55 protein-coding genes and 1 riboswitch (2 of these 56 only partly in view) are annotated in these 54465 nt (G+C 72.5%); of the genes, 26 read left to right on the top strand and 29 right to left on the bottom strand.

The window, feature by feature from the left end:
• A protein-coding gene (locus ACQEVZ_RS43255) for a hypothetical protein (protein WP_433378718.1) crosses the window boundary here: on the top strand, nucleotides 1-325 show its 3' portion. Its footprint begins 149 nt before the window's first position; the window shows 325 of its 474 coding nt (coding positions 150-474); the start codon falls outside the window, past its left edge; the stop codon is at nucleotides 323-325.
• 104 nt (nucleotides 326-429) lie between these two features.
• Nucleotides 430-1899: an SMI1/KNR4 family protein gene (locus tag ACQEVZ_RS43250; protein ID WP_433378715.1), complete on the top strand. Its 1470-nt coding sequence runs from the start codon at nucleotides 430-432 to the stop codon at nucleotides 1897-1899.
• Between the two features lie 543 nt (nucleotides 1900-2442).
• On the opposite strand, the gene ACQEVZ_RS43245 is transcribed toward ACQEVZ_RS43250, so the two are convergent.
• The 6 genes from ACQEVZ_RS43245 to ACQEVZ_RS43220 all read right to left on the bottom strand — a co-directional run bounded on the left by ACQEVZ_RS43245 (nucleotide 2443) and on the right by ACQEVZ_RS43220 (nucleotide 6482).
• Nucleotides 2443-3138 (bottom strand): hypothetical protein, encoded by a 696-nt coding sequence (locus tag ACQEVZ_RS43245; protein ID WP_433378713.1) that lies wholly within the window; start codon nucleotides 3136-3138, stop codon nucleotides 2443-2445.
• A gap of 83 nt (nucleotides 3139-3221) precedes the next feature.
• Nucleotides 3222-3944, bottom strand: coding sequence for a nucleotidyltransferase domain-containing protein (locus ACQEVZ_RS43240; RefSeq protein ID WP_433378710.1), 723 nt, complete (start codon nucleotides 3942-3944; stop codon nucleotides 3222-3224).
• A 197-nt stretch (nucleotides 3945-4141) separates the two neighbouring features.
• Entirely contained in the window at nucleotides 4142-4357 is a 216-nt protein-coding gene (locus tag ACQEVZ_RS43235; RefSeq protein WP_344505105.1) for a zinc-ribbon domain-containing protein, read from the bottom strand.
• Entirely contained in the window at nucleotides 4351-5292 is a 942-nt protein-coding gene (locus ACQEVZ_RS43230) for a hypothetical protein (protein ID WP_433378707.1), read from the bottom strand. The genes ACQEVZ_RS43235 and ACQEVZ_RS43230 overlap by 7 nt, the downstream gene beginning before the upstream one ends.
• Nucleotides 5289-5603, bottom strand: coding sequence for a PadR family transcriptional regulator (locus ACQEVZ_RS43225; protein WP_344505103.1), 315 nt, complete (start codon nucleotides 5601-5603; stop codon nucleotides 5289-5291). The genes ACQEVZ_RS43230 and ACQEVZ_RS43225 overlap by 4 nt, the downstream gene beginning before the upstream one ends.
• 21 nt (nucleotides 5604-5624) lie before the next feature.
• Nucleotides 5625-6482: a DNA-3-methyladenine glycosylase family protein gene (locus ACQEVZ_RS43220; protein ID WP_433378703.1), complete on the bottom strand. Its 858-nt coding sequence runs from the start codon at nucleotides 6480-6482 to the stop codon at nucleotides 5625-5627.
• Between the two features lie 64 nt (nucleotides 6483-6546).
• Between ACQEVZ_RS43220 and ACQEVZ_RS43215 the strand changes: the two genes are divergently transcribed.
• Complete coding sequence (locus ACQEVZ_RS43215) at nucleotides 6547-7488, top strand: helix-turn-helix transcriptional regulator (protein WP_433378700.1); 942 nt, start codon at nucleotides 6547-6549, stop codon at nucleotides 7486-7488.
• Here the strand turns inward: ACQEVZ_RS43215 and ACQEVZ_RS43210 are convergent.
• Entirely contained in the window at nucleotides 7485-7802 is a 318-nt protein-coding gene (locus tag ACQEVZ_RS43210) for a hypothetical protein (protein ID WP_344505098.1), read from the bottom strand. The genes ACQEVZ_RS43215 and ACQEVZ_RS43210 overlap by 4 nt on opposite strands.
• A 111-nt stretch (nucleotides 7803-7913) precedes the next feature.
• Here ACQEVZ_RS43210 and ACQEVZ_RS43205 point away from each other — a divergent pair, with 111 nt between their 5' ends.
• Nucleotides 7914-8447: a hypothetical protein gene (locus tag ACQEVZ_RS43205; RefSeq protein WP_433378696.1), complete on the top strand. Its 534-nt coding sequence runs from the start codon at nucleotides 7914-7916 to the stop codon at nucleotides 8445-8447.
• 1167 nt (nucleotides 8448-9614) lie between these two features.
• On the opposite strand, the gene ACQEVZ_RS43200 is transcribed toward ACQEVZ_RS43205, so the two are convergent.
• From ACQEVZ_RS43200 to ACQEVZ_RS43190, 3 genes are all read right to left on the bottom strand, one after another.
• Nucleotides 9615-10346 carry a CbtA family protein gene (locus ACQEVZ_RS43200; protein ID WP_433378693.1) on the bottom strand — a complete coding sequence of 244 codons (732 nt, stop codon included), beginning with the start codon at nucleotides 10344-10346 and terminating at the stop codon, nucleotides 9615-9617.
• Nucleotides 10347-10360: 14 nt separating this feature from the next.
• Nucleotides 10361-10576, bottom strand: a complete 216-nt coding sequence (locus ACQEVZ_RS43195; RefSeq protein ID WP_344505090.1) for a CbtB domain-containing protein — start codon at nucleotides 10574-10576, stop codon at nucleotides 10361-10363.
• Between the two features lie 33 nt (nucleotides 10577-10609).
• A riboswitch (cobalamin riboswitch) is annotated at nucleotides 10610-10748 on the bottom strand.
• A gap of 76 nt (nucleotides 10749-10824) precedes the next feature.
• Entirely contained in the window at nucleotides 10825-11871 is a 1047-nt protein-coding gene (locus ACQEVZ_RS43190; RefSeq protein ID WP_433378690.1) for a hypothetical protein, read from the bottom strand.
• Nucleotides 11872-11971: 100 nt separating this feature from the next.
• Here ACQEVZ_RS43190 and ACQEVZ_RS43185 point away from each other — a divergent pair, with 100 nt between their 5' ends.
• Entirely contained in the window at nucleotides 11972-12376 is a 405-nt protein-coding gene (locus ACQEVZ_RS43185; protein ID WP_344505088.1) for a hypothetical protein, read from the top strand.
• Here ACQEVZ_RS43185 and ACQEVZ_RS43180 read toward each other — a convergent pair.
• From ACQEVZ_RS43180 to ACQEVZ_RS43170, 3 genes are all read right to left on the bottom strand, one after another.
• Entirely contained in the window at nucleotides 12355-12975 is a 621-nt protein-coding gene (locus ACQEVZ_RS43180; RefSeq protein ID WP_433378687.1) for a hypothetical protein, read from the bottom strand. The genes ACQEVZ_RS43185 and ACQEVZ_RS43180 overlap by 22 nt on opposite strands.
• Nucleotides 12976-13246: 271 nt before the next feature.
• Nucleotides 13247-13579 (bottom strand): ArsR/SmtB family transcription factor, encoded by a 333-nt coding sequence (locus ACQEVZ_RS43175; RefSeq protein WP_344505085.1) that lies wholly within the window; start codon nucleotides 13577-13579, stop codon nucleotides 13247-13249.
• Nucleotides 13566-14003 (bottom strand): SRPBCC domain-containing protein, encoded by a 438-nt coding sequence (locus ACQEVZ_RS43170; RefSeq protein ID WP_433378683.1) that lies wholly within the window; start codon nucleotides 14001-14003, stop codon nucleotides 13566-13568. The genes ACQEVZ_RS43175 and ACQEVZ_RS43170 overlap by 14 nt, the downstream gene beginning before the upstream one ends.
• A gap of 86 nt (nucleotides 14004-14089) precedes the next feature.
• Here ACQEVZ_RS43170 and ACQEVZ_RS43165 point away from each other — a divergent pair, with 86 nt between their 5' ends.
• Nucleotides 14090-14575 (top strand): YfbM family protein, encoded by a 486-nt coding sequence (locus ACQEVZ_RS43165; RefSeq protein WP_433378680.1) that lies wholly within the window; start codon nucleotides 14090-14092, stop codon nucleotides 14573-14575.
• Between the two features lie 26 nt (nucleotides 14576-14601).
• Here ACQEVZ_RS43165 and ACQEVZ_RS43160 read toward each other — a convergent pair whose 3' ends face one another.
• On the bottom strand, nucleotides 14602-18081 hold the full coding sequence (locus ACQEVZ_RS43160; protein WP_433378677.1) for a galactose-binding domain-containing protein: 3480 nt from the start codon (nucleotides 18079-18081) through the stop codon (nucleotides 14602-14604).
• A gap of 240 nt (nucleotides 18082-18321) precedes the next feature.
• Here ACQEVZ_RS43160 and ACQEVZ_RS43155 point away from each other — a divergent pair, with 240 nt between their 5' ends.
• On the top strand, nucleotides 18322-19230 hold the full coding sequence (locus ACQEVZ_RS43155; protein ID WP_433378674.1) for a hypothetical protein: 909 nt from the start codon (nucleotides 18322-18324) through the stop codon (nucleotides 19228-19230).
• Nucleotides 19231-19244: 14 nt separating this feature from the next.
• Here the strand turns inward: ACQEVZ_RS43155 and ACQEVZ_RS43150 are convergent, their stop codons facing one another.
• The 3 genes from ACQEVZ_RS43150 to ACQEVZ_RS43140 are packed head-to-tail and all read right to left on the bottom strand — an operon-like array spanning nucleotide 19245 to nucleotide 20614.
• The gene (locus tag ACQEVZ_RS43150; protein ID WP_433378671.1) at nucleotides 19245-19700 is read right to left on the bottom strand and encodes a DUF4259 domain-containing protein; all 456 of its coding nucleotides are present in this window, start codon (nucleotides 19698-19700) and stop codon (nucleotides 19245-19247) included.
• Between the two features lie 9 nt (nucleotides 19701-19709).
• Complete coding sequence (locus ACQEVZ_RS43145) at nucleotides 19710-20225, bottom strand: DinB family protein (RefSeq protein ID WP_433378668.1); 516 nt, start codon at nucleotides 20223-20225, stop codon at nucleotides 19710-19712.
• Between the two features lie 26 nt (nucleotides 20226-20251).
• On the bottom strand, nucleotides 20252-20614 hold the full coding sequence (locus tag ACQEVZ_RS43140) for a group I truncated hemoglobin (protein WP_344505071.1): 363 nt from the start codon (nucleotides 20612-20614) through the stop codon (nucleotides 20252-20254).
• A 114-nt stretch (nucleotides 20615-20728) separates the two neighbouring features.
• On the opposite strand from ACQEVZ_RS43140, the gene pgm reads away from it, so the two are divergent.
• Nucleotides 20729-22354 (top strand): phosphoglucomutase (alpha-D-glucose-1,6-bisphosphate-dependent), encoded by a 1626-nt coding sequence (pgm, locus tag ACQEVZ_RS43135; protein ID WP_433378664.1) that lies wholly within the window; start codon nucleotides 20729-20731, stop codon nucleotides 22352-22354.
• Between the two features lie 75 nt (nucleotides 22355-22429).
• On the opposite strand, the gene ACQEVZ_RS43130 is transcribed toward pgm, so the two are convergent.
• A complete protein-coding gene (locus ACQEVZ_RS43130) occupies nucleotides 22430-23050 on the bottom strand; it encodes an adenylate kinase (RefSeq protein ID WP_344505068.1) in 621 nt (206 codons plus the stop codon).
• Nucleotides 23051-23228: 178 nt separating this feature from the next.
• Nucleotides 23229-23606, bottom strand: a complete 378-nt coding sequence (locus tag ACQEVZ_RS43125) for an FKBP-type peptidyl-prolyl cis-trans isomerase (RefSeq protein ID WP_344505067.1) — start codon at nucleotides 23604-23606, stop codon at nucleotides 23229-23231.
• 137 nt (nucleotides 23607-23743) lie between these two features.
• On the opposite strand from ACQEVZ_RS43125, the gene ACQEVZ_RS43120 reads away from it, so the two are divergent.
• The 3 genes from ACQEVZ_RS43120 to ACQEVZ_RS43110 are packed head-to-tail and all read left to right on the top strand — an operon-like array spanning nucleotide 23744 to nucleotide 25586.
• The gene (locus tag ACQEVZ_RS43120) at nucleotides 23744-24316 is read left to right on the top strand and encodes a hypothetical protein (protein WP_433378660.1); all 573 of its coding nucleotides are present in this window, start codon (nucleotides 23744-23746) and stop codon (nucleotides 24314-24316) included.
• A gap of 56 nt (nucleotides 24317-24372) precedes the next feature.
• Nucleotides 24373-24963, top strand: coding sequence for a hypothetical protein (locus ACQEVZ_RS43115; protein WP_433378657.1), 591 nt, complete (start codon nucleotides 24373-24375; stop codon nucleotides 24961-24963).
• A gap of 35 nt (nucleotides 24964-24998) precedes the next feature.
• Nucleotides 24999-25586: a hypothetical protein gene (locus ACQEVZ_RS43110; protein WP_433378654.1), complete on the top strand. Its 588-nt coding sequence runs from the start codon at nucleotides 24999-25001 to the stop codon at nucleotides 25584-25586.
• Here the strand turns inward: ACQEVZ_RS43110 and ACQEVZ_RS43105 are convergent.
• Nucleotides 25583-26251 carry a type 1 glutamine amidotransferase domain-containing protein gene (locus tag ACQEVZ_RS43105; RefSeq protein ID WP_433378651.1) on the bottom strand — a complete coding sequence of 223 codons (669 nt, stop codon included), beginning with the start codon at nucleotides 26249-26251 and terminating at the stop codon, nucleotides 25583-25585. The genes ACQEVZ_RS43110 and ACQEVZ_RS43105 overlap by 4 nt on opposite strands.
• A gap of 70 nt (nucleotides 26252-26321) precedes the next feature.
• Here ACQEVZ_RS43105 and ACQEVZ_RS43100 point away from each other — a divergent pair, with 70 nt between their 5' ends.
• From ACQEVZ_RS43100 to ACQEVZ_RS43075, 6 genes are all read left to right on the top strand, one after another.
• Complete coding sequence (locus tag ACQEVZ_RS43100) at nucleotides 26322-27182, top strand: LysR family transcriptional regulator (RefSeq protein ID WP_433378648.1); 861 nt, start codon at nucleotides 26322-26324, stop codon at nucleotides 27180-27182.
• Nucleotides 27183-27191: 9 nt separating this feature from the next.
• Nucleotides 27192-28589, top strand: a complete 1398-nt coding sequence (locus ACQEVZ_RS43095) for a sigma 54-interacting transcriptional regulator (RefSeq protein ID WP_344505059.1) — start codon at nucleotides 27192-27194, stop codon at nucleotides 28587-28589.
• Between the two features lie 4 nt (nucleotides 28590-28593).
• A complete protein-coding gene (locus ACQEVZ_RS43090; protein ID WP_433378644.1) occupies nucleotides 28594-30555 on the top strand; it encodes a vWA domain-containing protein in 1962 nt (653 codons plus the stop codon).
• A 77-nt stretch (nucleotides 30556-30632) separates the two neighbouring features.
• Entirely contained in the window at nucleotides 30633-30788 is a 156-nt protein-coding gene (locus ACQEVZ_RS43085; protein WP_203853177.1) for a DUF6131 family protein, read from the top strand.
• Between the two features lie 1118 nt (nucleotides 30789-31906).
• Nucleotides 31907-33358, top strand: coding sequence for a hypothetical protein (locus ACQEVZ_RS43080; RefSeq protein WP_433378639.1), 1452 nt, complete (start codon nucleotides 31907-31909; stop codon nucleotides 33356-33358).
• Nucleotides 33359-33704: 346 nt separating this feature from the next.
• Nucleotides 33705-34190 carry a peptidase inhibitor family I36 protein gene (locus ACQEVZ_RS43075; RefSeq protein WP_433378636.1) on the top strand — a complete coding sequence of 162 codons (486 nt, stop codon included), beginning with the start codon at nucleotides 33705-33707 and terminating at the stop codon, nucleotides 34188-34190.
• 43 nt (nucleotides 34191-34233) lie between these two features.
• Here ACQEVZ_RS43075 and ACQEVZ_RS43070 read toward each other — a convergent pair whose 3' ends face one another.
• Complete coding sequence (locus ACQEVZ_RS43070) at nucleotides 34234-36060, bottom strand: tetratricopeptide repeat protein (protein WP_433378633.1); 1827 nt, start codon at nucleotides 36058-36060, stop codon at nucleotides 34234-34236.
• Between the two features lie 84 nt (nucleotides 36061-36144).
• Between ACQEVZ_RS43070 and ACQEVZ_RS43065 the strand changes: the two genes are divergently transcribed.
• Nucleotides 36145-37491, top strand: a complete 1347-nt coding sequence (locus tag ACQEVZ_RS43065; protein ID WP_433378630.1) for a hypothetical protein — start codon at nucleotides 36145-36147, stop codon at nucleotides 37489-37491.
• A gap of 3 nt (nucleotides 37492-37494) precedes the next feature.
• Here ACQEVZ_RS43065 and ACQEVZ_RS43060 read toward each other — a convergent pair whose 3' ends face one another.
• From ACQEVZ_RS43060 to ACQEVZ_RS43050, 3 genes are read right to left on the bottom strand one after another with little or no spacing between them, the layout of a single operon-like run.
• Nucleotides 37495-38001, bottom strand: coding sequence for an NUDIX hydrolase (locus ACQEVZ_RS43060; protein ID WP_363414550.1), 507 nt, complete (start codon nucleotides 37999-38001; stop codon nucleotides 37495-37497).
• Nucleotides 37988-38374 (bottom strand): PPOX class F420-dependent oxidoreductase, encoded by a 387-nt coding sequence (locus ACQEVZ_RS43055; protein ID WP_344505051.1) that lies wholly within the window; start codon nucleotides 38372-38374, stop codon nucleotides 37988-37990. The genes ACQEVZ_RS43060 and ACQEVZ_RS43055 overlap by 14 nt, the downstream gene beginning before the upstream one ends.
• Nucleotides 38371-39996 (bottom strand): ABC-F family ATP-binding cassette domain-containing protein, encoded by a 1626-nt coding sequence (locus tag ACQEVZ_RS43050; protein ID WP_433378625.1) that lies wholly within the window; start codon nucleotides 39994-39996, stop codon nucleotides 38371-38373. Before ACQEVZ_RS43050 ends, ACQEVZ_RS43055 begins: the two co-directional genes overlap by 4 nt.
• A gap of 125 nt (nucleotides 39997-40121) precedes the next feature.
• On the opposite strand from ACQEVZ_RS43050, the gene ACQEVZ_RS43045 reads away from it, so the two are divergent.
• The 3 genes from ACQEVZ_RS43045 (at nucleotide 40122) to ACQEVZ_RS43035 (ending at nucleotide 45067) form a co-directional block, all read left to right on the top strand.
• A complete protein-coding gene (locus ACQEVZ_RS43045; RefSeq protein ID WP_433378622.1) occupies nucleotides 40122-42464 on the top strand; it encodes an MDR family MFS transporter in 2343 nt (780 codons plus the stop codon).
• A 1623-nt stretch (nucleotides 42465-44087) separates the two neighbouring features.
• Nucleotides 44088-44426: a hypothetical protein gene (locus ACQEVZ_RS43040; RefSeq protein WP_344505048.1), complete on the top strand. Its 339-nt coding sequence runs from the start codon at nucleotides 44088-44090 to the stop codon at nucleotides 44424-44426.
• On the top strand, nucleotides 44423-45067 hold the full coding sequence (locus tag ACQEVZ_RS43035; protein ID WP_354897416.1) for a nucleotidyl transferase AbiEii/AbiGii toxin family protein: 645 nt from the start codon (nucleotides 44423-44425) through the stop codon (nucleotides 45065-45067). Before ACQEVZ_RS43040 ends, ACQEVZ_RS43035 begins: the two co-directional genes overlap by 4 nt.
• 21 nt (nucleotides 45068-45088) lie before the next feature.
• On the opposite strand, the gene ACQEVZ_RS43030 is transcribed toward ACQEVZ_RS43035, so the two are convergent.
• Nucleotides 45089-45358, bottom strand: coding sequence for a hypothetical protein (locus tag ACQEVZ_RS43030; RefSeq protein WP_433378618.1), 270 nt, complete (start codon nucleotides 45356-45358; stop codon nucleotides 45089-45091).
• Between the two features lie 199 nt (nucleotides 45359-45557).
• Between ACQEVZ_RS43030 and ACQEVZ_RS43025 the strand changes: the two genes are divergently transcribed.
• Together ACQEVZ_RS43025 and ACQEVZ_RS43020 are read left to right on the top strand one after the other, a co-directional pair.
• Nucleotides 45558-47729, top strand: a complete 2172-nt coding sequence (locus ACQEVZ_RS43025; protein WP_433378615.1) for an acyltransferase family protein — start codon at nucleotides 45558-45560, stop codon at nucleotides 47727-47729.
• 39 nt (nucleotides 47730-47768) lie between these two features.
• The gene (locus tag ACQEVZ_RS43020) at nucleotides 47769-48056 is read left to right on the top strand and encodes a sigma factor-like helix-turn-helix DNA-binding protein (RefSeq protein WP_433378612.1); all 288 of its coding nucleotides are present in this window, start codon (nucleotides 47769-47771) and stop codon (nucleotides 48054-48056) included.
• Between the two features lie 12 nt (nucleotides 48057-48068).
• Here ACQEVZ_RS43020 and ACQEVZ_RS43015 read toward each other — a convergent pair whose 3' ends face one another.
• From ACQEVZ_RS43015 to ACQEVZ_RS43005, 3 genes are read right to left on the bottom strand one after another with little or no spacing between them, the layout of a single operon-like run.
• Entirely contained in the window at nucleotides 48069-49298 is a 1230-nt protein-coding gene (locus tag ACQEVZ_RS43015; RefSeq protein ID WP_433378609.1) for an ATP-grasp domain-containing protein, read from the bottom strand.
• Nucleotides 49201-49929 (bottom strand): alpha/beta hydrolase, encoded by a 729-nt coding sequence (locus ACQEVZ_RS43010; RefSeq protein WP_433378606.1) that lies wholly within the window; start codon nucleotides 49927-49929, stop codon nucleotides 49201-49203. Before ACQEVZ_RS43010 ends, ACQEVZ_RS43015 begins: the two co-directional genes overlap by 98 nt.
• A complete protein-coding gene (locus tag ACQEVZ_RS43005) occupies nucleotides 49930-50178 on the bottom strand; it encodes a PspC domain-containing protein (protein ID WP_344505038.1) in 249 nt (82 codons plus the stop codon). It lies immediately after the preceding gene.
• Between the two features lie 107 nt (nucleotides 50179-50285).
• Between ACQEVZ_RS43005 and ACQEVZ_RS43000 the strand changes: the two genes are divergently transcribed.
• Nucleotides 50286-52154, top strand: coding sequence for a hypothetical protein (locus tag ACQEVZ_RS43000; RefSeq protein ID WP_433378603.1), 1869 nt, complete (start codon nucleotides 50286-50288; stop codon nucleotides 52152-52154).
• A 70-nt stretch (nucleotides 52155-52224) separates the two neighbouring features.
• On the opposite strand, the gene ACQEVZ_RS42995 is transcribed toward ACQEVZ_RS43000, so the two are convergent.
• On the bottom strand, nucleotides 52225-53367 hold the full coding sequence (locus ACQEVZ_RS42995) for an AI-2E family transporter (RefSeq protein ID WP_433378600.1): 1143 nt from the start codon (nucleotides 53365-53367) through the stop codon (nucleotides 52225-52227).
• A gap of 86 nt (nucleotides 53368-53453) precedes the next feature.
• Here ACQEVZ_RS42995 and ACQEVZ_RS42990 point away from each other — a divergent pair, with 86 nt between their 5' ends.
• Nucleotides 53454-54167 carry a lysophospholipid acyltransferase family protein gene (locus tag ACQEVZ_RS42990; protein WP_344505035.1) on the top strand — a complete coding sequence of 238 codons (714 nt, stop codon included), beginning with the start codon at nucleotides 53454-53456 and terminating at the stop codon, nucleotides 54165-54167.
• A gap of 53 nt (nucleotides 54168-54220) precedes the next feature.
• Nucleotides 54221-54465, top strand: the 5' portion of a protein-coding gene (locus ACQEVZ_RS42985) for an acyl-ACP desaturase (RefSeq protein WP_433378596.1). It continues 700 nt past the right edge of the window; only the first 245 of its 945 coding nucleotides appear in the window; its start codon is at nucleotides 54221-54223; the stop codon falls past the right edge of the window.

The raw sequence follows: 54465 nt of genomic DNA, 5'->3' as shown, positions 1-54465 counted from the left end.
CAACCTCTACGTCCAGCGCTCCACGATCCTCGGCAAGACCGGCGTCACCGTCGCCTCGATCGACGCGCACGCCGCCTGCGACCGCGGCGGCCCGAAGGTGCCCGACACCGGACCCGGCGCCAACTGGATCTGCATGATCGCGTTCACCGACGACGCCGGCCAGCGGCAGGAGGGCAAGTTCGAGGTCACGGCCAACGCCGACGCCACCTACGTCGCCGGCGGCCCGTCCAAACTGGTCGGCCTGGCCACCATCACCGACACCCGCGGCGTCGACGTGACCAACCCGGCGTTCGAGTTCGACGGCGCGTTCGACCCCGACACCTGACCGGCGCCGCGGGGCACATGACGTGGCTGCGGCCGGTGAGCCGGTCCCCGGGCGACCCGGCCGCAGCCACCTTCCCGGATTGTCGCGGCTTATGATCTCTTGCCATGGCGGCAGACGGGGTGGCTGAGGCATTCGAGCGGTTCGCGCGGCACATGTACGAGCAGGCGCCCGACGGCTGGCACACGGCGGTCCTGTCGGCCGACATCGTGCGCAACGGCCACGGCGGCGAAGGGGTCCGCTACCTCCGCGAGGACGGCACCGGCATCTATCAGCCGTCGATGGACCACCGGGCGGTCGGACCGGTCCTCGTCGAACTGTTCCACGACCTCGCCGCCGGCGAGCGGTTCCGCAACGTGCTGGCGCACCTCACCCTCGACGCCGCCGGTCGGTTCGACGCGGCCGCCCGGTTCGACCTGCGCGGCTCCAACGTCGGCAACACCTACACCGCGGTGCTCCGCGACGGCATGCCCCCGGAGTCGCTCGACCCGGAGCCCGTGGTGGCGGACCTCTCGTACGCCGGCGACCCCGACCGGGCCGTGACGCTCCTGCACGCGCTGGACCAGGCGGACCTCAACCCGCCGGCCACCGAGGAGGCCATCGCCGCGGCGGAGGCGGCACTCGGCTTCCCGCTGCCGCCGGACCTGCGCGCGCTCTACACCGTCGCGGACGGCGGCGGCGACGACATCATGGACGGCCTGCGGTGGCTGACGCTGGCGGAGCTCGGCAACGCCGACCTCACCTCGGCACCGCAGCCGGGCGGCTGGACGACCCGCTGGGACCGGGTCGTGCTCGACGCCGAGCCGTTCGGCACCGTACGCCGGGCCACCGGCCGCCCCGGATGGATCCCGTTCGCCGAGGACTACGACGGCAACTTCCTCGCCGTCGACCTGGCGCCGGCCCGGCTGGGCCGCCCCGGCCAGGTCATCCGGATCGGCAACTCCCACGCCGACGGCCCTGAGTACGTGGCCGACTCGGTCACGTCACTGCTCGCCGGAGCCGCCGCCGACCCCGACGCCGACGTCGAACCGGTGGTGGTCGGCCCGCACAGCCTGCGGCCGACGGCGCAGGCTGTGCGGCTGAAGGGGGCCGGCATCGACAGCGCACCGCTGGCCGGGCTGCGCCACCTGCGCCGGCTGTGGTCCAGCGGCCCGATCGACCTCACCCCAGTGCGGCACCTGCCGGTGGAGTGCCTGCAGATCAACGTCGGCAGCTCCCTCGCCCCGCTGGCCGGCCACCCGACCCTGCGGACGCTGACCTTCTGGCCCGGCGCCGCCCCGGTCACCCTCGCCCCGCTGCGCGACGTGCCGAACCTGCACGGTCTAGCCCTGGCCGGCGCCGCCACCGTCACCGACCTGGAGACCGTCGCCGAGCTGACCGGCCTGTGGTACCTGGAGCTGTCGTTCGACCAGTGGCAACGGATCCGTCCGGCGCTCGCCCGCCTCGACAACCTGCACGCGGTGACGCTCGGCGGCCGCCCCACCGCCCGCCAGGCGATCGAGTGGCGATCGTTCTTCGACGCCGACCCGCAGGTCACGGACCGCCTGTCCCGCACCGCGACCGGCCTGGCCGGTTAGGGCGCGGCCAGCGGATCGCGAGGTCCGGCCGGCGCGGCAGCAGGTGCCGTGCGCCGGCCGAGGCCCACGGTGGGTTCGACTGGAAACCAAAGGCCGACTCGAGGCTCGCGCGGGCGCATCAGCACGCCGCCGGGGCGCGGAAGGGGAGATCCGCAGGCTGAGCCGCCCGGCCGACCACGCGTCGGGCCGGTCCCGCGGTGGGCTGACCGCAAGGTCCACCTGGGTTGCGAGCAGAGGGGCAGAAGCCGCTGTCGATCATGCTGACCGCCGGATCGGGAGGCCCTCACCGACAATCCGGTGGCGTCGCTGGACCAGACCTCGGTGGCCCAGCCGGTGGGGCGTGCCGGCCGCAGAAACGGCCGGACGACGGTGGACCAGGCGCATATGCCGAGAGTGAACCGGACGGCGTTACGGACCCGCAGCCGGAGGACGGACCAGGTCGCCAACCGGGCGTGGAAGGACCCCACGATGTGTGGCCACCCCGCGTCCGACCCCCGGGTTGAGGGTGTCGGCACCGGCGGCGTCGTGGGTGGACGCGTGGGCCTATCCCGTGACGGATCCTTCCGTCGCGCTGAAGGCCCGGAAGCCCTCGATGTACGCGGCGTCCACGGCGGGCAGCGGGAAGCTCTCGTTGTCGGCGAACCAGAGCTCGTTCTCCAACCAGTAGCGGCACAGGAACGCCTCGAACGACTCGCCGCAGAAGACGACCTCGTCCGGTCCGGGCTCGCCGTCCGGGTCGTCCCAGTCCTCCGGGACGTCAGGGTCGTCGTAGGCGGACGGGCCGAAGTGGCTCGGCGAGCACACCACGGCGTGGTCGCTGCCGTCAGCGGCGACGTACAGGTACCAGTACAGGCATCCCTGCTGGTCGGCGAGGAACCGGATCAGATACCCGTCGGCGCCCGGTGCCGCGACGGGTGCGGCACTGACGTCGACGAAGCACGCCGTGCACGAGCGGATCCTGCGCTGCAACTCGCCGTCGCCCGCGAACTTCACGAACGCCGGCGGCAGCGGCAGGCCCAGCGCCGCACACGCGGACAGCAGCGCGGGGAGCTCCTTCGCCGGGGCCGAGCCGATGCCCCACGCGTCGGGTGCCGGCTGCGCGGCGAGCCACCCCAGGTCCCCGGACATCGCGAACGGCACGGGCGGCAGATCGTCGAACTCATACCTGCCATAGGTGCTCATCGGCGTCCTGCTGACGCCCCACCAGAACGGACGGAACGGCGAATCCTGTGCCAGCACCGAGCACCTCCGAACCACACCCCGAACCCGACGCCGTCAACATAGCGCCCGGGTACGACAAGAATCCGGCGGCGAGAGACCCGCTACCTGGCGGTCGCGGCCCTGCAGGTGCGGCGGGTGTCGCGCCACGCGATCCAGGCCGCCCGCAGCCGGGGCGACGCGACGGCCTCCCCGCGGCGGCGGGCGCGCAGCTGCCCGACCAGCCACGCCGGCGCGGCCGCCTGCTCGACGGCGAGGGACTTCGTCAGCAGCTCACCGGTGCGCAGCGCATGCCGCCCCCGCGCCATCGACGTGAGACCGAGGTCGATCATGAGCGGGCTCAGGAAGATCCACGGCCGCCGTGACGCCCACGCCCAGTAGCCGGTCAGCTCCGCGCGGGCCGCCTCCCGCACGTCGTCGCCGGTCACCGCCGGGAACAGCGCCTGCGGCGCCCGCCCGAACACGGCATACCCGTGGTGCGCCAGCTCGGCCCTGGAGACCAGGGACAGGATTCTCAGCACCAGCAATCCGTGTGTCCACGTCGGGTGTTGTACGCCGATGCCGTCGCGCTGGCCGACGTCGACGTAGACGCAACCGAGGTCGAGGCCCGCGGCCGTCGTGGCGTCCAGGCGGCGGTGCAGGGCCGCCAGCTGAGCCTGCCGGTCGTCGCCGACGGGGCCGTCGGTGACCGCGACGAGGTCGAGGTCGCTGACTCCCGGCACGTAGTCACCCGTGGCCAGCGACCCGGCGACCAGCAGGTCGGTGACCCAGCCGAGCGCCCGCAGCTCCTCGCCGAACGCCGCGAGCGCTACCGCGTGGTCGGGCATGTCCAGCGCATCATGTCGGAGGGCCCCTTCAGCTCGCCGCCGCCCGGCAGCGACACCAGCGTGCCGACGGCCGTCGTCCCGTCGGCGCTCATCCCGCTGTACAGCATGAGCGCCCGCGACCGGCCGGGCAAACGGCAGCGGCGCCGGTGCGCGACCGATTACCGGTTAGCGGATTGCAGGAAACCGGCAATGGCGACTCAGTGGACGTTGGCGGGGTCCACGTCGCGGGAGGTGGCGCAGGCGGTGCACTGCACCGTGTGCTTCACGCGCAGCGGGATCAGCGGGATGAAGAACAGCGACAGCTTCAGGACCCGCTTGTAGAGCGGGTGGGCGGCCGTGTTGCCGCAGTGGGGGCAGCGCAGGGTCAAGGTACGCAGGTGGGTCACGCGCCAGCCCCAGCCGAAGATCAGCACGCGGCCATCGTAGCGGCGGGGCGGCGGGTCGTGACGGCGGCGGCCGTGAGGGTGAGGGCGGACAGGCAGGCGAGGAAGAGCATCGCCACGTACGGGTCCTGGATCTCGATGCGGCTGTTCGCGAGGTCGTCCGCGGGGGTCAGGGCGGCCGGGACCAGGTCGGGGATGAGGCGCGGCGGGCCGTACACCGACAGGAGCACGACACCGCCGAACACCAGCAGCGGGGCGAGCACGCCGACGGACAGGGCCGCGAGGGCGCCGCCGCGGGCGAGGAGGGTGGCGGTGACGCCGCAGCCGATCGCGAACAGGGCGCCGCCGACGTTGGTGGGCAGCGGCGGGAACGCGACCTGCAGCGCCAGCCAGACCCCGGCGGCGGCGCACGCCGCGGCGACGCCGGCGGCCAGGGCGCGGCCGGTGACGGCGGTGCGGGCGGCGGTCAGGGCGAGGAACCCGATCAGGTAGCTGGTCAGGAGCACCGCGAAGATCGGCACGGCGGTGCGGGCCTGCTCGTCGGGTGGGCCGTGGTGGCCCGCGGCGGCGGCGAACGCCGCGGTCAACGCCGCGACCAGCAGGCAGCCGCCGGCGCGGACGGCGCGGGCGGTCCGGCCGGCGGCGACCGGGCCGAGCGCGCGGGCCGCGAGGGCGACCGCGAGCAGGAGCGCGATGACGCCGACGACGCCCCACCGCAGCGGCTGGTACGCGATGCCGGCCGACCACCGCAGCACCCCGGCGAGGACGGCGACCGCCGCGAGCGGGTAGGCGAGCGTCCGCAGCACGGCCGGCTGGCAGACGACCGCCGCCACGCAGCCGAGGGCGTGGCTGCGCCGGTCGCGCCCGGGCGGGATCGCGGCGGACTCGGCCAGCATCGCGCGGCCCCAGTCGCGCCGCGACGCGGGCAGCAGCCGCACGACCAAGGCGAGCAGGGCGGCGCTCACCAGGCGGCCCTCGGCTCGGTCCGTGTGGGCCGGACGGGCGCCGCGAGAGGCTCGAGGTCGGCCGCCGCTGTCACGCCGGCGCCGGTCAGCCGGTACAGGTGCCGCGGCGGTCTCCCGTGCGGCGGGTCGGTCTCCCAGGACGCCTCGAGCAGGCCGCGGTCGGAGAGCCTGATGAGGATCGGGTAGAGGGAACCGGCCTTGAGCCCGACCTCCTGGCCGAGCTCATAGCCATACCGCCACTGCGTGGGGTCCGCGGCCAGCGCGCGCAGCACCGCTGCGGTCTGCGGGGACGGGCGCCTGACTCGCTGCACGGGCTAACTCTACCTATGTAGTCAAGCGGCCGCGCGGGCCCTCCGTTCCGCCGCGTGGATCAGGACGGAGCACCACATCCGGTATGGCCTCCACGCGTCCGTCACGTGGGCGATGTCCTCATCGGTCGGGGCGGCCGGCAGGTCGTACCGACGCCGCATCCCGGACATGGTCATCTCGTCGCCGGGCAGGGCGTCGACGAGACCCGCGCCGCGCATCACGATCGCCGTGGCGAAGAAGTCGCCCACGCCGCGCAGCCGCCGCACGTCGGCGAGGGCCTGCCGGACGGGGAGGCTCCGCAGCCTGGCCCGGTCGAGCAGCCCGTCGAGGGCCGCCTGCGCGACGCCGTGCAACCGCCGCACCTTCTCGCCGTCGATGCCGGGGACCTCGGTGATGCGCAGCAGGCGCTGCGGCGACGGGAACGCGTGCGCGGTGACGCCGCCGATCTCGAACGCCTCGCCGTGCTCGCGGGCCATCCGCTGCCGGATCGCCCGGCCCTGCTCGATGCGCATCCGGTGGGCGATGATGAACGCGCAGGCGGCCTCGTAGGGCGAGTGGAAGAGCACGGGGCGCAGGTGGGCGTGCTGCCGCTGCAGGGCGCCGATGACCGGGTCGCGCTCGCCGACCTGCGGGTAGCCGCTGCCGTCGACGTCCAGGGACAGCACGGCGAGCGCCTGCCGCCACGCCTCGTCCGGCCCCTGCACCTCGCCCTCGACCCGGTCGGGCGCGGTCTGCCGCAGGAGCACGGCGGCGGAGTGCGTCCAGCCCTCGACGGGGAACGCCATGACGATCGTCCGGTCGTCGCCGGCCGGCTGGATCCACCCGCCGAAGTACTCGTTCTGCCTGGCCAGGTCGTAGGGCCCGGTGATGTGTGCGTCCATGCGTGCAGCGTGCTCCGTAGAACCGGACAACCCCTGTCATGTTTCAACGGATATTCTTCGGCTCGTGCGTGCCGATCGACTGTTGTCCCTGGTCCTGCTGTTGCAGGCCCGCCCGTCCTCCGCGGCGCCGGAACTGGCCGCGCGGCTCGGCGTGTCGGTGCGCACCGTCCTGCGCGACGTCGCGGCGCTCAGTTCCGCGGGGATTCCGGTGTACGCCGAGCGAGGGCGCGGCGGAGGGATCCGGATGCTGCCGGCGTACCGGGCAGGCCTCGCCCACCTGAACGCCGCGGAAGGCACCGGCCTGGCCGTCGGGCAGTCACGCCTCGCCGGCGAGCTGGGCCTCGGCGACGCCCTCGACACCGCCATCGAGAAGATCATCGGCGCCGGCGGGCAGGCACTGCGCGGCGGCCTGGCCCAGGGCCGCCGCCACGTGATCGTCGACGTCGACCCGTGGATGCGCTCCGGCGAGGCGGTGCCGCTGCTGCCCGCCATCCACGACGGCCTGCTGCGCGGGCGCTGCCTGTCGCTGGACTACGAGGACAGCGACGGCGCCCGCTCGCGGCGGACCGTCGCCCCCGCCGGCCTGGTCGCGAAGGCGGGCATCTGGTATCTGGTCACGTCGGAGCCTGCGCTGGTACGGGTGTCGCGCGTCCACGAATGCACGGTGCTGCCCGCGCCGGCGGTGCTGCCCACCGGCTTCGACCTGGACGCGGCCTGGGCCCGGCTGCGCGACCGGGTCGAGGCGCGCCCACGACCGCTGACCGTGCTGGTCTCGGTGTCGCCGCCCGCGGTCGCGCTGGTGCGCCGGGTGCTCGCCCGTCATCTGGCACCTGACTCCCCGTCAGAGTCGTCGCACCTGGTGCGGCTCTCATTCGCCGGGGTGCCGCACGCGGTCGGCAGCCTGCTCGGCTTCGGCGCCCAGCTGACGGTCGTGGACCCGCCGGCGGTCCGCACCGCGATGCGGACCGCCGCGGAGGCCGTCGTCGCGCTGTACGCCGACCCTTAGTCCTTGAGCGGCAGCTCGCTCAGGAGCGTGAACTCGTACTCGATCTGGCCTGCGTCCGCCGGGTCGTCGGACGCGACGAGGTAGGACTCGACGCGGAAACCGAGGTTGAGCACGTCCGCGGCCCGGACGTGCTCGACGAGGTCCTCGGCCGCCGTGAAGTACGTGGTGTAGATGACCGACGGGCCGTCGCCCGGCTCCCCGGCCGTGTCCTCGCCGGTGTCCTCGGCGAGTTCCTCGCCGGTCTCCTCGGTGACGTCGTCGGCGTCGGCGTATGCGTCGGTGGTGGCTTCTTCTGAGGTGATGTCGATGGTCACGGCGGGAGCCTACGCGCCGCTGTGGCGAGTCTCATCTCGAGCGGAAAATGTCGGTGGTCGCCTCTATGCTCTGCTCGCTTTGGTTTTCCTCACGGGGGAGCGCGACCCACCATGCAGTTGCGACGCACCATCCTTGCCCTGGCCCTGTCCACGACGGTGGCCCTGACCGCGGCCTGCTCCTCCGAGGACCCGTCGCCCGCCGCCCAGGGCTCGGCGAACGCTGCCGCCAGCGCGGCCGGCACCAATGCGGCCGGCACCAGCGCCGCGGCCGCCCCGTCGCAGTCCGTCGACCTGAAGGCCAACACGGAGGCCGTGTGCAAGGCGGTCGTCGCGGCGTATGACAAGGAGAAGGAAGCGGTCGTCGCCGTCCTCACCGAGCTGCTCACCGCCGCCGCCAAGGACGACAAGGCCGCCATGGCCACGGCGAAGTCGAAGGGCAAGGTCGTCTTCGACCGCCTGAGCGCCTCGGTCAACGCCGAGCTCGAGCAGGCCGCCGACCTGCAGGCGAGGCTCGCCCTGCGGAACTTCGTGAATGCCTTCTCGAAGGTCCTCGAGTCCGACAACCTGGCGAGCGACGCCTTCCAGACCGAGATGGACAAGGCAACGGCCGAGGCCACGAAGTACTGCCCCGCCCTGGACGCCTGACCTACGCCCCAGCCGCCCGGCCGCTCGCTTCGGACGCTCAGCCGCACGGTTGGCCACTCACCGCGGCCGACCGTGCGGTGCCCGCTCCGCCCGGCCAGCTGAGTCGGCGCCTGCCGACGCTGCACGGCGCTGACGGGCGGCGCCGTGCCGATCGCGCACTCCCGCTGTTGGCCTTGGCACGGACGAGGTGGCGGCTCGCTCCAGACAGCTCAGTGGGCAGTGGCCCCCCGCCGCGGACGGCGAGCCGCAGACCCTGAAGCCCGCCGGCCCCGGCGCGTCGGCCGCGGCCGGCACAGGTGCAGCACGACGGCGCCGGCGGTGTCGGTGCCGTCGGCGCCGTCGGTCATCTGGCGGCCTTCGCCGTGCTGACGGTGGCATTGCTGCGGTCGCCCGACCAGGTGGGCGGTGGCCGGTCCGTCCTGGACAGCCGGGCCAGGGGTGACAGCTTGTTTCAGACGTGCGGCAGCGGAACGTCTCGTAGGTCGGCCACGTCTCCGGGTGGGCCGACGGGATCCGCGTGAAGGTGCGTCTCGAGGAGGATAAGCTCTGCCTGCTGGTGACCGTCGAGGTCCATGCTGAAGGTCACCAGCAGGCAGTCGCCCTCGTCGACAGCTACCGCACGCCGAGTGGCTCGTGTACGGACCTGTTGCGTGACTGCGCCCGCTGCGGAACTCGCGGTCGGTGACGGCGTGTCGGGGTGCCGGACCGTCCGGCACCATAGCCGTGTGACCAAGGGGCCGTGTAGCCGCGCCGGGGCGACCTTCGGCGACGGGGGATCCCCGGGTACACCTGAAGCCCCAGCGAAACCGGAGCGGCAGCGTGGTCGTCGCGCTGACGCGCTATCCGGGACCGGTGCGGGTGTTCAAGCAGGTGCTCGAACCGGGCGAGCCCAGGCTGGTCACCCACGAGGGCTACGAGTGGCTGTACGTCCTCGCCGGCGAGCTGCGGCTCATCCTCGGCGAGCAGGAGCTGATGCTGCGGCCGGGGAGGTCGCCGAGTTCGAGACCCGCACGCCGCACTGGTTCGGCCCCGCCGGCGAGGACACCGTCGAGGTCCTGCACATGTTCGGGCCCCAGGGGGAGAAGGCGCGGGTGCGTGCGAGACCCCGCTCCGGGAAACAATGAAGGCGGCGGGGCAACGCCCCACCGCCTTCAGGAAACGAACCGGTCAGACCGCGACCGGGTGCGCGTCGGCCACGACCGGGCGCTGGCTGCGCTCGGTGAGGTAGCCGAACAGCAGGCCGAGCGTGGCCCAGGTGACCGCCTGGGTGCCGAGCGACGCGAGCCGGAACCGCCACAGCAGCACCGGGGAGAACCCGTCGGGCACCTCGTTGACCGCCGGCAGCAGCGCGATCGCGACACCCACGACGGCCGCGGCGCCGACGACCGCGAGGATCGTCGCGTTCCACGTGCCGAAGCGCGGCTGCAGCGACCGGCTGACGACGACCGCGCCGAGCACGGCGGCGACCCCGATGACGATCATCAGGAAGTACAGGCCGGTCCGCTGCTGCAGCGTGTCGGGGTTGCCGGTCGCGGGCGGGTTGGCCGGGTACTTCAGGAACGGCACGAGCGCCACCCCGACGAACCCGGCGAGGGCGACGACCGCGGCCGTGGCGCGGGCGCTGATCCGGCCGATGCGCCCGAGCGTGACCGCGACCGCGATGGCGAACAGGCCGCCGATGGCGACGCCGTACACGACCGAGGCGGTGGCCAGGCCGAGCGTGCTCTGCACGGTCCGGCTGACCGGCCCGTGCTCATGGTCGGTGGCGTGGACCTCCTCGAACGCGATCGCGTCGTTGATCGGGCCCTCGCCGAACAGGTAGGCGAACAGGAACGCGGCGACACCGGCGACCAGGCCGGTGATCATGCCGCGGACCAGGAGCGTCCGGGCACTCAACATGCTGGCGCCCCGGCTCAGTGGCAGGGGAAGCCGAGCAGGTGCCGGCCGTCGTGGACGAACTCGTGCACCGTCGAACCCGAGACGACCGAGGTGATGCCCTGCTCGGCGCCGACGAAGTAGAGCAGGACGACGGCGAGGACGACGCCGAACGTGGCCCACGGCAGGATCTGCCGCAGCGGGATCGGGGCCGGTGCGGTGGCCGGGGTGGGAAGAGCCGAGATCGATGCCATGATGCAGCCTCCTGCGGGATTTCGCGTCCCATCGAGCGTTGTCGTGACCGTGCCCGGGTCTGACTCCCACCTGCGTGGTTACAGCGGCGCGACCGTGCCGGGCTTGCACCGGCTTCCGTTCACCGTCACGTTTATGTTTCGGACGGTACGGACGCGGTTCCGGCGTGTCAATCGGACAGCGCCTCCGTCAACCCGCCGGTGGGCGCCGCACCGCTGGTCAGCGCGGCCGGCGCCCGGGGGCGAGGTGATCAAGTTCTCGGCGGGGTGAGGGCGACGAGGTCGGTGCCGACCTTGTGCAGTCCGTCGAGCCGCCGGTCGAGGGACGCGCCGCTCGGGCTGAGGAACTCGGCGTACTTCGCCCAGACGGACCTGCCGTTCGCCATGAACGCCCACGGGTAGTGCTTGTCGGCGGCGGCGACGACCTGCGGGCCGTGGTCCGCCCACTGCGGGTCGGTGCCGCCGGTCAGCCGCGCGCCCTCCTTCTCCTTCGGCTGCACCGACAGGCTCGGCACCTCACCCGGCAGGGCGAGCACCAGCGCGGTGTGCCGGTTGTCCTTCTCGGTGAAGTCGAACACGTAGAACGCGCGGTCGCGGTACGTGCCGCTGACGACGGCGCCCGCGGACGGCTGCGACTGCGACCAGCCGAGCTGCTGCGCGAGCGTGGGGTCGGAGTGTTCGAAGGTGTAGCCGCGCCGCTTCGCCCACCGCTTCCGGCCGATCCGCGTCCGCACCGACGACACGAACCCGGCGCCCGAGATCAGGCAGATCAGCGTGCCGCCGCCGCCCGCGATCCACGCGCCGGTCCCGCCGTCGGTGAAGGCCGTGTCCCACCCGAGCACAGCGGTCACGCCGGTGACGACGAAGATGAAGAAGCGGGTCTGGTACGGGGCGATCGCCGCCTGCGGCTCGTCGGCGCCGTACCGGATCACCTCGATCAGCGAGAGCACGAAGTACAGCAGCGTCAGCCCGCCGATCAGCAGCGCCGCGGTGCCGGCGATCCGCCACGCCCGGTCCCGGCCGGCGAGCTTCTCCGGGGAGTTCTGTCTCGCGTGCCGGTCGACCATCGTCTGGTAGGAGCCGCCCTCGTCGCCGCTGCCGCCGAAGACCAGGCACGTGTCGCGCGGCCGCATCGTCTTGCCGTCGCAGGTCGGCGTGTAGTCCGCGATGCGCTGCGCCGACTCCTGCTGCCGCTGCGCGGCCGTGCTCGTGCCGGCCGCCACCATCTGCCATCCGGCCAGCAGGAAGACGCCTGCCAGGACGATCCGGACGAGTAACCCCGTGTGCCGTCGTTTCACGCCGGCATGTATAGCAGCCGATGCCTGGCCGCTGCTGCCCCGTGGCCCGGGATGCGTGATGACCGCTGCCGGGATCGAGGCGTCACGATAGGCTCGGACCGTGGGCGTCATGATGGACTACTTCGCCGCGACCGAGCAGGAGCTGGCCGCCCTCGACCTCGATCTTGGCCCGGCCGGCAACGACTGGCCGTATGTCGACTGCAAGGGCTGGATCCTGGAGGTCGAGGAGTTCGCCGCGGAGATCGACGGGCGGGATCCGAGCGAGTTCGGCCGGGACGAGCCGCTGCGCGGCGCCGACGACCCGGAGTTCCTGGGCCCGTGGACGGTGCGGATCAACGCGGAGCTCGTCGACGCCCTCACCCGGCTGGAGGAGGGGCAGATCCGCGGCTACGCGGACCGGTTCCTGCTGGAGGACTGGGAGGCCGGGCGGCTCGTCGCGCTCGCCGGGCTGGCCAGGTCCGCGGTCGCGCAGGGGCGGGCGCTCTACTCCTGGTCGTCGGTGTAACCGGCCACGAGCCGGCCGTCGGCGTGGTCGGACGCGGGCCGGTCGTCCTTGTCGTTCTTGTAGCCGGACACCAGCAGGGTCCACAGCTGCTCGCGGACCTCCGGCGGGAGCCGGTGCCCGAGCTCCCGGCGCCGCAGCAGCACGAACCCGTTCGGGTCGCGCGGCCGACCGGTGCGGGCGAACTCGATCGCCTGCACGGCGAGCGCCGGCTCCGGCCACGTGCCGTCGGGCGCCGTGTGGATGGCGTCGACGGCCGCCGCGGCCCGCGCGTCGACGTCGTCGATCAGCGCGTACTCCGCCCCGTCGGCGGGCCAGCGCTGCGCACGCAGGTCGATGTCGCGGAAGTCCACGTCGACGAGGTCCGCGTCGGTGAAGTCGTTGCCGCGCCATTCGTTGCGGGCGCGGACCGGGCCGCCGTCCGCCCCGCCGGGAGCGCCGTTGAATACGGTGTGCCACACCCGGCCACGAAACACGCATTCCACGAACTCCGCGCATTCGGTGTCAAGCTCCCGGATCCGGGCACCGTCGAACAGGCAGCGCTCGAAGCGCGCGTCGCCGAGGTACGTGTTGCCCAGCGGGAACCTCGTGCGGTGGAACACGCAGTCGACGAATCGCGTCTGGCCCTGATGGCCGACGCTGAACTTTCCGAAAGAAGTTTCCGAGAAGTTACATCGCAGAAATGTTCCGCCATAGGCACCGAACGTGTCGAACGAGCGACCCGAGAAGTCGACGTCGGCCAATTCTACGTGACGGTGTTCCACCCTCAGCAGATCCACGTCTGGACGTTACCAGCCACCCGCACACCCGGCCGGAGTCGATTCCCGACCCCAACCGTTCGGCGCCGAATGTGGTCTTTGTCCGGTACGGCGCTCAGCCGTCGAGCCGGTCCCGCAGGGCCAGCAGCGGCCCGTCCCAGTCCCGGGCCAGGGCGGCGAGGAACTGCTGCGCCACCTTCATCGACGCCGAGTCGAGGCGGAACCGGACCCGCCGCCGCTCGCCCGGCTCGGCGACCACCAGGCCCGCCTCGGCCAGCAGGCCCAGGTGCTTGGCGATCGCCTGCCGGGTGATCGGCAGCTGCCCGGCGAGCTGGGTGGCGGTGGCCGGCCCCCCGGCCGCGAGCGCGGCGAGGATCCCCCGCCGGCTCGGGTCGGCCAGGGCGACGAAGACCTCCTGCGCCACCGCCTCCGGATCAGGCCTGCCCATCGAGGTACGCGACGAGCTCGCCGAGCTCACTGGTCCAGCCCTTGGTGTTTCCGGTGTACGCGGTGTTGTGCACGGTCTCGTCCGGCACCTGCGCGAATCCGCTCTCGATCATGGTCAATGTGGTGCCGTCGGGGGAAGGCGTGAGTGTGAACTCCACCTGGTTGCGTCGCGGGTCCTCCTGGGGAAGGCCGTAGATCGGCCAGGTGTAGGCGAAGACGTGCGGCGGGTCGACGCGCGTGATGGTGAGGGTGGCGGTGTCGCCGCTGTCCCAGATGAGTCTGGCCGTGCCGCCGACGCGCAGGTCGACCTCGGCACGGTTGCCGAACCAGGTGCCGAGCCCCTCGGCGGTGGTCAGCGCCGCCCACACCTTCTCCGGCGGGTGGGCCAGCTGCAGGGTGCGCTCGATCCGGTCGGGGAATGTCATGTCCGCCTCCATGTAGCAACCGTTTGGTTGCTTCTGAAGTTATAGCAATCACCTGGTTGCGTCAAGCGGACCGTACGATCACCGGCATGCTGGGAGTGCACTTCGCCATCACCGAGCAGCAGGAACGCGAGCTGCTGCAGGCCGCCGAGAAGGGCGACGACGCGGTCGGGGGGCTGGTCGGCGACCTCGAGGAGGAGTGGGACGACGACGCCATGAAGGTCGACTCCGACAAGGCCTGGGACGCCATCCACCGCTGCCTGGGTGACGGCACGCTGGATCCGGACGGCGGGGAGTACCCGCTCACGCACGCGGTGCTCGGCGGGCGGGACCTGCACGAGGACTACTACGTCATCTACGTCACCGCCGGCGAGGTCCGCGACGTCGCCGCGGCCGTGCGGGGACTGGACCGGGCGTGGCTGCGCGAGCGGTTCGACGCGATCGACGACCCGGACTACCGCGGCGCCGGCGACGACGCGGACTTCGAGTACACGTGGTCCGGCTTCGCCGACATCCAGGCCTTCTACGCCCGGGCGGCGGACGCGGGCCGGGCGGTGGTCTTCACGGCCACGTGAAGACCACCGCCCCGCTGCTGGGAGGGTCAGGCGATGGGCTCGACCCAGATGTTGCGGTAGAACAGGTTCGCGCCGGGGTCGCCGTGGTCCTGCAGGCGGATCTTGCCGGCGGACGGGCCCTCGGCCGCGCCGTTGCCGGTCGGACCGTCGATCGCCACGTTGTTGTGCACCGTGACGCCGTTCCACACCACCGTCACCCTGGCGTTGTCCGTCTTGGTGCCGGAGGCGTTGTACTTCGCCGCGCGGAACGTGACGTCGTACGTCTGCCACGTCTGCGGTGCGGTCGCGGCGTTGCTCGTCGGCGCGATCTTGTTGTAGATCGACGCGCAGGTGTCCAGGCCGGGAGCGGAGGGGACCCCGAACGAGTCGAGCACCTGCAGCTCGTAGCGGTCCTGCAGGTAGATGCCGCTGTTGGCGCGCTGCTGCCCGGTCACGTCGGACGGCAGGTTGGGCAGCCAGAACTCGATGTGCAGCCGGAAGTCGCCGAAGCTCTCCCTGCTGCGGATGTCGCCGCCGAGCACCTCGACCCCGCCGTTGCCCAGCGGCCACGTCACCGCGGCGCCGCCGGAGCCCTCGAACCTGCTCATGTTCTGGCCGTCGAACAGCACGACCCGGCCGGGGTTGGCGCCGCCGGACGCGTACGCCTCGAACTCGTAGATCCGAGCGGCACCGTTGCCGTCGCTGGCCGGGGTGGTGACGTTCAGCCGCAGGTACCGCGCCTGCACGGCGGTGAAGTCGTGCGTCGTGGAGCCCAGCGTGTTGCCGGTGACCGTCGCGACCGTCGTCCACGCGGTGCCGTTGGTGCTCACCTGCAGGTTGAAGTCGCGGGTGTTCCAGGCGCTGTTCTCGCCGCCGGCGCCGGCGTGCTTGAGCACGATCCGGCCCACGCTCTGGCTCGCGCCGAGGTCGACCTGCATCCACTTCGACGCGCCGAGCGAGCACCACTTGTCGGTGTTGCCGCCGTTGACGCTGCCGTTGACCGCCTTGTCCGGGCCCTCCGCCGTGGCGCACGAGCTGTCGGCCGTGGTGGCCTTGCCCTGCGCCAGGTTCCCGGTCGCCGGCGGCGCCGTGCCGCCGTACGCCTCGAGCTCGTAGACGCGCGCGGCGGCGTTGCCGTCGCTGGCCGGGGTGGTGACGTTGAGCCGGATGTAGCGGGCCTGCGTCGCGGCGAAGTTGTGCGTGGTCGTGCTCGCCGTGTTGCCGGTGACGGTCGCGACCGTCGTCCACGCCGTGCCGTTGGTGCTCACCTGGACGTTGAAGTCCCGGGTGTTCCACGCGGTGTTCTCGCCGCCGGTACCGGCGTGCTGCAGCACGACCTTGTTCACGCTCTGGCTGGCGCCCAGGTCGACCTGCAGCCACTTGGTGGCGCCCTGCGAGCACCACTTGTCGAGGTTGCCGTTGGTGGTGGTGCCGTTGACGGCCCGCTGCGGGTTCTCCGACGTGCTGCAGGAGCTGTCGGCGGTGGCGGTCTTGCCCAGCGCGAGGTTGACCGGCGGGACCTGGCCCGGGATCGCGTTGAGCGTGTACCAGACCTCGGTGCTCCACAGCGACTGGCCGTTGGCGGCGGCGAACGGCTTGGGCGAGCGGATGTGCACGACCCGGCCGGCCTTCAGCCCGTTGATGACCAGGGTGACCTTCTTGCCGTCGGCGGACAGCGTCGCCGATGACACCGTCAGCGTCTCCTCGTCGATCTTCGGGCCGCCGTAGGCGGCGGTCGGCACGTACCGCCACTGCTTCACCCGGTACTTGCTGGCCAGGGCGCTGGCGGTGGCGGCCGACAGCGGCTGGGTGTACTCGAGCTCGAACCCGTTCGGCGTGGCCCGGGTGGCGAGGATGTCGAAGACGTTGTTGCCGTTCGGGGTCAGCTTCTGCAGGCCGTACAGCAGCTTGCCGGACTGGCCCCAGTTGCCGCCGGCACCGAGACCGCCGACGTACACCGCGCCGTCCGGGCCGACGTTGACCTCGGAGACGCCGGCCTCGAGGCCCTGCGTGAGCCGGAACAGGGCGCCCTGGTACTCGCCGTTGACCTTCTCCACGTAGGCGCGCTGCAGGCCGCCGTACGTGACGTCACCGATGAGGAACTGCCCGGAGTACAGGCCGCTCTGCATCAGCATCGGGGTGCTGGGGGAGTTGCCGATCTCGTTCTGCGGCAGCCACAGCACCGGCTGGCTGATCGGCGCGTTGTCGAACGGGCCCTGCGGGTTGAGGAAGTGGTTGTAGAAGCGGCCCTGCTGGATCTGCAGCAGCTTCGACGCGGGCTGGTAGCCGCCCTGGTTGTCGGTGACGAAGATGCTGTTCTCCGGCCCCCACCCGATGCCGTGCGGCGTACGCAGGCCGCCCGCGACGTAGGTGACCTGGCCGTTGCTGGCGTTGATCTTGATCGTGGTGCCCCGGTTGGCGATGCCCTGCGGGTTCGTCGTCGCGCCGCCGTAGTCGATGGACACCGACAGGTTCACGTAGAAGAAGCCGTCCTGGTACAGCAGACCGAACGCGAACTCGTGGAAGTTGCCGTCATACGGCCAGGTCGCGACGGTCTGGTACTGGTCGGCGACCTCGTCGCCGGTGGTGTCGACGAGCCGGGTGAGCCGCGCCTTCTCCGACACGTAGACGACGCCGTTGACGACCTTCAGACCCATCGGCTCCTTGAGGTTGCTGCCGATGCGCTTGGTGGTGACGTTGGCCGGCGAGGTCGCCCCGCCGGTGTTGCCGAGGATCCAGACCTCGCCCGCCTGGGAGGTGCCGGACTGGTCGCTGCCGCCCCAGGTCGAGATGACCATGCGGCCGTCGGGCAGCCAGTCCATGCCGGTGACCTTCGGCTCGAAGCCGCCGGGCCGCAGGTTCGTCAGCGTGAAGTTCGGGTGGACCGAGGTCAGCGGCAGGCCGTCGCCGGGGGAGTCGCCGGCCGTCTCGCACTCCTTGCGCCCGGGCGCGGTGACCCGCACGACCCCGGCGTCGGTGCTGAGCACCGAGTTGGGCACGGTCACGAACGACGACGAGCCCGGCGTCTGCCACTGCAGCGTGAGCTGCTGCCCGCCGCCCGCCTCGAAGAAGTCGATGCGCAGCGAGTGGTACCCGGTGCCCAGCTGGACGGCGCCGTCCTTGGCGGTCGCGCCGTGCAGCCCGTCGTGGTTGATGACAACGTTGTCATCAACCACGAGGCGTGAGCCGTCGTCGCTGATCAGCCGGAACGTGTAGTTGCCGGCCGTGGCGATGTTGACGTTGCCGATGACCTGCGTGAGGAAGTTGTCCTCCAGACCGAACTGGGCCGAGGTGGTCCAGTCGACGGTCGGCATGAGCTTGTCGACGTTCGGCGTCTGTGCGGCCTTCAGCGTGCAGAGGTTGCTCAGGGGTGTCTGCAGGTCGAAGGTGCGCATCGTGACGCCGGGCTCCTGCGGCGGCGGTGCGGCGGCGGCGCCGGCCGAGGGCAGGACCAGCGCCGTGGCGACAAGGGTGGAGGCGAGGGCACCCACGATCGGGATGCGCATGCGCCGGGGCGGGACGGGCACGGTTCCTCCAGGGAAGCGGGACGCTCCGCCCGAAGCACGGCAGGCCGCTGACGACGGCGCGCTTCGGACAACGGGCGGGCATCAGTGTCGATGTCCTGCGGGTTGCCTGGCACGCCGATGCCTGGCGCGGTCAATCTATGAGGCTTTCATATCCGTGTCTAGATGTTTCGATGGAGATGCGCGAACTTTCCTACCCTGTGATCAGAAGATTTAAGTTTTGCGTTCGCATAGATTGGCCGGGTGACGTTCGACGTTGACCGATGGTGCCGGCGCCACCTCGGCGCACCCGTCGCGGAGGTCGTGTTCAGCGGCGGTCATCTGTCGCGTGTGTACGGCGTCCGCCTGGCCGACGCCCGTGCCGTGGTCGTCAAGGCGCGGGCGCACTCGCCGCGGCTGGACGCGTGCACGGCGGTCCAGCGAGCACTGTGGCAGGCGGGGTTCCCGGCACCGGAACCCCTCGCCGGCCCGGTCGCCGAGGACGGCGTCGCGGTGACCGCCGAGGCGCTCGTGCCCGGGGGAGCGACAGCGCCGTTGACCGAGCCCGCGCGGCGGTTCGCGGCGCTGCTCGCCCGGTTCGTCGCCCTCGCCCCGTCGCCGTCGACCCTCGGCATCCTCAGCCCCGCGCCGCCGTGGACCGCGTGGGACCACGACGTGCCCGGCATCTGGCCGGCCGCGGACGACCGCGACGACGACCTCAACGCCGCACCCCCGACGCCGTGGCTCGACGAGCTCGCCGCCCACGTCCGGGAGCGCCTCACCCGCTTCGCGCAGACACCGGCCGGCCGCCGGCTCGTGACCGGCCACGGCGACTGGGAGGCGCAGAACCTCCGCTGGACCGGCGACGACCCCCTCGCCGTGCACGACTGGGACAGCGTCATCTCCGCCCCCGAGGCCGTCGTGGTCGGCCTCGCCGCCGCCGTGTGGCCCTGCGGCATGGTGCCCCGCGCCGCGACCGTCGACGAGACCGCGCAGTTCCTAGACGAGTACCAGCGCGCCTCCGGCCGCGTCTGGCCGCCCGACGAGCTCGGCGCGAGCTGGGCCGCCGGCCTGTGGGTCTCCGCGTACAACACGAAGAAGGCCACCCTGGACGGTCTACCGTGGCTGTCCCAGGACGAGGCCGAGCAGCGCCTCGCGCTCGCCGCGACCTGAGCGGGCGGCCCCGCTCACAGGTCGAACAGCGTCTCGCGCTGCGGTGGGTCCAGCACGTTCCGGAGGCTGAGCACGGTCTGGCGCCAGGCCGGGGCGTTCTGCGGGTCGGACCAGTCGCTGTCGTGCCACGCCTGGGTCGCGGTGATCCGGTCCAGCGCGTCGGCGGCGAGGCCGGTGAACGACCGCGGGAACGGTGGCATCGCGGTGGTGGGTCCGTAGGAGCCGTGGATCGGCTCGCCGCCCTCGCGCTGCGCCGCGACCAGCGCGGCCGCCGCCACCGTCCGGGAGGCGTCGATCACGCCGACCTCGCCGACGGGGCAGGCGGCGATGTCGGCGTCGGTGGCGGAGGCGGTCCGCGCCAGCAGCTCGCCGACCATGGCGACCCGCTGCTCGGGTGTGGCCTCGTCGAGCTCGTCGGCGAAGTCCGCCGCAGCGTCGTTGCCGAACGGCGTGCCGTCCCAGAAGCTCACCGGACGGGGTCAGCCGGTTTCGCCGTCGATGCGCTGGCGCAGGAGGTCGGCGTGGCCGTTGTGGCGGGCGTACTCCTGGATCAGGTGCAGATAGACGGCGCGCAGGGACATCGGGCCGCGCAGCGAGTCGATGAAGCTGTCGTCGAGGGAGGCGGACGCTACCGCGGCACGGGAAGACCGCCATTCGGCGACGAGCCGGTCGTAGTCGGCCTCCGCCGAAGCGCCGTCGGCCTCGTCGAAGGCGGCGTCCTTCGCGTCGGCGCGGCGGTACAGGAACGGCACGGGCGTGCCGCGGAAGCGGGTGTTGAACCACTCGCGCTCGACGTCGGTGACGTGGCGGAGCAGGCCGAGCAGGGACAGGGTCGACGGGGGACAGGAGCGCTGCGCCAGCTCCTCGCCGGTCAGGCCGGTGCACTTGCCCACGAGCACGGCGCGTTGCCAGTCGAGGAAGCCTTCGAGGAGGGTCCGCTCGTCGGCGACGAGCGAACCCCCGAACGGTGGCGGCTCGGGTGCGGTCCACGTCATGAACGGATCATGCCATGCGCGGAGACTCAGCCGAGGATGTCCGGTTTGACCGAGAGGAGGGTGTCCTCGACGGCGGCGACGACGTCGCGCGGGGCGTGGGCGAGGAAGAGCGCGGCGAGGGCGAGGTCGACGACCCGCGTGTAGTGGGCGTCGGTGACCCCGAGGCCGCGGTGCGACTCGCCGAGCTCGCGGCCGGTGTACTCGGCCGGCCCGCCGAGCACCTGGGCGAGCAGCGCCGCCATGTGCCGCTTGAGCGACTCGACGGTGACGCGCTCGAAGTAGGGGGACAGCTCCTCGTCGGTGAGGATCCACGTGTACAGCTGGTCGACGACGTGCTTGATGGCCGGGCCGCCGCCGACCCGGGCGTACATGGAAACCGCGGTCGTCATCATCGCCTCACTGGGGTGAAAGGGCATCGACGGGCGGCAGTGTAGCCACGGTTTGTTTCGGCCGATGACCGAGTCGTGTCGCAGCGGGAACGGTGACGTGGCAACGTATGCGGTATGTCCGTCCATCCCCGCGCCGGAGCTCAGGCGCAGCGCTCCGACCTCGTCGACGTCCCGCGACTCATCACCAGCTACTACGCCGAGCACCCAGACGTCGAGGACCCCGCGCAGCAGGTCGCGTTCGGCACGTCCGGGCACCGCGGTTCAAGCCTGCGCCGCTCGTTCAACGAAGACCACATCGTCGCCGTCAGCCAGGCGATCTGCGAGTACCGGGCGGCCCAGGGGTACGCCGGGCCGCTGTTCCTCGGCAAGGACACGCACGCCCTGTCGGAGCCCGCGACGGTCAGCGCCCTCGAGGTGTTCGCGGCCAACGGGGTGCAGGTGCTCGTCGACAGCCGCGACGGGTACACGCCGACGCCGGCGCTGTCACACGCGATCCTCACCCACCGGCACCTCGGGGCGGACGGGGTCGTGGTCACCCCGTCGCACAACCCGCCGGAGGACGGCGGCTTCAAGTACAACCCGCCGCACGGCGGGCCCGCCGACACCGACGTCACGAAGTGGATCCAGGACCGGGCCAACGCGCTGCTCGCCGACAACCTCAACGGCGTCAAGCGCATCCCGTACGCGCGGGCGAAGGAGGCGGCCGGACGGTTCGACTTCCTCGCCGCGTACGTCGACGACCTGCCGTCCGTCATCGACATGGCCGCGATCGCCGACGCGAAGGTCCGCATCGGCGCGGATCCGCTCGGCGGGGCCAGCGTCGCGTACTGGGGCGCCATCGCCGAACGGCACAAGCTGGACCTGACCGTGGTCAACCCCGACGTCGACCCGACGTTCGGGTTCATGACCCTCGACTGGGACGGCAAGATCCGGATGGACTGCTCGTCGCCCAACGCGATGGCGTCGCTGATCGGCAAGCGCGCCGACTACCAGGTGGCGACCGGCAACGACGCCGACGCGGACCGGCACGGGATCGTCACCCCCGACGCGGGCCTGATGAACCCCAACCACTTCCTCGCCGTCGCCATCCAGTACCTGTTCCAGGCCCGCGACGGCTGGCGCGCCGACGCGGCGATCGGCAAGACGCTCGTGTCGTCGTCGATGATCGACCGGGTCGCGGCGGACCTCGGCCGGACCCTCATCGAGGTCCCCGTCGGGTTCAAGTGGTTCGTGCCCGGGCTGCTGGACGGCTCCGTCGGGTTCGGCGGCGAGGAGAGCGCCGGCGCGTCGTTCCTGCGCCGCGACGGACAGGTGTGGACGACGGACAAGGACGGCCTGCTGCTGTGCCTGCTCGCCGCGGAGATCATCGCGACGACCGGCCGGTCGCCGAGCGAGCACTACGCCGACCTCGTCGCGCGGCACGGCGCGCCGGCGTACGCGCGGATCGACGTCGCCTCCACCCGGGAGGAGAAGGCGGTGCTGGGCAAGCTGTCGCCGGAGCAGGTGACGGCGACCGAGCTGGCGGGTGAGCCGATCACGGCGAAGCTGACCGCTGCGCCCGGCAACGGCGCCCCGATCGGCGGGCTGAAGGTCGTCACCGCGTCCGGCTGGTTCGCGGCGCGGCCGTCCGGGACCGAGGACGTGTACAAGGTGTACGCCGAGTCGTTCCAGGGCCCGGAGCACCTGGAGCGCATCCAGCAGGAGGCCCGCGGCGTCGTCTCCGCCGCACTCGCCGGCTGACCGGAGCCGGCAGGGAACTCGAGGGCCCGGCCGCCGCGGCGGCCGGGCCCTCGAACGACTTCGAGCGACGGTGGATCAGGCGGCGCGGGCCGCGGCCGGACGCTGCTTGAACGCCCGCTGCAGCTGCACCACGATCGACCACGTCACCTCGCCGACCGGGCGGGCGCCGTTGACCTGGATGAGCAGCTCACGCTGCTGGTAGTAGTCCAGCAGCGGCCGGGTCTTCTCCTCGTACACCTTGATGCGGTGCTTGATGACGTCGACGGTGTCGTCGGCGCCGCGGGCCCGGGCCAGCATCCGGCGGGTCAGCTCTTCCTCGGGGACGTCGAGATGGACGGCGATCTGCACGCCGACGCCGAGGGCACCGGCGGTGCGGTACGCCGCCTCGGCCTGCTCGACGGTCCGCGGGAAGCCGTCCAGGACGTAGCCGCCGTCGGTGTTCGCCGCGAGGACCGGTTTGCGGAGCATGTCCATGATGATCGAGTCGGGGACCAGCTCACCCTTGTTGACCAGCTCCTCGACCGTGCGGCCGATCGTCGTGCCCTCCGCGATGTTCCTGCGCAGGAGGTCGCCGCTGGCGATGTGGGTGATGCCGAACTGCTGCGCGATGAGCTGCGCCTGGGTGCCCTTACCGGCCCCGGGTGCGCCGATCATCAGGATCCGCTTCGCGCGTGGTGCCGCCGACTGCATTGTCATCTGCACACCCCTTCTTGGCGTTTGAGGTGAAAAAGGTGGTGAAACGGGTGCCGGCCGACGCCGATGGTCCAGCATCCCACCTCGATGTCCGAGGTGGGCTGTGTGTCAGCTGTGAATTACCGCATTGCGATCCATGGGTCCAGTAGGGAATACCGGACCCATGGATGGGTAACCGGACCTACCGGGTGCCGAGCAGGTCCACCACGAAGACGAGCGTCTCGTTGGGCTTGATCAGGCCGCCGCCGGCACCCCGGGCGCCGTAGCCCAGGTGCGGCGGGATGACCAGCTTGCGCCTGCCGCCGACCTTCATGCCGGCCACGCCCTGGTCCCAGCCGGCGATGACCTGGCCCTGGCCGAGGCCGAAGTCGAACGTGCCGCCACGGTTCCACGACGCGTCGAACTCCTTGCCCGTCGACAGCGACACGCCCACGTAGTGGACGCTGACCTGCTGACCCGGGCGGGCCTCCGCGCCGTCACCGACGGTGAGGTCCTCGATCACCAGGTCGGCGGGCGGCGGGCCGTCGGGCAGGGTCACGTCGGGCTTGCTGAGCGCCATGCGAAAACTCCTCGGCGGGATGCGGTTGCTGCGGTACCTTGCAGCGTCCATCCTGCCGTACGCGCTGACGTGTGGCGCGCGACCACCCCGCAAACAGCCCTTGGATGAGGCGGAGGGCGCGACGTACATTGAAGGCGATGACGGACGGCAAGCGCCCCTGCGCGCCGGTGCGGCAAGCGTACTGGCTGGTCATCGGCGCCCTCGCGCTGGCCGCGACGCAGGCGGTCGCGGCCGCGATCCTTCTCGCCCGGTTCGGCGCCGTCCACCGGGCACACGGGCCGTGGTCGGTCGCCGAGCAGGCCCAGGCCGACAGCGTCCACGCCCGGCTCGCCGTCGCCGTCGTCCTCGGCGCCGGGATCGCCGTCCTGCTCGCCGGCGCCGCGCTCGCCGTCCCGCGCCGCACCACCCGCACCCGTGCCGCCGTCGGCGGCGCCGCCGCGTTCGCCGGGACCGCGCTGCTGCTCGGCGTCACCCTCGCCGCCGACAACGCGGTCCTCGCCGCCGGTGCCGCGGAGCTCGCGGAACTGGAGCGGCTGCTGCCGGTGTGGTTCTCGGCACTGTCGTCGGGCGTGGTCACCGGCGTCGTCGTCCTGCTCGGCGCCGCGCTGCTGCGGATGGGCCGGGACGCCGCCGTCGAGTACTACCAGCACCACCGCCCGCCGACCCGCTGGCGCGGGTTCACCTCCTGGCACGACATCGTCAACCGGTGATCACGGCTTGGTGAACGGGGTCGCCCGGCGCGGTGGCGGTCCTTACCCTGGCAGCGGTGAACGACGACCTCCGGCTCGACCCGCCGCCCGCCGCCGTCCGGCAGGCGTTCTGGCTGGCCGCCATCGGGCTCCTGCTGATCCTCGCCAAGACCGTTGCCGGCGCGACCCTCCTGGCCGGGTTCGACGACACCTACCAGGCCATCAAGCCCTCGAACCCGTTCGACGTCGGCGACGAGGTCGCCGACGCCATCGAGCTGCGGCTCACCGTGGCCGTGCTGCTCGGCGCCGCGCTGACGCCCCTGCTCGGTCTCGCCACGGTCGCCGTCGCCCGGCGCGCCGACACCAGCCGCGGCCTGGTCGGGGTCCTGGCGCTCGTCGCCGGCGGCGCGCTCGTCCTGGGCGTGGTGTTCAGCCCCGAGAACGCGGCCAGCCCCTTTGACGCCGCCTCCCTCGCGTGGCTCGAGACGCTGATCCCCGCCTGGTTCCAGACGCTGTCCTCGGTGGCGGTGTTCGGGGTGGTGCTGCTGTTCGGCGTCGCGTTCCTCCGGATGGGCCGGCCGGCGGCCGCCGGGTACTACCAGGACTACGACCCGGACGCACGGTGGGGTGGCTACGGGTCCTGGCTGGATCTCCTCCGCCGCGGCTGATGAGCGCCCACCCGGCGCGGCCTACCCTGGACGGGATGGCCGCCAGCCCAGCCCAGCGCCGCCGCCCGGCCGCCCCCGTGCGGCGGGCGTTCTGGCTGGTCGTGGCCGCGATCGTCCTGCTCGGCGCGCAGACCGCCGCGGCCGCGGTGCTGCTCGCCCGGTTCGCCGGGGCTTACGCCGAGCACGGCCCGTGGAGCATCCGCGAGCAGGAGCAGATCGACAGCATGCACATCCGGCTGGCGCTCACCGTCGTGCTGGGCGCCGGGATGGCGTTGCTGCTCGTCGGCGTCGCGACGGCGGTCCCGCGCCGGCACACCGGCACCCGGCTGCTGGTCGGGTCGGCGGCCCTGCTCGCCGGGGTCGTGCTGCTGCTCGGTGTCGTCGTCAACCCCGACAACGCGCTGCTCGCCTACGGCGCGGCCGAGGAGCAGCACCTGTACAAGGTGCTGCCGCTGTGGTTCTCCGCGCTCTCCTCGACCGCGGTCACGGGCGTGCTGGCGGCGCTGACCGCCGCGTTCGTGCTGCTCGGCCGGGACGCCGCCCACGACTACTACCAGTACCACGGCCCCGACAACGCCTGGACCGGCTTCAGCGGCTGGTCGGCCGGGACCCGCCGGACCTAGGCTCGGGCGTCGAGGAGGGTGTCGGGGAGGGCGTCGAGCATCGCCTCCGCCACGCCGGTCGCGCTGGCCGGGTTCTGGCCCGTGACGAGGCGGCCGTCGCGGACGACGTGCGGCTGCCACGGCGCCGCGCCGGTGTGCCGCGCGCCGAGCGCCTCGAGGCGTCGCTGCAGGGAGAACGGCACCACCTCGGTCAGCCCGACCGCCTGTTCCTCCTCGTCGGTGAACCCGGCGACGTCCCGGCCCGCGAGGAGGTGCCCGCCGCCGGTCAGGGTGACGCCGACCAGTCCGGCCGGCCCGTGGCAGACCGCACCGACGACGCCGCCCCGCTCGTACACCTGCCGCACCAGGGACTGGAGCGCCGTGCTGCCGGGGAAGTCCCACATCGTGCCGTGCCCGCCGGCCAGGAACACCGCGTCGAACGCGGCCGGGTCGACGTCGGCGACGGCCGGGGTGTCGTGGCCGAGGGCGGCGAGGAAGTCCTCGTGGCCGTCGGTGCCGCCGTCGCGGGGCGGGTCGCCGCCGAGGACCGACGCCACCGTCACGGTGTGCCCGGCCTTCGTGAACACCTCCCACGGGTGCGCCGCCTCCGACACGTAGAAGCCGGTGCTCCGGCCGGTGTCGCCGAGTGTCGCGTGGCTGGTCAGGACGATCAGGGTCGCTGTCATGCGGACAGCTTCGCCCGTCGGAAGCCATCGGCGCCAATAGTCTGAGGCGGGCATTACCATAGGAATTCCTATGGCGATCTCCCTCGACCTGCTGCGCACGTTCCTCGCCGTGCACCGGGAGGGCTCCGTCACCGGCGCCGCCCGCCGCCTCGCCCTGTCGCAGCCGACCGTCACCGCCCAGCTCCAGGCCCTCGAGGCGGCGCTCGGCCGGCCGCTGTTCGTGCGGCAGCCCCGCGGCGTCACCCCGACCCCCGCCGCGGACCTGCTCGTCCGGCAGGTCGCCGGCCCGCTCGACGACCTCGCCGGCGTCGCCGAACGCCCCGAGGAGGGCACCGTCCGGCTCGGCGGCGCCGCCGAGTTCCTCACCGACCTGGTCCTGCCCGCGCTCGCCGGGCTCGTCGCCGGCGGCCTGAAGCTGCGGGTCACGCTCGGCCTGTCCGACGACCTCGCCGACGCGCTCGGCACCGGCGCCCTCGACCTGGCCGTCCTCACCAGCCGCCCGCGCCGCCGCCAGCTGCGCGCCGAGCCGCTCTACGACGAGGAGTTCGTGCTCGTCGCCGCGACCGCCCGCGACGTCGCGACCACGCCGCTGGTCAGCTACGCCGAGGAGCTGCCGATCATCCGCCGGTACTGGCGCAGCGTCTTCGACCAGCGGCAGCACCGCACCGCCGACGTCGTCGTGCCCAACCTGCACGCCGTCCGCGCCCTCGTCCTGGCCGGCGCCGGGTGCAGCGTGCTGCCCGAATACCTGGTCCGGGCCGACCTGGAGGCGGGCCGCCTGGTGCTGCTGCACGACCCGCCGGTCCCGCCGCTGAACACGCTGTTCCTCGCCCACCGCGACGGCCCGCTGCCCCCCGCCGCGGCCGCGGTCCGCGCCCGGCTGCTGGCCACGTTCCGCGGTGTTTCGCCAACCGAAACGTTGCCGCGCTAGGTTCGAGCGGTGACCCAGCCTTTGGACCTGCCCCGCACCGTGGGCGAGCTGCGCGCCAGCGGCCACCGGTTCCGCACCGTCAAGGAAGAACTGCGCGACAACCTCCTCGCCAAGCTCCGCAGCGGCGAGCCCCGATTCCCCGGCGTCGTCGGCTACGACGACACCGTCCTGCCCGAGCTCGAGCGGGCCATCCTGGCCGGCCACGACCTGGTCCTGCTCGGCGAGCGCGGCCAGGGCAAGACCCGCGTCATCCGGGGCCTCGTGTCGCTGCTGGACGAGTGGACCCCGGTCATCGCCGGGTCGGAGCTCAACGAGCACCCGTATGCACCGATCACGCCCGCGTCGCGGCGCCTCGCGACCGAGGCCGGCGAGGCGCTGCCGGTCGACTGGCTGCACCGTTCGATGCGCTACGGGGAGAAGCTCGCCACCCCGGACACGTCGGTCGGCGACCTGATCGGCGACGTCGACCCGATCCGGGTCGCGCAGGGCCGGACCCTCGGCGACCCGGAGACCATCCACTTCGGACTCGTCCCGCGCACCAACCGCGGCATCTTCGCCGTCAACGAGCTGCCCGACCTCGCCGAGCGCATCCAGGTGTCGCTGCTCAACGTCCTGGAGGAGCGCGACATCCAGGTCCGCGGCTACCAGCTGCGCCTGCCGCTGGATGTGCTGCTCGTCGCCAGCGCCAACCCTGAGGACTACACCAACCGCGGCCGGATCATCACGCCGCTCAAGGACCGCTTCGGCGCCGAGATCCGCACCCACTACCCCCTCGACCTGGAGCTGGAGACCGACCTGATCCAGCAGGAGGCGCAGCTCGTGGCGCAGGTCCCCAGCCACGTGATCGAGGTCCTGGCCCGGTTCACCCGGGCCGTGCGCGAGTCGCCGGCGGTCGACTCCCGCTCCGGCGTGTCCGCCCGCTTCGCCATCGCCGCGGCCGAGACCGTGGCCGCGTCCGCGCTGCGCCGCGGCGGGCTGCTCGGCGACGACAAGCCCGTCGCCCGGGTCGGCGACACGGTCAGCGTCACCAGCACCCTGCGCGGCAAGGTCGAGTTCGACAGCGGCGAGGAGGGCCGCGAGATCGAGATCCTCGCGCACCTGCTGCGCACCGCGACCGCCGACACGTTCCGGTCCCGGCTCGCCGGCCTGGACCTGTCCGGCTTCACCGACCTCGTCGCCGAGGGCCAGGTCATCGAGACCGGCGAGCTCGCCGGCGCCGACGACATCCTGCAGCAGGTCGGCACCGTGCCCGGCCTGGCGAAGGTCCTGGAGCGGCTCGGGCTCGGCGACGCGCCCAGCCGCGGCGAGGCCGCCGCGGGCATCGAGTTCGTCCTGGAAGGTCTGCACCTCACCAGACGGCTGTCCAAGGACCTCACCGAGGACGGCCGCACCGTCTACGGAGGCTGAGCACGTGCGTCACAACAGGTTCCGGTACGGGGCGTGGCGGGGCGGGCCCGACCCGCTCGCCCCGCCGTACGACGTGCGCGCCGCCGTCGATCAGGTCGGCGCCGAGGTCCTCGACGGCGGCAGCCTCCGCGACGCGCTGCGCAACCTGCTGCGCAGTGGTCCCCAGGGGCCCGACGGCGGCCGCGGCCTCGACGATCTGCTCGCCAGGGCGCGGCGGCTGCGTCGGGAGGCTCTTCGACGCGGCGATCTTGATGGCGCTGTCACCCGTGCGCAACAGCTCCTCGACCAAGCGGTCGCCACCGAACGCGACGCTCTGTCAGCGGTCGATTCTGACGACGCCCGCTTCGCGGAGACACAGCTGGCCAACTTGCCGCGGTCGACATCTCGCGCAGTTGCTGAATTGTCCGAATATAACTGGACTTCGCCCGAGGCGAAGGCGCTCTACGACCAGATCCTCGACCAGCTGCGCGACGAGGTCGTCGGGCAGCGGTTCCAAGGGATGAAGGACGCCCTGCAGGACCCGGCGACGCGCGAGCGCATGCAGCAGATGCTGCAGGACCTCAACGGCCTGCTCGCCAAGCACGCCCGCGGGGAGAACACCGACGACGCGTTCGCGCAGTTCATGGCGCAGCACGGCGACTTCTTCCCCGAGCGGCCCGGATCGGTGGACGAGCTCGTCGACGCGCTCGCCCGCCGCGCCGCCGCCGGGGAGCGGCTCATGCGCTCGCTCAGCCCGCAGCAGCGCGCCGAGCTGCAGTCGCTGATGGAGCAGTCCCTCGGCAGCCTCGCCGGGGAGATGGCCGCCCTCACCGACAACCTCCGCGCGCTGCGCCCCGACCTGAACTGGGGCCGCGGCGAGCGGGTCCGCGGCGACCGCGACCTCGGCTACGGCGAGGCCGCCGGCGCCCTGGAGGAGATCGGCGACCTCGACGACCTCATCGACCAGCTCGGCCAGGAGCACCCCGGCGCCACCCTCGACGACGTCGACGTCGAGTCCGTCGAACGGCAGCTCGGCCGCTCCGCCGCCGACGACCTGCGCCGGCTGCGGGAGCTGGAGCAGCAGCTGCGCCGCCAGGGCTGGGTCACCCGCGGCGCCGACGGGCTCACGCTCAGCCCGAAGGCGCTGCGCCGGCTCGGCGGCACCGCCCTGCGGACCGTCTTCGCCGACCTCACCGCCGGCCGGCGCGGGCAGCACGACCTGCGCGACGCCGGCGCCGCGGGCGAGCTCACCGGGGCGTCCCGGCGCTGGCAGTACGGCGACGAGCAGCCGATCGACGTCGTGCGCACCATCGGCAACGCGGTGCGCCGCCAGGCCACCGGCGGCACCGCCGTCCTGCCGATCGGGCTGGACGTCGAGGACTTCGAGATCGCCGAGACCGAGCGGCGGGTGTCCGCCGCCGTCGCGCTCTGCGTCGACCTGTCCTTCTCGATGATGGCCGACGGCCGGTGGGGCCCGATGAAGCAGGCCGCGCTGGCGCTGTCCCACCTCGTCGCGACCCGCTTCCCGCAGGACGCCCTCCAGATCATCGGGTTCGGCCGGTACGCGACGAAGCTGTCCGTCGAGGAGCTGGCGGCCGTCGAGCCCGACTACGTGCAGGGCACCAACCTGCAGCACGCGCTCATGCTCGCGGGGCGGCACCTGCGCCGGCACCCGGGCTCCGACCCGGTCGTCCTCGTCGTCACCGACGGTGAGCCGACCGCGCACCTGCTCGAGGACGGCACGTCGTACTTCCGCTGGCCGTCGACCCGCGAGACGGTCACCGCGACCGTGCACGAGGTCGACCAGCTCACCCGCTACGGCGCGGTGCTCAACCTGTTCATGCTCGGCGAGGACCCCGGCCTGCGCCGCTTCGTCGATGCCGTCGCCCGGCGCAGCGGTGGGCGGGTCTTCACCCCGGACGCCGATGACCTGGGCAGATACGTCGTCTCCGACTACATCCGAGCCCGCCGGGGCCGCCGCGGGTGATCGGTGTTTCAGAAGTCGAGGGGGAGGGGTACCTGAAGAACGTCCATGCAACACCCCCTCCTCCCCGGGAGCTGAAGATGATCGTCCTCGGCCTGATCCTGTTCCTGCTCGGGCTCTTCCTGCACGTCGGCATCCTGGAAACGATCGGCATCGTGTTGCTGATCGTGGGCGCGGTGCTGTGGATCCTGGGTGCCGTCGGCCGTCCCCTCGCCGGACGCCGTCACTATTGGTGACCCTCTTATGCAACCCGATGGCCGGCGGTCCCCCCGCCGGCCATCGCCGTTTCCGGGCACTTGCCAACTATGGCCATACGGCCCTATAGTGGAGTCGCTGGCGCCGCGACGACCCGCCGAGTTCTCAGCGCATTCTTTCTGCCCTTACGCAAAGAATGGCGCTGACCTGCGGGCGCCCGCCGGCTTCGTTCGGATGCGAAAGGTCGGCGGCGGCCCGCAGAATTCGCTGGGATTGATCGCTATTTCCGGCGCTTCCCGCCTCTCATGATGTTGGCTTGTCACCCGGGTGAATGATCCACCCGGGGCAGCGGTCCGACGCCATGGAGGCTCGAATGCGCACCACAGGACATCGGCACAAACGCACCGGGGCCGCGGCCGACGCGGCCCTCATTCTCGCGGCGCTCGCGGCCGTCTTCGGGTTCGCGGCGCTCGCGGTGGCCTGGGGGCTGGACCCCATCCAAGTGGCCGCGCTCGTCGCGGCCGTCACCGCCGCCGCCGGGCGGCTCGTCTCCCGGGTCAGGCCCCGCCGGCCTGGTGGGACGCAGTGGGGGCCTTCCGCTGCAACGGAAGACCCCCGTCCCCAGATCGCTGAACCCTCGAGAAGGTCCGACCGGGAGCTCCACGGTCCTTACGACGGCCCGCTCGGCGGGTCGAGTGACCGTTACGTCACTGAATGCGGCGACGTTACCTCATTGTTGTCATCGCATCCAAGACCCGACAGTGTGGATGCGAATGAGGTCACGGCAGTGACGTCCGCCGATACGGCGGAAGCCGATGAGCCGGTCGGCGACGGTGGCCACCGACTGGGCAGTCACACCTCCACCGCGCGGCCAGTCCGGTCCCGGTCGGCCTACTGATCGGTAGGCAATTACTCACGACGATGTGTCGGCAATCCGGACCGCGCATGACTGGTAACCGCGCGAGCCGGATGGCAAACTGCCGCAAGTCGGGATGCGTGCCGTGCGGCTGCAAACGGACGGCGCCATGACGCTTTCCCCGACCCGCAGATCGCTGATCCAGGTGAGGCGACGCCCTACCGCCCCTCAGTAGGGCGTCCCCGCCGGAGCGAACACCCTCGAGAACTGTCGGAAAGCACCGGAACGAGAGCGAGCCCGTCCATGCTCGACGCCCGTGGCGATGACGGCCACGCACCCCACCCCACCGACGCACGACGCCGCGGCCGCCCGGTCAAACCGGTGGTCGGCTACCACCCGCCGGCCGACTTCGCCCACCGGATGCGGCGGGCCCGCGAGGCGGACGGCAACCCGTCCTACCAGGTCATGGCGCAGCGCGTGAACAGCAACCAGACGACCCTGTCGAAGGCCGACAGCGGCCTGCAGATCCCGTCCTGGGAGCACCTCGAGCTGTACCTGAAGAGCGTCAACGAGGACCCGTCCACCTTCGACGAGTGGCGCACCGCCCGCGCGGACGCCATCAGCCGGGCGGCCCGGTTCCAGCCGGACCTCGGCGACGACGCCGACCGGCCCGCGGCGCGGCGCGCGCTCAGGTCCCTGATCGCGGCGCAGGGCGTCGACGAGCAGACCATCGGCCGGCGCCGGGCGGAGACCGAGGAGCACGGCGCGCCCGCCGAGCTGCCGGGCCCCGTCCCGGCGGTGCAGCGGCTGCGCCCCCGGCCGCTGCTACCCACCCGGTGGACCGACGACGAGCTGCTGTGGCGGCTGTACCTCAGCGGCGGCACCCCGGACGCGGCCGAGCAGTGGAAGGCCCGCCTCGAGCAGCTGCCGCCCGGGCCACCGCCGTGGCGCCGCCGCGGCGTGGTCGTGCCGGCCGTCGCCGCGGCCCTGGTCGTCCTCACGGTCGCGGGCCTGTGGCTGGCCGGCGGCACCGGCGGGACGCCGGCCCGCACCGGCGTCGCGGCGTCCGGCGGGCCGGCGCGCACGCCGACCCCGCCGCCACCGACCCTCACGCCCGGCGCGCCGGCCCAGGCGGAGCTCGACGCCGTCATCGCCGCGATCGACCCGGCCGAGGCGGCGGCGGGCGAGCACGCGCACGTCGACGTCGTCATCACCACCTACGGGCCGCCGCCGGAGTACCTGAACACCACGAGCAACGTGAACGAGGAGCTCGACTGGTCGCCGGCGGCACCCGGCCGGGTCAGGACCTACGGCACGGGGGCGACGTCGTCGCCGGAGCCGCTGCCGCCGGGCCCGCCCGCCGGGGCGGCCGGGCCGCCGAGCGCCGACCCGGTCCAGCTGCAGCGGACCCTGGAGGGAGTGGAGCGCCCCGGCGCCGCGGCACTCCTGCGGCGGCTCGGGGAGCTGTGCGTCGCCTACCCGCTGCGCGCGCCGGAACGCATCGCGGTGCTGCGGATGCTGCGCGGCACGCCCGGCCTCGCGTACCGGGGCAAGACCATCGCCGACCGGCTGGGGCTGCCCGGCAAGGCGTTCAGCGCCGACGGCCCGGACGGCGTCCGCGAGACGATCGTGTTCGACCCCGGCACCGGCCGCCTGCTGGTGCACGAGTCCACGATCCAGCGGCAGAACGGTGTGCCGGTGACCACCCGGCAGGTCGTGTATGTGCGTTCGGTGTGGGACGACCAGCCGGACTGAGCGGTGCTGCAACTTGCAGATCGGGCCGGTCGCCCCCGTGGCGGCCGGCCCTCGGTCACCGTCCGTCAGTCGCGCCGCGACGGCCCGCAGGTCGGCGAGCCCGCGACAGGACGTTACGGTCCGTACGACGATTGATAAATCATTGAGAATTCGACGGAGGTGACGAGCAGGTAGTACGCCGGAACGTATTCATTCATGGCACAGTCTGTACGCGGCCATGGTGACCACGCTCGGTGGCGAATACGGTCGCGCCAACGGCGTGCACCTGGAGCGGTCCGGGGGGATCCGCGGGTGACACGCAGTCACCGCACCGCGTCCCGGTCCGCTGAAACGTGGGGGTTCAGCCATGATCCGTGCCCTGACACTCGCCTGCTTCGCCGTCGTGGCGATCACCACGACCGCCGCGCCCGCCGCCGCGGCACCCGTCACCGCCGGCGCCGCGTCGTACCTCGCCGAACACCCCGGCGGGACGGTCGTCGGCGCCAACGAGATCAGCTACGACGGCGGCCGGTTCGTCGTCACGCTGGCGCCGCCCGCGCCGTCACCCGAGCACGTCGACGCGTATGTCGACTGCCCGTCGGGATGGTTCTGCTTCTACGACCGCGCGGACTTCGGCTACCCGCGCGGCAAGCTGTCCTCGTGCGGGTGGCAGAGCCTCGCCACGTACGGTTGGCAGGACCGCGTCGAGTCCGCCTACTACAACCTCAGCCGGGGCAGCGTGCAGTTCTTCGACTACGGCACCGGCCTGTTCAGCGTCGGCGTCGGGTATCGGTCGATCGACTTCGTCGGCGGCGCCACGAACCGCGCCACCGACGTGTACCGCTACTGCTGACGCCGCTGCAGGCCCGGGCGCGACACACCGGGCCACCCCGGCACTACTGCTGACGCCGCCGGAAGAGCCGGCCGAACCGTGAGGGGGAGGCCGGCTTCTCCGTGCGAGCGGGCGCCGCCGGTACACCCGACACCTCACCGGCGAGGGCCAGCATGTCCGGGACCATGCCCGGCACGATCCGCACCAGCGCCGACAGCGAGTCCCTGATCGTCACCGCCCTGGTCCGCGACGCCCGCACCGCGGCCAGGAACCGGCGGCCGACCGTGTCACAGACCTCCACCCGGCACGCCGGGTCCAGCCACGCCGCGACCGTGAGCGCGAAGAGCGCCGCCTCCGTCGTCCAGTCCTCGACGCCCCACGCGAGGTCGGTCAGCAGCCGCCGCTGCGCTGCCGTGTCGCCGGGGTCGGCCGGGTTGCGCAGCTCGCCGCAGTGCAGCAGGCCGAGGCACGCGAACACCTGCGCCGACCGCTCCCACCAGCCGTCGGGCAGCTCCACGAACCGTTCGGGCCGCGCCGGCGGGTGCACCAGCAGCGACAGCAGCTGCTCGACCGGCAGCTCGCCGAGCGGCATCGCGTGGTCGTAGGCGGCGACCGGGTGCGGCCACACCGGACCGGCGATCCCCGCCAGGAGCGCCTGGCTGGCCGCGGCGGCGGGCTCGACCGTCGGATATGCGGTGGTCCCGTCGTACCGCCACAGCACCCGCACCTCCCGCAACGGCCGCACCAGGTCGGCGGCGGGCGCGCCCTCCACCCGCACGGTGACGCCCGGCAGCTGGCGGCGCAGCACCGCGAGGGCGCTGGGCACCTCGAGCGCCGACAGCGACATCCCGCCGTCCATCGTGCCCCGCTCGCCGGCCGGGATCCGGTGCAGCGTGTTCACGCACGCCTCGGTCGGGCCGGTGACCCGGCCGAGCCAGGGGAGCCGCTCGCACGCCTGCGCCAGGTCGGCGTGCTCGTGGCTGACGACCGGGTGCTCGCGGATGAAGTCGGCGAGGGCCACCAGGTGCCGCGCGTCGCCGTCGCGCTGGAACCGCAGCCGGTGCACGGTGTGCACCGCACAGTCGTAGTCCGACCGGCGGCGCATCCCCTCCTCCAGCAGCTCGATCGCCTCGTCGACGCGGCCGGAGTCGGCGAGCCAGTTGGCCATGTCGGCGCACAGGTCGACCTCGTCCGGCGCCGCCCGCCACGCCGCGCGCATCACCTTCAGCGCCGCGTCGAGGCGGCCGTCGGCGCGCAGGGCGTACGCGTACCAGACCGACGTCAGCTTGTCCGGGTGCAGCCGGTGCCCGCGGGCGCCCCACCGGACGGCCTCCGCCGTGTCGCCGAACCGGCGGCCGAGCCCGGCCGAGGCCCCGTGCAGCAGCGCGTGGTCGGGGTGGGCGCGCAACGACCGCCGGGCGAGGTCCAGCCACACCTCGTTGGCCTTCGCCACCGGCGGCGGTGCCGGGTCGCCGAGCCGCTGCATCACCCCGACGAAGAGCCTGGCGAGGTCGTCTGGGTCCAGGCCGGCCGGGTCGGCGGCCCGCACCCAGCTGACGTCCGCCCACGGCTGCTCCGGGTCGAACCCGGTCGCCTGCGCCAGCATCCGCAGCGCCCCGATCGGGTCGGCCTTCGCCGTCACGTGCGCCCGCGCCACGACCGTGCCGATGAACGCCGGCTCCCGCAGCGGGAACAGCTCCGCGACCTCGCCGCCGGCCCGGACGGTCAGCGCCGCGAGCAGCTCGTGCACCTCCGGCAGCCCCGGCGCCCACGCGATCGCGCCGGCGATGTGGTTGGCGGCGTGCTCGAGGTCGTCCTCGGCGAGCGCCACCCGCGCCAGGGACAGCTCGCCGTGCGCCTGCGCCACCGGGTCTTCGACATCGTCGGCCACCCGCGGAGAGTAGAGCACGCCGAACGGATGACGTCGGGCGGCGTGTGGGCAGCGTCGTTCGTCGATGCGCGGTAGCGTCGCCGCATGACCGAGGTCCGACCCATGCGCGAGCTCGCACCGCACCTGGTCTGGGAGGCGGTGCTCCTGCTCGCCGCCGGCGCCGTCGTCGCCGGCCTGCTCAACGCCAACTCCGCCGTGTTCAGCCGCGGCCAGTCGTGGGCGGGGCTCGCGATCCTGGGCTTCGCCGCCTGCGGACTGGCCCTGTCGCTGCGCACCGCCACCCCCAACCTGGCGATCGGCTCGATCGCGGTCCTCGCCGGCTGGGTGTACGCCGACCAGGTGAACGACGGCACCTCCGTGCCCGCCGCGTTCCTGGTCGCGGTCCTCGCCGCGTTCGGCGTCGGCCTGGCGCTCGCCCTGCTCACCGGCCTCACCGCGCTGCCCGCGTGGGCGGTGACGCTCGGCGGCGGGTTCGTCGTCTCCGCGGCGCTGCTGCAGGCCACCGAGGGCCGGCTGGTCCCGGTCACCGGCGCCGCCCGCGTTTCCGGCGGCTTCGGCGCGTGGGTCGCCGTCTTCGTCGCCGGGTCGATCGCGGGCGCCGTGCTGTTCGCGTTGCCGGCCGTCCGCCGCGGCCTCTCCGCGAACCGTCCCTCGGGCGGCGAGGACCCCGCCCGCTGGCGGCCGGCGAAGCTGACCGGCGCGCTGGTCGGGGTGGCCGGCTCGGCGGCGCTCGCCGGCGTCGCGGGGGTGTTGTCGACGCGGCTGACCAGCGCGGCCGTGTTCACCGAGACGGGGCACCTGCCGTATGCGCTCGCCGCGGTGCTGCTCGGCGGGGTCAGCGTGTTCGGCCGCCGGGCGGGCGTGTTCGGCGTCGTCCTCGGCGTGTTCATCGTCGACGGGGTGCGCCGCTGGCAGCTGATCGAGGGGGCTCACGCGGCGACGATGCTGCTGACGACCGGGCTGCTCGCGGTGGTGGGGCTGCTCGCGGTCTGGCTGCTGGAGCTGGTCGGGCGCCGGCTGGCACCACTGGCGGCCGCCCCGGTGGGGAGTCCTGCCACCGGTGTCCTGCCGGTTGCTCCTGGGTTCGTGCCGCCGCTGGTGTACGACGTGAGCCCGCCCCTGTCCGGACCGCCCTCCGGGTATCCGCCGGGTCCGGCGCCGGCGGGGATCCCGGCGCAGTCGACCGGCTTTCCCGCGCCGCCGCCGCCGACCGTGGACGGTCCCGTGTTCGGGCAGCCGACGTACCCCAGCCCGCCGCCGGAGCCGCACCCGGGCGCGATCCCGCAGCCCTGGACGGTCCCCGGCATGGGCGGTCCCGCGCCGCAGGTGCCGTCGCAGCCGGCCTCGCCGCCGGTCAGCGGCCCGCCGAACTCGGACCCGCCGGCCGGCTACCCGCAGAGCCCGCCGCCGGCCTGGCCCCCGCAGAACTGACGGTCACATCGACGGCTCGACCAGCGCGGGGTGCCGGGACCCGGGCGGGGCGAACCATGCCTCCTTGGCGTCGCGCACCGCCATCTCCACCCGCAGCCGCGAATAGGGCTCCATCGGCGGCAGGTCGGCCGGGTCGAACCAGCCGACCTCGAGCGACTCGTCGTCGTTGACGGTGGCGGTGCCGCCGGCGACGCTGCACAGGAAGGTCACATTCAGGTATTCGCACTGGTCGCCGTTGGGGTAGTGCACGGGGTGCATGGCGACGCCGAGGAGCCGCTCGACCCTCACCTCGACGCCGGTCTCCTCCCGGACCTCGCGCACGACCGCGTCGGCGGGCTGCTCGCCGGGCTCGACCACGCCGGCCAGGACCGCCCACCCGCCGGTGTCGCTGCGGCGGGCGAGCAGCAGCCGGCCGCGGTCGTCCACGACGATCCCGCTGACCCCGGGCAGGAGCAGCAGGTCGTGCCCGATGTGCGCGCGCATGGTCCGGACGTATCTAGGAACTCCCATGCGGCGAACCTACCCGGACCGTGCCCAGCACCCGCGTCACCGTCACGACGATGACCACCCGCTGCGGGTTGGGGCGGGGCGTCCTGTACCGGTCGGCGTAGCGCCGCTCGGCGTCCGCGACCGCCTCCGGGTCGGCGTCGATGACGGCGGTGCCCTCCAGAGTCGTCCAGCGACGCCCGTCGACCTGGCAGATCGCGACCCGCGGGTTGGCGCGGACGTTGCGGACCTTCTGCGACGTGCCCGACGTGATGATCCGGGCGATGCCGGTCGTCTCGTCGTAGGTGGCGCCGACGGGCGCGACGTGCGGGGTGCCGTCCCGGCGGATCGTCGTGACCGTGCACAGGTGCCGTTCGGTCCAGAACTCCTCGCTCATCTGACGGTGACCTTCCCGTCGTGCACGTCGACGTGCCGGGTCGTGTGGACCGCCGCCAGCATCCGCCGGTCGTGGGTGACCAGCAGCAGCGTGCCGGGGTACCCGTCCAGCGCGGACTCCAGCTGCTCGATCGCCGGCAGGTCCAGGTGGTTGGTCGGCTCGTCGAGCACGAGCAGGTTGACGCCGCGCCCCTGCAGCAGCGCCAGCGCCGCCCGGGTCCGCTCGCCGGGTGACAGGCTCGCCGCGGGCCGCAGCACGTGGTGCGCCTTGAGGCCGAACTTCGCCAGCAGCGTCCGTACGTCGGCCGGCTGCTGGTCCGGCACGGCCTCGCAGAACGCGTCCAGCAGCGGTTTCGCCCCGACGAACAGGCCGCGGGCCTGGTCGACCTCGCCGACGACGACGCCCGGCCCGAGCGCCGCGGTGCCGCTGGCCAGCGGGACGCGCTTGAGCAGCGCGGCGAGCAGCGTGGACTTGCCCGCGCCGTTCGCACCGGTGATCGCGACCCGGTCCGCCCAGTCGACCTGCAGGTCCACCGGCCCGAGCGTGAAGTCCCCGCGGGTCACGACCGCCCGGTTGAGCGTCGCGACGACCGCCCCGGCGCGCGGCGCGGCGGCGATCTCCATCCGCAGCTGCCACTCCTTGCGCGGCTCCTCCACCACCTCGAGCCGCTCGATCAGCCGGTCGGTCTGGCGGGCCTTCGACGCCTGCTTCTCCGTCGACTCGATCTTCTTGCCCTTGCTGACCTTGTCGTTGTCCGGCTGCTTGCGGCGGGCGTTCTTGACGCCCTTCTCCATCCACGCGCGCTGCATCCGGGCCCGCGCCTCGAGGTCGGCCTTCGTGTCGGCGTACTCGTCGTACGCCTCCCGGGCGCGCCGCTTCGCGATCGCCTTCTCCTCCAGGTACGCCGCGTAGCCGCCGCCGAAGAAGTTGACCTGCTGCTGGGCGAGGTCCAGCTCCAGCACGCCGGTGGCCGTGCGGGCCAGGAACTCCCGGTCGTGGCTGACGATCACGGCGCCGGCCTTGAGGCCCTGGACGAACCGTTCGAGCCGCTCCAGGCCGTCGAGGTCGAGGTCGTTGGTGGGCTCGTCCAGCAGGAAGACGTCGTACCGTGACAACAGCAGCGACGCCATCCCGGCCCGGGCCGCCTGCCCGCCGGACAGCGCCGTCATCGGCAGGTCGAGGTCCACGGCCAGCCCGAGGTCCGCCGCGACGGCCACGACGCGCTCGTCGAGGTCGGCGCCGCCGAGCGCCAGCCAGCGCTCCAACGCGTCGGAATACTCGTCCGGGTCCTGCTCGATCCGCTCCGCGGCGGCGTCCATCCGCCGCTGCGCGTCGGCGACCCCGGTGCGCCGGGCCAGGAACTGCAGCACCGTCTCACCCTCGCGGCGGTCGGGCTCCTGCGGCAGATAGCCGATGATCGCGGTCGGCGGGTTGAGCCCGAAGCCGCCCGCCTCGGTCGGCAGCAGCCCGGCGAGCGTGCGCAGCAGTGTCGACTTGCCCGCCCCGTTGGCCCCGACCAGGCCGATCACGTCGCCGGGCGCGACGACGAGATCCAGCCCGGAGAACAACGCCCGATCGCCGTGACCGGCCGCGAGCTCCTTCACCACCAGCGTGGCGCTCACCAGTTACCTCCGCAGTTTCTGTCGTACCCCGCGCATATTGTGTCTCAGTGCGCGTCACTGGGTAGGCGGGAGTAGCCTGATTTCCGGAACGCTATCGGCTCGTAACGTTTATTTGGGGGACCGCCTTGAGTTCGACGACAGGCGAAGACACGCTGACGCACCGCCAGATCATGACGATCCTCGGCGGGCTGATGATGGCGATGTTCCTGGCCGCGCTCGACCAGACCATCGTGTCCACGGCGATGCGCACCATCGCCGACGACCTGGGCGGATTCTCCATCCAGGCGTGGGCGACGACGGCGTTCCTCATCACCTCGACGATCGCGACCCCGCTCTACGGGAAGCTGTCGGACATCTACGGCCGCAAGCCGTTCATCCTCTTCGCCATCGGCATCTTCATCCTCGGCTCCGTGCTGTGCGGCATCGCCGGGACGATCTACCAACTGGCCGCCTACCGCGCCGTGCAGGGCATCGGCGCCGGCGGCCTGTTCTCCCTCGCGTTCGCGATCATCGGCGACATCGTCCCGCCCCGGGAGCGCGCCAAGTACCAGGGCTACTTCCTGGCCGTCTTCGGCACGTCCAGCGTCCTCGGCCCGGTCCTCGGCGGCTTCTTCGCCGGCACCGACGAGATCCTCGGCGTCACCGGCTGGCGCTGGATCTTCTACATCAACGTGCCGATCGCCCTCGCCGCGTTCCTCGTCGTCATGCGCGTGCTGCACATCCCGCACCGCCGCCAGGACCACCGCATCGACTGGCCCGGCGCGGTCGCCCTCATCGTCTGCCTCGTGCCGCTGCTCACCGTCGCCGAGCAGGGCCGCGAGTGGGGCTGGGGCTCCGGGCGTTCCGTGCTCTGCTTCGCCATCGGCGCCGTCGGCCTGGCCCTGTTCCTCGTCGCCGAGTGGTCCTACAAGGACGAGGCCCTGCTGCCGCTGCGCCTGTTCCGCGGCCGCACCTTCTCCGTCGCCTCGACCAGCAGCTTCATCCTCGGCATGGCGATGTTCGGCGGCCTGCTCACCCTCCCGCTCTACCTGCAGATCGTGAAGGGCGCCACGCCCACCGAGGCCGGCCTCATGCTCCTGCCGCTCGTCCTGGGCATCATGACCGGCTCGATCGTCTCCGGGCAGGTCATCGCCCGCACCGGCAAGTACCGCAAGTTCCCGATCATCGGCTCGCTGCTCATGGTCGCCGCGCTCGCCCTGTTCTCGCGTATCGGCGCCGACACGCCGCTCTGGCAGACCATGCTGGTCATGGCCCTGATGGGCCTCGGCCTCGGCGGCAACATGCAGCCCGTGATCACCGCCGCGCAGAACGCGGCGAACCCCCGCGAGATCGGCGTCGCCACCTCCACCGTCACGTTCTTCCGCTCCATGGGCGGCACCCTCGGCGCCGCCGTCTTCCTCTCCGTCCTGTTCAGCCTCCTGCCGGACAAGATCAAGGGCGCCTTCACCGCCGCCCAGACCACCCCCGAGTTCCAGGCCGCCGCCCGCGCCCACCCCGACCAGGTCCAGGCCATCCGCTCCGCCGGCACCTCGGGCAGCGCGAGCGCCTTCAACGACACCTCCTTCGTCAACCGCCTCGCCGACGCCCTCTCCCACCCCTTCAAGGTGGGCTTCTCCGACGCCATGAGCGTCGTGTTCCTGGTCGCCGCCGGCATCATGGTCGTCGGCTTCGTCGTCATCCTCTTCCTGCCCGAGATCCCCCTCCGCTCCCTGTCGGCCGCCCAGCAACGCGCCGCCGAAGACGCCGCCTCCGGCGCCACCCCCACCGGCGCTCCCTCCACCACCGCCGGCGCTCCTTCGCCCGCCCCCGGCCCTTCTTCCACCGTCGCCTCGGGCACTCCTTCCACCGTCGGCTCGGTTGCTTCGCCCTCCGCTGCCTCGGGCGCTTCTGCCTGCCACGGACGCTGTGCCCAACGGCGCACCCGCCTCTGCCGCCCCGGGCGCCTCGCCTGCGGCCTGGGGCGCTTCGCCCGCAGCCGACGCTTCGTCGGCCGCCCCCGCCACTTCCACCTCGACCCTGTCCGGCAACGGCCGGCCAGCCGCCTCAGGCGACAGCAACGGCAACGGCTCGGGTCGCATCACCGATCTCAAGAAACCGGCGACGGGCGCCCACGCCGCGGAGGGTATCGCCGACGCCCACCCGGATCACGCCCCCCACCATGCAGCCGGCGCCCACGAGGCCGACGGCCAGGCCGCCCACGGCGAGGTGGAGCCCCGCCACGCCCGCTGACCTGCCCGCCACCCGCGCCGCGACCAACCACCGCCGGGCACCGGCCGCGGTGGTTGGGCCTGACAACGGCCGCCCGCGGGCGGCCGTTGTTGGCCTCGCCGTTGGTGGCGGCGGGCAGCGGTCACGGCCGTCCGCGTGGCGGTGCCCGCCGCGTCGAGCTGCTGCGCCTGCGGCGGGTGGTCCGTGGTGGGGAGCCCTGCCACGCCCCGCTGACCTGCCCGCCGCTCGCTCCTGACTGACCTGCTGCCGGGGTCGCGCCCCACCACCGCTGGGCAACAGCCGCGGCCCCTGGGCCTGGCAACGGCCCGTCGTGAGGTGGCCGTTTGGTGCCTTGCCGTGGTGGCGACGGGCAGGTCGTGGTTGTGTGCGTGGCGGCGTCCGGGTGGGTCTCGTTGGCTGCGGGTGGTCGTGGCTGGTCCGTGGTGGGGAGCCCTGCCCCGCCCGGCTGACCTGCTTGCCGCTCGCTCCTGACCCACTTGCTGCCCGGGCCGAGGCGGACTACCTCTGGGCGGCGGCCGCGGCCCTGGACCCGGCGATGGCCGTCCTGGGGTGGCCGTTGGTTGGCCTCGCCGTGGCGGAGGTGGGCAGCAGTCGTGGCGGTGTCCGTGGCGGTCCGTGGCGGTGTCCGCTGCGTCGAGGTGGCTGCGCTTGCGGCGGATGGTCGGTGGTGGGGAGCCGTGCCGCGCCCCGCTGACCTGCCCGTCGCTTGTTCCTGACCCACCTGCTGCGCGCGCCGCGACCGACCACCGCGCTGGGCAACGCAGCCGCGCTGGGCCTGGTAATGGCCGCCGCCATGGGGGCCGTTTTGGCTGGCCTCGCCGTGGTGGCGGCGGGTAAGTCGTGGCGGTGTGCGTGGCGGTGTCCGCGTGGGTCGCGGTGACTGCGTTGGCTGCGGGTAGTTGCGGCTGGTCCGTGGTGGGGGCCTGCCGCGCCACTGTCCTCGCCGTCGCTTGCTGCTCACTCGTCCGCTGGCCTCACTGCCTCCCGCTACCGCCCAGCCGCGGACGCCCCGGAAAGAGCGGACGCCTGTGGGTGGCAACTGACTGGGCTCGCGTGGCGTTGGTTGGCAGCAGCCCAAGGCGATTGCGCTGGCCGCTTCTGCATCACGGCAGGAGCGCGACTGCTGACCTCGCCCCCGCGGGTAGCAGACGCCGTGGGCAGGATGCTGCGGCAGCGAGCCGAGGTGAAGGCGCCGGCGTGGGTGCAACGGCCGATCACACGGAGTCGGGTGATGGCATCAGCCCGGGTCGGCCAGCGAGGTCAAGGCAACCGGGTTGGGGGCCGACGCTGCGTAGCGTTGCCGATCCGCACCACCTGCATGGTCCGCATCCTGTCGCCGGTGTTCATGAGGCCGATGGCGAGACCGCTCATGGCGAGCCAGGACCGTGCCACGCCCTCCTGTCTCACTTCCCGCCCCGCTCCTCACCTCCGCCACCATCGCCAGGGCTGACCCAGTAGCCGCCCGGCCACGACAGGCATGGTGGCAGACCAGCCCAGGCCCCAGCCGAGGTGGATGGTCGAGGTGGGCATGAGCAGCCGCGACGTGAGCCGTAGCCGTTCGACGTGCGCCGTCCGACAGCCCGCGACAGACGTTGGTCAATGCCCCGGTATGCGGCCTTTGCGCAATCGACGTTGCGCGATCCACGTACAAGATGATCTCTGAAATGAGGGTGGATCGCGCAACGTCGATCTGATCTGGGCGGTGAGGCGGCGGCCGAGGGGCTGTCCACCTAGTATCCTAGGAAGCGGGAGGCGCAGAGCGCCGCGTCACACGTGTGGGACCCGCCGCGTCGGTGGTAGGGCGGACAAACGGTGCAGCGGTACACTGGCCGACTACAAGGGACCATGGAAGGGCCGGGGCGATGCAGGACGAGACGGATCCGGGGCGCGTCGCGTTTCTCGCGCGGCCGCATCGGCCGGCGCTTGTGTCCCGGACCCTTGCCGAGCTGCGGGGGCCGGTCCGCGGGGTCGTGGAATTGCCGCAGCGGTTGATGTGGAATCCGCGGCGGGACTTCGACCTGGACAAGCCTGACCTGCTGCTGTGGATGTACGAGAACGTGCTGCGGGAGGCGATCCGCGTCGAGGAGCTGCGGCGCTGGGTCAACGGGCGGCGGCTCGTCAGGGTGTGGCCCGAGCTGAACCTGCCGCGTGGGGTCCGGCTGGCGTGGGAGGCCCGCCATCAGCCGCTGCGGCTGAGGTGAGCACGACCGACCCGTTCTACACCGAGGTTGCCAGGATCGCGCTTGCGGTGGGGGAGCGGCACGGGTTCGTGCTCGGGGGCGGGTTCGCGTGGCTGATGAGCGGGCTCGTGTCGCGGCCGACCGAGGACGTCGACCTGTTCACCGACACCGACGGCGGGGCCGGGCGGGCCGCGGACGCGGTGTGCCGGGCGTTGCGGGGCGCGGGGTACACGGTGCAGGAGGAGGAGGCCGATGACCTCCTCGACTTGTTCGCCGGGTTCGACCAGCGGGAGTTCACCGTCGGTGACGGCGCCAGGACGGTGCGGTTGACGCTGAGCCGGCTCGACCGGAGCGAGAGCCCGGTGATGATGGACGTGGGCCCGGTCATGCACCGTGACGACCTCATCGCCACGAAGGTGGCGGCGCTGGTGAACCGGCGGGAGGTGCGGGACTACATCGACGTGGCCGCGGCGATCCAGCACTACTCCGTGCCGCAGCTGCTCGAGCTGGCCCGGCGGCAGGACCCGGGGCTGGAGGACGAGGACGTGTCCGCCGCGGGCCGCTACCTGGACCGGCTCGACGACGGCCGGTTCGCCTACTACGGGCTGGCCCCGGACCGCGTCGCCGAGCTGCGGCAACGCCTGAAGAGCTGGCCGAGATAAGCGAAACGGAAGAGCGAAACGTCAGGCGTGGGCCAGCGAGGCCTCGTTCGACAGCACGTCGGCGAAGCCGCGCAGCGTGCGGTCGATCTGGCGGCGGGCGGCCTGGCCCTTGCCGGTGACGTACGCGGAGCCGGTCAGCTCCATCCGTTCGCGGCCGTTGGCGCCCAGGACGCGGGTCAGCAGGACCTTGCCAACGCCGTCGACCTCCATGACGACCGGGTGGGCGCGGTGCTCGCCGAGACCGCACCGGTGACCCCGGGCGCACCATTCGGGGTGGTCGTACGGACGCATGAGGCAACCTCCAGAAGATGAGAACGCGTCAACTTCATCGACGGTACGAGCGGTTACCAGCACGTACTACGGATTGTGACGTGGGCTACCGCAGCGTCACCGGTACGGGGGAACGGCGCCGGTGAGCCGGGTCACCTGACAGGCAGGCGCCGGGAGGCACCCGCTACCGTGTGCCGGTGCCGAACCGCCGGAGGGGTTGTTGACCACCTATCAAGCGCAACGGCGATCCACGGACGTCAACCCACAAGGCCCGCAGCGCCCGCAGGGCAAGCCGCAGGCGCCGGCCGCGGACCGGTTCCGGCCCGACATCGAGGGCCTCCGCGCCGTCGCGGTGCTGCTGGTGGTCGCCAACCACGCCGGTCTCGGGCTCGTGCACGGCGGGTACGTGGGCGTCGACGTCTTCTTCGTCATCTCCGGGTTCCTCATCACGCTGCACCTGTTCCGGGAGCTGCAGCAGACCGGGCGGATCCGGTTCGGCGCGTTCTACGGGCGGCGGATCGTACGACTGCTGCCGGCGTCGACCGTCGTCGTCATCGCCACGGTCGCGGCCGCCTGGACGTGGATGTCGCCGGTGCAGGCGAAGGCCGTGGTGTTCGACGCGCTGTCGGCGGCCGCGTACGGGATCAACGTGCGGCTGGCGGTCCTCGGCACCGACTACCTGTCCGCGGAGCTGGAGCCGTCGCCGCTGCAGCACTTCTGGTCCCTCGCGGTCGAGGAGCAGTTCTACTTCATCTGGCCGCTGCTGCTGCTCGCCGCGGCCAGCAGGACGGCGAGCCGCCGGCGGGCGGCGATCGCGCTCACGGGGCTGGGCGTGGTGTCGTTCGCGGTGTGCGTGTGGCAGACCGGGCACTCGCAGCCGTGGGCGTACTTCGGGATCCAGGCCCGCGCGTGGGAGCTGGCGGCCGGCGCGCTCATCGCCCTGGCGGCGGAGCGGCTCAAGGCCGTGCCCGGAGCGGCCGTGGCGACGTGGCTGGGTGTCGGCGCGATCGTCGCGTCCGCGGTCATGTTCGACGAGACGACGCGCTTCCCCGGCATGGCCGCGCTGCTCCCGGTCGGCGGCGCGGTGCTCGTCATCGCCGGCGGCACCGCACGACCCAGACACGGCGCGGTCGCGATCCTGGGGACCGCGCCGATGCAGGCGATCGGCAAGCTCTCCTACAGCTGGTACCTGTGGCACTGGCCCGCGCTGATGCTCGCCCCGCACGTCGCCGGCCAGGAGCTCGGCACGTGGACGAAGGCGGCGGTCGCGGCCGGCAGCCTGATCCCCGCCTGGCTGTCGCTGCGCCTGGTGGAGAACCGGGTCCGGTTCAACCCCGTGTTCAAGCGCCGCCCCGGGCAGGGGCTCGGCCTCGGTGCCACCCTCACCGCGCTGACCTTCGGCGCCGCGGCGATCTTCCTCGGGCTGCCGAACGAGGTGAAGGGTGAGGGCACCGCCCAGGACACGGCGAAGGCCCTGTCGCAGCAGCCCGCGGTCTCGGAGGCGCAGCAGCTGGCCGACGCGCGCAAGAAGCTCCTGGAGCTGATCGCGACCAGCGCGACCGTGACCGCGATGCCGCAGAACCTGACGCCGCCCGTCACCGCCGCCGCCAACGACCGCCCGGAAGGGTCGAAGGGCTGCCTCGCGTCGCTCGACGAGACGACTATCAAGACAGCCCTGAGCCAACAATGCGATAAACACGGCGACCCGCAGGGCACGGCGACGATGGTGCTGTTCGGCGACTCGCACACGGAGCAGTGGTTCGACGCCTTCGACGCGGTGGCGAAGCAGCGGCACTGGCGGCTCGTCGTGCTCACGAAGTCGGGGTGCACGCCCGCTGACGCGTACACGATCAAGATCAACGCGCGGCGGGCGTTCACGGAGTGCGCGACGTGGCGCGAGGAGGCGTTCACGAAGATCAAAGAGCTCAAGCCGGCGTTGGTACTGCTGTCGACCCGCACATACACGGACCCGCCCGTCGACAAGGCCGGCGCGCCCGCCGGGGACAAGGCGGAGGCCGACGACCTGTGGTCCGCCGCGCTGATCCGCTCCGCGAAACGCATCCAGCAGCTGGGCGCGAAGCCGGTCATCATGCAGGACACCCCGGACCCGCGCGGCACCAGCGTCCCCGACTGCGTCGCCGCCCACCCCGCCGCGGTCCAGCAGTGCGCGCTGAAGGTCACCACCGCGATCTACGCCAGCCGCAGGACCGCCAACGCCGACGCTGCCAAGGCGGCCGGCTTCCCGGTCATCGACCCCACCACCTGGTTCTGCACCGACACGGTCTGCCCGGTCATCGTCGGCAACGCTCTGGTGTACCGCGACGGCAGCCACGTCACGGCCAGCTACGTCAAACTCCTCACCCCGCTGCTCCAGGCGGAGCTGCCGAAGTAGCATCGGGCCGATTCGCTGATCCGAGGGTGCGGGAGGCCGGTGAGCACCGCGCTGCTGGTGGTCATGGAGACGCTCACGCCCGCCGAACGCGTCGCGCTGGTGCTGCACGACGTCTTCGACGTTCCGTTCGGCCGGATCGCCGAGGTGCTCGGCGGCACGCCCGCCGCCAGCCGCAAGCTCGCGTCGCGGGCGCGGGTGCGGGTCGCCGCGGTCCAGGAACGGCCCCGGCTGTTCAGGGCCGAGACCGAACGCGTGCTCAAGGCGTTCAAGGCCGCAGCCGACGCCGGGGACATGGCCGAGCTGCCGTTCTTCCCGCGCGACGAGTAGAACGTGGCGGGATCAGTGGGTGTTCTCGTGCTTCCACAGGTCGATGAGGCCGCGGAAGTGGGCGATGAACCGGTCGTGCTCGTGCGGCGGGTACGTGGCGCGCACCGTCGAGACGAGCAGGTCGTCGAAGTCGGGGGACGCGACCCACTCGGCGACCAGCGCCGGAACGTGCGGCAGTGCGGTGTCGCAGAACTCGCGGTAGTCGTCGACGGCGAGGTAGTCGTCGGCGATGCGGCGGTACGCCGTGAGCTTGTCGCGGTAGCCGAGCGACGCGTCGTCGGCGACGGTGAAGTAGCGGGCCGTGTCGAGGTCCAGGCCGGGGCGCCGGCCGGTGACGACGCAGAACGCCGACCAGCGCACGAGCGCCGTCATCGCCCACGGGAAGTAGTAGTGCAGGCTGGTGAGGGCGACGTCCGGGCACGCGTTCGCGTAGTCGATCGGGTACACGACGCCGTCACGGACGAGGGACTCGCACGAGTTGAACTCCCAGCGGAAGAACGCGTTGACGAGCCGGGAGATCGTGACGACCTCGTCGCCGACCGTCGCGTCGAGGAAGTCGTGCTCGACCGCGTACCGCTCGTGCATCGGCAGCTCCGGCCGGAACTTCATCACCATCGTCTCCGGGCCGATCGTCAGGGAGCGGGTGAAGACCTCGTACCCCTCGATCGACTGCTGCAGGTGCATGAGGCGCTCACCGGACTGGTCGTAGGCGGTGTGCAGCGCGGTGGAGTCGGCGATCCGGGACACCCCGACCCAGGCGCCGCCGTCGTAGGGCTTCATGAACAGCGGGTAGCCGATGCGGTCGGCGACCGCGTCGAGGTCGAACGGCTGGTTGTAGCGTTCGGCGGTGTACGCCCACTTCGCGTGATCGACCGGGTTCTTGTAGGGCACGAGGACCGTCTCCGGCACGTGCAGCCCGAGGCGCATCATCGCGCAGTACGCGGCGTGCTTCTCCATCGACTGGAACGTGAACGGGCTGTTGAGCAGGTACACGTCGTCCATCAGCGCGATCTTCTTCAGCCACTCGCGGGGGTGGTAGTACCAGTACGCGAGACGGTCGATCACAAGGTCGTGGGTGGGCCGGTCGCGCAGGTTGAACGGCTCGATGCTCACCCGCGCGGTCCGCAGCCGATGGTCGGTGCCGTCACGGCCGCGGATCGGGCCGAGCCGGCCGATCAGCGTTTCGAACGCGCGGGGCCAGTCCTGCTCCGTGCCGAGCAGCAGGCCGATGAGATGGTCCATCCGTGAACTCCCGTCCATCCGTGAACTGCCGCAGCAGTGGTGGCAGGTGCGGGCCGAGCGCGTCGCGCCAGGTCGTCATCGAGTGACCGCCGGGCACCTCGATCAGCGGCACGCCCAGCCGCCGCGCCATGGCCCGGTTGTTGTGCAGGTTCTCCTCGTCCCGCCCGCACGTCAGCACCGTCTCCGCCGCGGTCGGCGCGGCGACGTCGACGAAGTCCAGGATCCGCCGGTACCGCGGAAACCCCGACTCCTGAGGGTCCAGCTCGGCGGTGAAGAAGCTCCCCGACTGCAGGAACAGCCCGGCGAAGGTGCCGGGCCGGTGATGCTCCGCGTGCAGCAGCGCGAGGGCGCCGAGGCTGGCGCCGAGCCCGACGCGCGGGCCGGTCGGCAGCCGCGGGAGCACCCGGTCGACGAGGGCGTCGGCGTAGGCGGGGTTCGCGGAGTACCACTCGTTGCGGTCGCCGGGGGACAGCAGCGCGACGTGCGCGCCGCGGGCGACGGTGGACAGGGCGGCGCCGTCCTCGTAGGCGGGTCCGTCGTGCGCGACGAGGACCACGGGCGCGCCGCCGGCCGGCGACACCACCCGGACCTCCAGGGTGCCGCCCAGCACCGGCACGCACAACGCGGTCACTCACGCACCATAGGGCAGGTGCCCGCCGGACGCAGGGCTCACGGGCTTGACGTCCGGCGGGGTGTCGGGCATGACGATCCACAGGATCGGGTACGCGAGGACCGCGGTCCCGCCGGTGAGCAGGACGGCGAGCAGGAACACGGCGCGGGCCATGGTCGGGTCGACGCCGAAGTACTCGGCGAGGCCACCGATGACCCCGGCGAGGGTACGGTCGGCGCGGGAACGGCGGAGGCGCTTGATCTCGGTCATGTGCTCAAGGTTGCCCGCCGGAGCCGCCCGGCGACCTCGGGTGAGGCCCTGAACGATCCCTGAGACGCCACCCCGAGCGGGTGACCGCCTCCTCTACGATCGCAGTCGTGGACGTCGATGATCGGGTGCGCCGGGCGTTCGCGGCGGGGGAGCGGCTGAGCCTCGGCGGCGCGGAGGTCGACGCCGCGCTGCTCGTGGAGCTGCTCACGGCGGAGCCGCCGAGCCGGCGCGCGGCGCTGCGCCTGCACGCGGCGAAGGTCACCGGCCGGCTGGTGCTGTCGTTCGCCGAGGTGACCTGCCCGCTGCTGGTCCAGGAGAGCGAGTTCGCCGAGGCGCCGGACCTGTACTGGGCGCGGCTGGCGTTCACCGGCTTCCGTGACACCACGATGCCGGGCCTGCAGGCCGCCGGCGTGACGATCGCCGGGCACCTGCGGATGTCGGGCGTCCGCAGCACCGGGATGATCAACCTGAGGGACGCGAAGATCGCCGGTGGGCTGTTGCTGGAGCGGGCGCGGCTCAGCGCCCCGGGCGGCACCGTCCTGTCCGCGGAGCGCAGCCAGATCGGCGGGGACCTCGTCGCCGAGGAGGGCTTCCGCGCCGACGGCACGATCCAGCTCTTCCAGGCCACCGTCACCGGCGGCGTGCACCTCGACGGCGCCACGATCGTCGCGCCCGCCGCCGCGGCCACGCCGCCGGACAGCCGGGCGGCCGCCTCCCGGTTCGGCGGGCGGAAGGGCCTGGACCTGGACAGCGCCACCGTCACCGGCGGCGTGTTCCTGCGCCGCGCCGACGTCGAAGGCGAGGTGAGCCTGCGCCACTGCACGGTCAGCGGGGTCGCCACATTCTCCGGCGCCACCCTGCGCAACCCCGGCGGTGTCGCGGTACGGCTGGACCGGGCCGACGTCGGCGGCGGCGTCCACCTGCTCGGCGGCGTCAAGGTCGACGGCGAGACCCGCCTCGTCGGCGCCCGGGTCGGCCGGGGCCTGCGGATGGCCGGCGCGTCCCTGAGCAACCCCGGCGGGCTCGCCCTGCGCGCCGACAACTGCACCGTCGAGGGGCCGATCGAGGGCCGGGAAGGGTTCACCGCGACCGGCGGGGTGTCGCTCGTCGAGGCGCGGGTCGGCGGGGCGGTGTTCCTCGAGGGCGCCCGCCTCGACAACCCGGACGGCACCTCGCTGCGCGCGACCGGGATCGTCACCGGGTCGCTGATGAACTGCTGCACCGGCTTCACCGCGACCGGGCGGGTCTCGATGAGCGCGGCGCGGATCGGCGGCAAGCTGTGCCTGCAGGAGGCGCACCTGGCGGCGCTGAAGTGCACCGGCGCGGAGGCCGGCGAGGTCGACCTGCGCTTCGCCGCCCCGCCGACCGGCCCGGTCGACCTGCGCTACGTGCGGGCCTCCCTGGTCCGCGACGACCCCGCCACGTGGCCCGCCGACCTGCGGCTGGACGGCCTCACGTACCAGACGCTGGACCCGCTGCTGGAGCCGCGGCGGCGCCTGGACTGGCTCGCCAGGACCGCGGACGGCCTGCCGCCGCAGCCCTACGAGCAGCTCGCCGCCGTCTACCGGCAGCTCGGCCACGACGACGACGCCCGCACCGTCCTGCTCGCCAAGCAGCGCCGCCGCCGGGCGACCCGGCCGTGGTGGACGCGGTCCTGGGGCTGGCTGCAGGACGTGACCGTCGGCTACGGGTACCGGCCGCAGCGCGCCGCGGGCTGGCTGCTGGCGCTGCTCGTCGCCGGCACGACCGTGTTCGCCACCTGGCGGCCGGCGCCGGTCGATCCCGGTCAGGCGCCGGAGCTCCACCCGCTGGTCTACACCCTGGACCTGCTCCTGCCGATCATCGATTTCGGACAGGAGTCGGCGTTCCGGCCGACGGGTGCCGGGCAGTGGCTGGCGTTCGGCCTCATCGCCGCCGGCTGGACCCTCGCGACCACGGTCGCCGCCGGGTTCACAAGGGTCCTGAGCCGCAACTGACGCCGGGACCGAGGCCGGGACCGAGGCCGGGACCGAGGCCGGGACCGAGGCCGCGATCGGGACGACCGGGCTACCGGGCGTCCTGGCGGGGGATGAGGACCTCGCGGACGATGAGCTGGATCGCGGCGACGACCGGGATCGCGATCAGCGCGCCGACGACACCCATGAGGGCCACGCCGAGCAGCACCGACAGGATCGCGGCCAGGTCGCTGACCTTCACCGCCCTTCGCATCACCGTCGGGTAGATCAGGTAGTTCTCCACCTGCTGGTAGATGACGAAGAAGATGACGCAGGCGATGCCCGCCGGGATGCTGGTGGCGAACCCGACGATGCTGACCACGACCGCGCCGAGGGTGGCGCCGATCTGCGGGATGAGGTCGGTGATCGCGACCAGGACCGCCAGGGCGTAGGAGTACTTGATGTCGAGGATCAGCAGGAACACGAACGACGAGATGCCGGCGATGACCGCGATCGCGAGCGCGCCGCCGAGGTAGGCGCCGACCTTCATCAGGATCTCGTCGCCGAGCAGCGCGACCCGCGAGCGGCGGGAGGCGGGGACGAGCTTGTAGCCGCCCTCCTTCAGCCGGTTGAACGCGGCCATGAAGTACAGCGTCAGCACGACCACGGTCACGATGTTGAACAGGGCGCCGAAGACGACCTGCGCGCCGCCCCAGACCCCGCCGAGCGCCTTGGTGACGTTGCCGGCGGTCGCCACGGCCTTGAGCTGGTCGAGCAGCTTGTAGTCCTCGTTGAGCTTGTTGAGCTGGTCCTGGTGGCGCAGGTTGTCGATGTAGGTCGGCAGGTTCTCGACCAGCGCCCCGGTCTGCGTCACCAGCGGCGGGATCAGCGCGAGCAGGCCGCCGCACAGCAGCAGCATCGCGCCGATGCCGACGGTCGCGACGGCGAGGACCCGGGGCATGCCCCAGCGGGTGAGGCGGACGACGGCGGGGTTGAGCCCGATCGCCAGGAACATCGCGATGAAGATGAGCACCAGGATCGACCGGACCTGGTCGACCGCCTGGTACAGGCTGTACGCCAGGAGCAGCCCGAGGCCGCCGAACAGGCCGATGAGCAGCGGCGAGCGCCGCATCGGCGGGCCGGGCGTGCCGAACCGCGGCGGCGGCACGACGATGATGACGTCCTCGTCCGCGACCGGCGGGTCCCCAGGGGTCTCCTCTTCAGGTAGTTCTTCGAGGTCCTGATCGACCGACATCCCGGGCTCCCGCTGCAGACGATGAAAGAAACGACCTTGGGGCAGGGTACCGGGTGACGTCCAGTGAAGGTCGGTAGCGTAATGGGATGGCTGATCTCGTGTACCCCCCGGTCATCGCGCTCGCGAAGACGATGTTCCGGCTGCTCAACATGCGTATCACCGTCGAGGGGGCCGAGCACGTGCCGACCACGGGTGGTGCGGTCATCGCCTGCAACCACGTTTCCTACCTCGACTTCATCTTCTGCGGCCTGGGCGCCAACGCGTCGAAGCGGCTCGTGCGGTTCATGGCCAAGGAGTCGATCTTCCGTCACAAGATCGGCGGCCCGCTGATGCGCGGGATGCGGCACATCCCCGTCGACCGGGAGGCGGGCATGGCGTCCTACAAGGCGGCGCTGGAGAACCTGAAGGCCGGCGAGGTCGTCGGCGTGTTCCCGGAGGCGACGATCAGCCAGTCGTTCACGGTCAAGGATCTCAAGAACGGCGCCGCCCGGCTCGCCGCGGCCACCGGCACGCCGCTGGTGCCGATGGTGCTGTGGGGCACGCAACGGTTCTGGACCAAGGGTCACCCGAAGAACCTGAAGCAGCGCGGCGTGCCGATCACGATCATTGCGGGTGAGCCGCTGCACCCGACGCGCAAGGACAACGCCGACGCCGTCACCGCGGAGTTGCGGACCCGGATGACGGCGATGCTCGACCGCGCGCAGCGGGAGTACCGGGACCGTCCCGAGGGCGTGTTCTGGCAGCCCGCGCACCTCGGCGGCACGGCACCGACGCCTGAGTCGCTGCTGGCCGCCGACTAGTCGAGCGTGTTTCACTCTGTACCGATTCCGCCCCTGACACCAACGGAGGTTCCGTGACGACCGAGCCCACCGCCACCCTGGCCCTGCTCACCGAGCTGGAGCCGGTGGTCGAGGCCAACCTGAACCGTCACCTGGCCACGGCCAAGGAATGGTTCCCGCACGAGTACGTGCCGTGGAGCCAGGGCCGCGACTTCGACGGCCTGCTCGGTGGTGAGGCGTGGGAGCCCGGCCAGTCGAAGCTGTCCGACGTTGCGCGCACCTCGCTCATCGTGAACCTGCTCACCGAGGACAACCTGCC

Source organism: Dactylosporangium sp. CA-152071 (assembly GCF_050936335.1).
GTDB lineage: Bacteria > Actinomycetota > Actinomycetes > Mycobacteriales > Micromonosporaceae > Dactylosporangium > Dactylosporangium maewongense.
This window is presented reverse-complemented; position numbering and strand designations above follow the sequence as displayed.

Excerpts from the sequence above, each read along its gene's own strand:
- ACQEVZ_RS43250 (WP_433378715.1), top strand. The coding sequence starts at position 430 with ATGGCGGCAGACGGGGTGGCTGAGGCATTCGAGCGGTTCGCGCGGCAC.
- ACQEVZ_RS43240 (WP_433378710.1), bottom strand. The coding sequence starts at position 3,944 with ATGCCCGACCACGCGGTAGCGCTCGCGGCGTTCGGCGAGGAGCTGCGG.
- ACQEVZ_RS43220 (WP_433378703.1), bottom strand. The coding sequence starts at position 6,482 with ATGGACGCACACATCACCGGGCCCTACGACCTGGCCAGGCAGAACGAG.
- ACQEVZ_RS43205 (WP_433378696.1), top strand. The coding sequence starts at position 7,914 with ATGCAGTTGCGACGCACCATCCTTGCCCTGGCCCTGTCCACGACGGTG.
- ACQEVZ_RS43200 (WP_433378693.1), bottom strand. The coding sequence starts at position 10,346 with ATGTTGAGTGCCCGGACGCTCCTGGTCCGCGGCATGATCACCGGCCTG.
- ACQEVZ_RS43195 (WP_344505090.1), bottom strand. The coding sequence starts at position 10,576 with ATGGCATCGATCTCGGCTCTTCCCACCCCGGCCACCGCACCGGCCCCG.
- ACQEVZ_RS43175 (WP_344505085.1), bottom strand. The coding sequence starts at position 13,579 with ATGGGCAGGCCTGATCCGGAGGCGGTGGCGCAGGAGGTCTTCGTCGCC.
- ACQEVZ_RS43170 (WP_433378683.1), bottom strand. The coding sequence starts at position 14,003 with ATGACATTCCCCGACCGGATCGAGCGCACCCTGCAGCTGGCCCACCCG.
- ACQEVZ_RS43165 (WP_433378680.1), top strand. The coding sequence starts at position 14,090 with ATGCTGGGAGTGCACTTCGCCATCACCGAGCAGCAGGAACGCGAGCTG.
- ACQEVZ_RS43145 (WP_433378668.1), bottom strand. The coding sequence starts at position 20,225 with ATGACGTGGACCGCACCCGAGCCGCCACCGTTCGGGGGTTCGCTCGTC.
- ACQEVZ_RS43140 (WP_344505071.1), bottom strand. The coding sequence starts at position 20,614 with ATGACGACCGCGGTTTCCATGTACGCCCGGGTCGGCGGCGGCCCGGCC.
- pgm (WP_433378664.1), top strand. The coding sequence starts at position 20,729 with ATGTCCGTCCATCCCCGCGCCGGAGCTCAGGCGCAGCGCTCCGACCTC.
- ACQEVZ_RS43130 (WP_344505068.1), bottom strand. The coding sequence starts at position 23,050 with ATGACAATGCAGTCGGCGGCACCACGCGCGAAGCGGATCCTGATGATC.
- ACQEVZ_RS43125 (WP_344505067.1), bottom strand. The coding sequence starts at position 23,606 with ATGGCGCTCAGCAAGCCCGACGTGACCCTGCCCGACGGCCCGCCGCCC.
- ACQEVZ_RS43120 (WP_433378660.1), top strand. The coding sequence starts at position 23,744 with ATGACGGACGGCAAGCGCCCCTGCGCGCCGGTGCGGCAAGCGTACTGG.
- ACQEVZ_RS43110 (WP_433378654.1), top strand. The coding sequence starts at position 24,999 with ATGGCCGCCAGCCCAGCCCAGCGCCGCCGCCCGGCCGCCCCCGTGCGG.
- ACQEVZ_RS43105 (WP_433378651.1), bottom strand. The coding sequence starts at position 26,251 with ATGACAGCGACCCTGATCGTCCTGACCAGCCACGCGACACTCGGCGAC.
- ACQEVZ_RS43100 (WP_433378648.1), top strand. The coding sequence starts at position 26,322 with ATGGCGATCTCCCTCGACCTGCTGCGCACGTTCCTCGCCGTGCACCGG.
- ACQEVZ_RS43085 (WP_203853177.1), top strand. The coding sequence starts at position 30,633 with ATGATCGTCCTCGGCCTGATCCTGTTCCTGCTCGGGCTCTTCCTGCAC.
- ACQEVZ_RS43080 (WP_433378639.1), top strand. The coding sequence starts at position 31,907 with ATGCTCGACGCCCGTGGCGATGACGGCCACGCACCCCACCCCACCGAC.
- ACQEVZ_RS43075 (WP_433378636.1), top strand. The coding sequence starts at position 33,705 with ATGATCCGTGCCCTGACACTCGCCTGCTTCGCCGTCGTGGCGATCACC.
- ACQEVZ_RS43065 (WP_433378630.1), top strand. The coding sequence starts at position 36,145 with ATGACCGAGGTCCGACCCATGCGCGAGCTCGCACCGCACCTGGTCTGG.
- ACQEVZ_RS43060 (WP_363414550.1), bottom strand. The coding sequence starts at position 38,001 with ATGGGAGTTCCTAGATACGTCCGGACCATGCGCGCGCACATCGGGCAC.
- ACQEVZ_RS43055 (WP_344505051.1), bottom strand. The coding sequence starts at position 38,374 with ATGAGCGAGGAGTTCTGGACCGAACGGCACCTGTGCACGGTCACGACG.
- ACQEVZ_RS43040 (WP_344505048.1), top strand. The coding sequence starts at position 44,088 with ATGCAGGACGAGACGGATCCGGGGCGCGTCGCGTTTCTCGCGCGGCCG.
- ACQEVZ_RS43030 (WP_433378618.1), bottom strand. The coding sequence starts at position 45,358 with ATGCGTCCGTACGACCACCCCGAATGGTGCGCCCGGGGTCACCGGTGC.
- ACQEVZ_RS43015 (WP_433378609.1), bottom strand. The coding sequence starts at position 49,298 with ATGGACCATCTCATCGGCCTGCTGCTCGGCACGGAGCAGGACTGGCCC.
- ACQEVZ_RS43005 (WP_344505038.1), bottom strand. The coding sequence starts at position 50,178 with ATGACCGAGATCAAGCGCCTCCGCCGTTCCCGCGCCGACCGTACCCTC.
- ACQEVZ_RS42995 (WP_433378600.1), bottom strand. The coding sequence starts at position 53,367 with ATGTCGGTCGATCAGGACCTCGAAGAACTACCTGAAGAGGAGACCCCT.
- ACQEVZ_RS42990 (WP_344505035.1), top strand. The coding sequence starts at position 53,454 with ATGGCTGATCTCGTGTACCCCCCGGTCATCGCGCTCGCGAAGACGATG.